The organism is Fibrobacter sp. UBA2449, assembly GCF_002342555.1.
Taxonomy (GTDB): Bacteria; Fibrobacterota; Fibrobacteria; order Fibrobacterales; family Fibrobacteraceae; genus Fibrobacter.
Genome location: NZ_DDQF01000019.1, coordinates 230,687 through 286,285, shown reverse-complemented (window position 1 = coordinate 286,285; position 55,599 = coordinate 230,687). Strand labels below are relative to the sequence as shown.

The following is a 55,599-nucleotide window of genomic DNA, read 5'->3' as shown; positions in this document are numbered from 1 at the left end:
TGGCTGAGGGAGGGTTGAACGCATTCACGGACAAGCGCGATGGCAACGTCTACCGCGTCCTTACGGTAGGGCCGCAGATTTGGATGGTGGACAACCTGCGGTACAACGATACGGCGGCGTCTCCGGCTCTCAAATCTTACAGCTGGTGCATCGGTTCTGGGGATGATTGCGGAAAAGACGGTTATCTGTACGACTTCGCCGCTGTGATGGATGTTCCGGAATGTGCCTATTCTCTCTGCGAAGTTTCCTACCCGCATAGGGGTATCTGCCCGGAAGGCTGGCATGTTCCTTCCAATGATGAATGGGATTTCCTTTTGAAGGAAGCTGTCGCGTTGGGCGTGCCTCTCGATAGCTATCTCGGATTCCCCTCTGCCCCGACCGGTGAACATGGAAGCAAAACCACGATGGACAACTGTGCCCGCTACTGGACGGCGTCACAGGCGAATGCCGAGGCTGCGTACGAATATTACCGCTGCGGCAGAGATTCCAATTTCTATAGCCAAAGCTACAGAAAGTCGTATGGGTATGCGCTCCGTTGCGTTGCCGATTCGGGCGAGGTTAAACTCGACAAGTATATCATACCTGAGGAATCTTCGAGCAGTTCGGAAAAGTCGTCTTCTTCTTCGCGTCCTCAGTATTCGTGTGACTACTCGTGCTTTTCATCGTCGTCGAACGAAACGCTTGCGGAATCTTCGAGTAGCGAGGGCTATGTGTTCCGCGATGACCTGGAAACCTTCACGGACGAGCGTGATGGTGAAGTTTATCGTGTGGTGGAAATTGGCACGCAGGTCTGGATGGCGGAAAACCTGAGGTACGTCGACAGCACGGAAACGCCCGTCCTCAAGGGTTCCACATTCTGCTGGCAGGATGACCCCGAAAATTGCAAAGTGCGTGGGGCGCTTTACCTGTGGCATGCAGCAATGGGGAAGACAGAAGAAGAATGCGGGTATGAAAAGGATTGCTCGCTCGATAGCCCTGTTCGCGGAATTTGCCCTGCGGGATTCCACGTGCCGACGGATGATGAGTGGCTGCTGCTGCAGTCCGTTGTTGGAATTTATCCCGGGTCAAGAATGTGGGCGGTACCTCGCGGGACGGACGCCTACGGTTTTGGAGCGGTTCCGTCGGGGGAGATGGATGGTCGTGAAGGAAGGGCTTATTCCAGCGGAGAAAACGCCCACTACTGGAGCGCGACATCTTCGAATTCAAGGTCGGCCGTTGACTGGTACCTTCATGTCAATGAATTCAAGGGGCAATCCTTCGATAAACGCATGGGTTATGCAGTCCGTTGCGTCAGGGATGCCGAAAATACACCAGATTAGTTGAAATTTCTCACAGATAATTTTGAGGCTCTTTCTCATTGCCTTGTAAAAAGGTAAATTTAGGGGTATGAGAAAAGCCGCCTTTGTCGTATTTCTTTTGGCCTTTTTCCCCGTGTTTGCCCAGGAAAAGGTTTCGGATTCTGCCCAGGCCGTAGTTCCCGTGCAGACCGAGGAACTAAAGCCTGCAAAGAAATCGGGCCTTCTGGGTGCCCTTTTCCCGGTTGAACCGGACGAGTCGATTGCAAAAGGGAATTTTTATGCGGGCGCAACACTTTCGCTGATTCAGGCGAATACGGAAGACGATGCCTTGAACATTCTTATCGGCGATGTGTATGACGCTTACGGATACACGTTCACGGTAGAGGGATTCGGGGGCTATTTTATCCGCGATGCGATGGCGCTTGGCTTGCGAGCGGGCTATTCTCGCACTTGGTTCGATGTCGATTTCTCGCTTCTGGAAGACCTGATGGACGTGAAGGAGCGCCGCAAGTACGTGAGCAACGGCTTCTTTGTGCAGCCGCTTTTGAAAAATTACCTGAAGGTGCTGGATTCGCGCATTTTCTACCTCTTCAACGAGACTTCCGTTTTGGTGGAGTATTCCTACGGAATCTCGCAGACGGATGACGGCGAAGACCTGAAGAAAACCCGCAATACGGGCTGGTCCATCGAAGCGGGTATAAATCCGGGCATCTGCATCATGGTGTTGAACCGCATTGCTTTTGAAACATCGGTGGGACTTCTGGGGCTTAGCTCAAGCATCATCGATGTGGAAGAAAATGACGAAACAAAGAGCCGTGTCGTATATAATGTCGTCAATTTTACAATCAACCTCCTGGCGCTCAAGTTCTCGCTGGTGACGTTCTTCTAGGAGGTTCCAATGCGGTTTGCTTTTCAATGGAAGAAATTGCTGGGTGCGGGCGTCCTGTGCGCTTTTGCCCTTTGGTTGAACGCCTGTACGGAGACCCCGGAAGTTCCAGTTGCTGCGCCGGACATGTCCGAGCTCTTTGAAGATGTAGACGATGCCAAAATCGACATCGAGTCGCACTTGATTGTGCTTCCCGATGGGCTAAATTCGTTTACGGTCGATAATATTGCGGCCCTTGGCGGCAGCAAGTGCTATCTCGCGCTCGACGACGATCCGGTAGATCCCGAAATTGACTGGGACAATCCCGTAAATACAGGTACAGAACTTGAACTTGATGACGAGGGGCTCCGGATAGTCGTCCTTGATGATGCGAACCGTGTCGTTGCGGTCTGGACGATAAGATTGCCTGAAAGAAAATCCTCGAGTAGTGTAAAGGCGAAGTCGAGTTCTTCAAGTGAAAAATCTTCGTCATCGGCAAAAAGTTCTTCTAGTGAGGAATCGAGCTCGTCGGAGGAAGAGTCGTCGTCCAGCGAGATGCCTGAATCCAGTTCTGCCGAGGAATCGTCGAGCAGTGAAATGCCGGAGTCTAGTTCCAGCGAGGCGGTGAAACTTTCTGAACTTTCTGTCGCTAAAGGAACTGTGACGGTGAAAGATTCGCTCGTGTATGTGGAACTGCCCTATGGAGTAGACCTTTCGAAGGTCACTCTCCTGCCTCTCGATACGGTGAACGACCTGCGCCGTAGGGTAACGATGGATTTTGCGGATGATTCAGGGAAGGTTGCAACCTACAGCGTGGTTGCCGGAGTGCAGCTGCCCGGTTCCGACTTTAGCGCCCGCAACGACTTCTGGGCTACAACGAGCGATGCAATGGCGACGAAGACAACGTCTGCCGCCATAAAGGTCTCTTCGAAGGCGAATCTTGAATTCGATGGCGGTATGGCGACTGTTACGACCCGCGAAGTGGAAGGCTCATTCTTGTTTATTGATGGAAGCTGGAAGATGGCGGGCGGTTTCTACTTTAGCGGGGAATACGCAGGCGAGACGGCGCTGGATATTTATGAGCAGGGCTCTGACGGAGGTACACCTTCGACAGGCGATTCTTACATTGCAAATGACATGAGTTTCGGTAAGCCCTTTACTGCGCGTCCGGTTGCCTTCGAATTGAGGTATTCTTACCATCATGAGACTGGAAAATCTTCGGATTACCCTCAAAAGAGCCTCGTTTACGTGATGCTCGTGGGGAAGAACGGCAAGGTCGTGGCTACGGGGGCGTTCTCGGACGATGCGAGCGTGGATATGAAAAACCGTACGGTGAATCTTTCTTACGGCAAGGATCCGTTCGGGCTGCTTTCGGGAGAATACCCCGTCGCGGAAGGCCTTTCGCTTGGCAAGGGTGACGAGGATGTGGTCGCGATTCATGTGATGTTCGCTTCTTCCGCATACGCTCATGTCGTGAGTGGCGGGACGCTGGGCAATGATGACAAGTATCGTGGTGGCGAAAATTCGGCGCTTGTGCTGGATGACTTTAAACTGATATACTAGGAGAAAGGGATGAAAACGTTTAAGAATAGGCTTTCTCTGAAATGGATTTTGACGGCTTTCCTGAGTGCCGTCTTGTTCGGTTGTACCGCCGATTACGACACGTTTGGAACTTCTGATTACCGGAAGATGAACGAGATTGCCTTTGAGGAACAGGATGGCAATGCGGCGGTCTATCCCGATGAACACAAGATTATGGTGACTCTCGCCGAGATTCCCGACAGTCTCGATACCTGGGATTCTGTGGCTATTGGCAATCTCGATATAAGCTCCATGGCGACGCTCCATCTCGTCACCAGCAAGTTCAAGGAGTTCCCGCAGGATTCCGCTGCATTGGATTCGCTTTCACAGGAGGTTTCGTATGCGAAGGAACGCTTGCGCGAAGGCGATAAGATTCGCATTCCTTCGAGCGGGATTGTCTATGTGGTGGTTGTTTCCGAAAGCGGTATTCCCGACTTGTGGCAGATCGCGTTTGAAATTCCCGAAAAGAAGGAATCGGACAAGTCGTCCTCTTCGGCAAAAGGCTCTAGCAAGTCATCGTCTTCGGCAAAAGATTCCGATAAGGATGATTCTTCGAGTAGCGCGAAGAAGGAGACGTCTAGCAGTTCTTCAAAGGGTGGCGATTCTGCAAGCAGTGGAAAGTCTTCGGCGAGTGGCGAGGAACCGGAATCCTCCTCGTCAGTGGAGGTGCCAGCGAATGCCCCGAAACTCCTCAGGTTTATTGCCGGCGCGGGAGAGGTCGAGGGCGAAATCGACCAGGATGCCGGTACGGTTTTCCTGAATATGGATTATGCAATTGATTTGGACTTGCGTGACCTCGAAATCAAGGGCTTGGATCTTTCGGATGGCGCTACGGCAAGTGTTAAGGTGGGCGAGTCCTACGACTTTTCGCGTGGATTGAAGGTGACTCTTTCTAATGACGATGCTGAGCGAACCTACACCGTGAAGGCGGGCTACCAGTATCCGGGCAGCGATTTCAACCACTGGGCGAAGGATGACTTTGGCAACAAGAACGATATCGACGGCTGGGACAATGGCAACAACTCCGCCATTTCGTCGACCAAGACTCTTACTGTGAACGAGGATGAAGAAGTTATCAAGATGGAATCGATAAATGCGACTGTTTTAGGCATAGGCCGCTTTGCGAGTGGCAACATGTTTATCGGCTATTTCAATCCCAAGGGCGTAGGCACGCTCAAGTTGACCAGCTACGACGACGGCAACGAACTCATAGATTTTGGCAGGCCGTTCTACGGTCGCCCGAAGTTTGTGGAATTCGACGTGAAGTACGAGGGCAAGAAGGATTCCTGTGACCTCTACGTGATTCTCGAACACCGCAGCCGCACGAGCAACGAGGGCAAGAACCAGTACCGCACGTCCAGCGACGTGAACACGATGGTGGCCTCTGCATGGTACCGCGCGACGACGGTCGAGAGCGAGGATGACCCGGATGTGGTCTCCATTACCGATGCCGGACGCGATGGCTACAAGACTATCCGCCTTGCGCTCAAGTATGGCCCCCCCCTAGAAGGGTCGCCGATTTTCAATTCTAGCGCTTTTAACAAGAACCTCAAGAATTCCGCCGGAATCGACAACCATATGGTGCAGACGGAAACCCCGGATGACTTTGACGTGACGCATATCCGCGTTGTCGTGGCATCCAGTGCGCTCGGAAATCTCTACAAGGGGACTGTCGGGGCTACTCTCTGGGTTGACGAGATGCGCTTGTTCTATTGATTTATTACTATATTTGATAACATATTTAACCATTCTTTACTAGAAGGAGATCAAAATGTTCAAACGAATCATTGCCGCTTCCCTCCTTGTCGCTGTTCTCGCGAATGCAGAGGACGATTACGAATGGGAAGGTTCTTCCGCCGAAAATAGCGCCCCTCAGTCTAGCCAGACCGCTCCGGCCGCTTCGGCTCCGTCGGACGACTACTCCATGTCCGTGTCCATTCACCCGATATCGATGGCTATTTTCTCTCTTATTGGAATGCCTTCGATTATTGCGACGGTCGAAAATAATCTTGGCGCCCACTTGTCCCTGGTGTCCCGTCCGGAATTGATGTGGCTGGACGTTTCGGATAAAGACGAATCGATCAGCATGTTCTTGGTTGGCCTCTATGAAGGTGTCAGGTACTATTTTAGAGAAGGACATCGTGGTTGGTACGTCTCCCCGCAGATTGGCTATGAACATGTTTCGATGGAGTACACTTACAAATATGATCATGACGATGACAAGGAGGCTGCCGTGAATGCGTTTGTCTTTGTTGTTTATGGCGGTTATAAGTATACGAGCGGGCGCTTCGTCATGGCCATGGATGTCGGTATGGGTTATACGGTAATGTCGGGTTCTGCCAGCGATGCTCAAGATGCCGAGGAAATTGCCGGAAACGGTTTTGGTTTCGATCTGAACTTCTCCATGGGCTTTGCTTTCTAGCCTAGAATTTTCTATTTTTATCCACAAAAACGGAGATTTTTATGCCGGCAATACATTTGACTGCTGAAAATTTTGACAAGGCCATTTCTTCTGGTCAGCTTGTTTTTGTGGATTTCTGGGCAACCTGGTGCCGTCCGTGCATGATGATGGGGCCCATTATCGATGAACTTGCCGACGAATACAACGGCAAGGCCATTATCGCGAAGATGGACGTGGACAGCGATGGTGCGAAGGACATTTGCGCCCGCTTCGGCATCACGAACATCCCGAACATGAAGCTGTTCAAGAACGGCGTAGAAGTAGGAAACGTGGTGGGTGCCGTGCCCAAGGCGACCGTCAAGGCCGTCATCGACAGGAACCTGTAGTTCCATGTTGACAAAACGTCTGATTGTTTGCCTCGATGTCCGCAACCGTAAGGTGACGAAGGGCGTCAAGTTCAAGGGCAATATCGATATCGGCGACCCCGTAGAAATGGGTGCGCAGTATAGTGCCGATGGCGTGGACGAGCTCGTTTTTTACGATATTACAGCGAGCGCCGAGAACCGCCCGTGCGACATGGAAATGATACGCCAGATTGCTAAGCGCGTGTTTATTCCGTTTGCCGTAGGTGGCGGAATCCGCAACCTCGACGACATGCACGAAGCCCTGCTCGCAGGTGCCGAGAAGGTGAGCGTGAACAGCCTTGCCGTGCTGCATCCCGAAATCATAGCCGACGGCGCGAAGGCGTTTGGTCGCCAGTGCGTGGTGCTCGGCATGGACGCCAAGTTCGTGGGTGTTTCGAACAAGTTCAAAAGCGGCTACGAGGTGTATATCCGTGGCGGTCGCCAGGCGATGGGCATCGATGCTGTCGAGTGGGCGAAAAAGGCCGAAGATTTGGGCGTGGGCGAGATTTGCCTGAACGCCATTGATACCGACGGCGTGCGCAACGGCTACGAACTCAACATCACCGACCAGGTGGCGCGAGCCGTGCAGGTGCCGGTGATTGCGAGCGGTGGCGCAGGTACTCCGACGCATATCGTGGACTTGTTCCGCAAGACTTCTGCCGATGCGGCGCTGGTTGCTTCGATGGTTCACTTCGGCGACTACACGGTTCCCGGAATCAAGAAGGAAATGCTTGCTGCGGGAATCCCCGTGCGCAAGAAGATGAACGGCGAGGTTTAAAGTGAATCCGTCAGTCGCTGTCAAGATTTTCGAGGCGGGCAAGGCTGCCGGCGCCGACTTTGTCGAAATTTTCGAAGAAGAAACCCGTAGCTCATCTCTTGGACTTAAGGATCGCCATATAGAGACTGCAACGGCAGGGACAGAATACGGTATCGGCATTCGCCTCTTGTACGGGACCGAGGTCCTTTACGGCTTTACGAGCGATGATAGCGAAGATGCTTTGGTCAAATTGGTGCAGACGCTTGCTTTTGGACGTATCGCCGGCATGTCGGCGAAACCTGTAGAATTTGCACCTCGGAAGCGCGTGGCGGATTTTAATGCGGATGCGTTCCGCGATCCTCGCGTGCTTGGGCAGGCGGTCAAGCAAGATTTTCTTTTCCGTGCCGACAATGCTGCTCGTAAAATTTCGGACAAGGTAGCCCAGGTGGGCGCTTCGGTAACGGATTCCTGTTCCATGATAACGCTCATGAACAGCGAGGGCTTGAATCTCGTTCTGGATCGTTCTCGTCTCCGTGTGAACGTAACGGTCACGGCGACGGATGGAACCGAGAGATTAACGACGCACGAAGCTCCGGGCGCACTTGGCGGCTACGAACTTCTCGATAATTACTCTCCGGAGGAATTGGCGACTGTCTGTGCCGAACGCGTCGTGCGTATGCTCGATGCAGGCTACATTGCAGGCGGTCAGATGCCCGTGGTGATGGGTAACGGCTTTGGTGGTGTAATTTTCCACGAGGCGTGCGGCCATCCGCTCGAAACGGAAGCGGTGCGTCGTGGTGCTAGTCCCTTCTGTGGTAAACTCGGTGAGGCTATTGGCCAACCGTGCCTTACAGCCATTGACGACGGCACGCTCGATGGCGTGTGGGGAAGTCTCAAGTTCGATGACGAAGGGATGCCCACGCAGCGCACGACTCTTATCGAGAATGGTATTTTGAAAACTTACATGAGCGACCGCGTGGGCGCTGCCGAAGTGGGGATTGCCCGCACGGGGTCTGCCCGTCGCGAAAGCTACAAGTATGCGCCCGTGAGCCGCATGCGAAACACGTTTATCGCACCTGGCAAGGATACGCTCGATTCCATGATTGCGAGCGTCGACAATGGTCTCTATGCAGCTCGCATGGCAGGCGGCTCCGTGAACCCTGCGACGGGCGAGTTCAATTTCGCGGTCGACGAAGGCTATGTCATCCGCAATGGCAAGATTTGCGAACCTGTGCGCGGGGCTGCTCTCATCGGCAAGGGGCACGAAATTATGCCGCGCATCAGCATGGTCGGGAGTGACTGGGAATTGGCTGCGGGAGTCTGCGGAGCCTCTTCGGGACATGTGCCCGTGACCGTGGGACAGCCGAGCATTAAGGTCGATCAGATCCTCGTCGGCGGCCGCTAGGCGATACTTTTGCTTTTTATAGCCCGTAGGCTTCTTTCTTCAGTTTCCTGAAATACTCGAACTGAGCCCTGGTGGAACTCTGCATCGTGTATTTGCGCGTGCGTTCGTATGCGGTCTCGCGCATTTTCCGGTATGCTTCCGGTTCTTCGAGATAGAGACGTCGGCTTTCTTCCAGCGCATCGAGCCAGGCGTTTTCTTCGATGGGGAGAATGTGCCCGGCATCGTTGTCCATCACGATGTCGTGGGGACCGCCATAGTCGCTTACGAGGGCGGGTGTCCCCGTCGCCATGGCTTCGACCACGACGTTTCCGAAAGTATCGGTTACGCTCGGGAATAGGAAAAAGTCTGAATCTGCGTAGAGGCTTGCGAGAGTGTCGCCGCCCTGTTCTCCGGCAAAGTGCACGCTGCTGTCGCCTTCGAAGAACTTCTTGATTTCTTCGAGATACCAGCCGTAACCAACATACATGAGTTCCACATCATTGTGCTTGGCCGCGAATTTTTTCCACACGCTGTTCAGGAATTCCAGGTTCTTTTCTTTCGAGATTCGACCGATGAACGAGAATCGCACCTTGCGCTCGGCTTGTGCCGATGCTGCGGTGCCGTTGAACTGTTCCCACACGCCTTTGCCGCGCAGGTCGGGCGAGAATTTTTCGAGCGGGAGTCCACGGGGTAGAATCTGGACCTGGTTCTTGGGAACTTTCAGTTGCGAGGTGAGAATGTCTGCGTAGTCCTTGCAGGGGCTTACGACGGGTTTGGTCATGCCATAGAAGGTTTTCATGAGCCAAAGCACGAAATAGTACATCCACTTTGCCTTTACAAGCGTGCGCGTGTAGGTGGGCACGTCGGTGCGGTAGTGGCTGAATACCTTGATGCCCGCAACCTTTGCACAGAAGCATACGAGCCAGGCACCGGGACTCGGCGTCTCAAGTTCGATGAGGTCGACAGGGTAGCGTTTGAGCAGTCGTAGAATGGGGCCTATGCGCGGAATGGCGAGTTCGCTGTTCGCGTACCCGAGCTGTTCCATGCTGAACAGGCGCGGAAGCAAAATACAGTAGCTGTTTTCGACGACACCGCAGGGGCGCGTGTTGAACGCGCTTCCCGCAAGGAAAGCCTTCATGTTGTGGGCGCGCATGTAGGGAATCACGTTTCTCAGGTTGTTTGCGATTCCGTTTGTCTCGTCCAGGTTGTCAGAGTAGAAAAGGATGCGCACGTCGTCGGCGGGACGCTTTTTGCGTTCCTGCTTTAAATAGAAGCGTAGCTTAAGGAGCTTGGGAACGTTTACGAGGAGCGCCAAGAATACTACGGGCGGAATCAAGCCGGTGCGGAGGTTTCCTGGGGGCTGGTGTCTGAAACTGAACATCTTCCTGAAGGTGCTCGTGACAGTGCGCCCGAAGATATGGGGGCGCGAATCCAGCGCGTCGGTCGCCTTAAGCTTTGTTGAACCTGACGCAGTCTTCATATTTTACTCCTTTGCCACCGAAAAGGTCAAGGGCCGATCCGATGGTGAGGTCAATCTTTCCGTTAGAAATTTTTTTGCAATGTTCAAGGTCGGCAAGTGACTTGGCTCCCCCCGCGTAGGTGCAGGGAATAGGGCTGTTTTCTGCTAGGAAAACGATAAGTTCATCGTCCATGCCTTGCTGCTTTCCTTCCACGTCGGCGGCATGAATTAGGAATTCGTCGCAATAGCGCGAAAGGTCGTTTAGCGTCTCTGCCGTAATCTCGATCTCGATGAGCGTTTGCCAACGGTTAATGGCGATCTTCCAACGGGGCCTTGCATTGCTATAAGTGTCGGCTGTGCGCTTGCAGCTCAGGTCAAGGACGAGATGCTTGCGGCCTACGGTTGCCGATAGCAGTTCGAGCCTTTCGCGGTCGAGCTTGCCTTCTGGAAAAATCCAGCTTGTCACAATAACATGCGATGCGCCCGCATCGATATATTCGCGAGCGTTTTCGGCGTTGATTCCGCCTCCGACCTGCAATCCTCCGGGGTATGCCGCGAGGGCTGCTTTTGCCGCTTTGTCGTTTCCCTTTCCGAGCATGATTACATGCCCGCCCTTGATTCCATCTTTTTTGTAGAGCTCGGCGAACCAGGCTGGGGAACGATCGGTCTCGAAATTCGTCTTGAGTCCTTCTCCGCTGTCAGAGAGGGAACTTCCGACAATCTGCTTTACGCGGCCGTCGTGCAGGTCTATGCAGGGGCGGAACTTGGTCATTAGTCCTTCACTCCTGTGACCGTCCAGTCAATTTTTTTGCCGTTGCTTCCATCGCTACGGCCGCGGTAGAACAGGACTTCGCCACCGGCTGCCATCTTCATCGCCTTTTTCGCGATCCAACCGTCTACCTTGTCCAAGAGGCTTGCTTTTTGGTAAGTCTTGTTCACGGGGAAACTGAGCATGGGGGAGGCATCTTTCCATTCAATGGCGAGCGGATTCTTGGGGAACTTCTTCCCGTTGTAGGTTTCTTCGCCTTCCTTGATGCTTGCCGGGATTACGACCTTGGAACCGTTTCCGTCGTTGTAGAGCGCATAGCCGAAGGACTTCCCGTCCTTGGTGAGCGAGATGCGTCCTGCGAACATCGGGTTCCTCGCATTCGTGCTGAAATTCAGCGAGCGAATGGTGAGATCCGTTGCCTGTACCGTTTGCCAGGTCTGGTCCATGTAGGCGTATCCCTTGACGGCGATGGTGTCTTCGTTGTAGCCGATGCGGCCCGAGACACGGCCATAGGGAATATGGATGTATTGGGCGAACTTGTCGTTGCCGACTTTCCAGATGCCGTCTCCGTTGACCTTGCCCTGTTCGGCGCTTTCAAATGTCAAATCCAGGAAAAATTTTCCCTCCTTGTCGGCGGTAAAATACACGCGGTGGCCCTTGCCGGGCTTGCCTTCCATCGCATATTCACCTTTGATATCGATGGATGTTTTTTCCTTGAGAACTTTCAGGCGCTCCGGAGGATACTGGCGTCCGACGGCGTGGGTCTTGCTCTTGAAATTCCAGAAGGTCAGGTCGCAGCCAACTTTTTTGCCGGACGCCGGAACATATAGCGTGGAGTAGTTTACAAAAGCACGGGTGCCGTTGTCAAATACAAACTGGTAGCTCCATGTTTCGTTGAATTCCTTTGCGCTATTTTGGTGTGGCAAGAAGTCATTTGCTGTAAGGTTACGCGTTGCTCCTGACGGTGCAGAAACATCGACTGCATAGACGGTTGCCACAGCAAAAGCCAGGAGTACAGAAAAAATAATGTTTGTCATTTTGTTCATCATATAAAAAAATAGAAAAAAGGGTTATGAAAAAGCATCCTGCTATCGCAAATCAGTGCAGAATTGTGTCCCATGAATAACTATATTGATTTTATGGTTATCAGACAATACAACGAAGCGGACCTTACGGCAATGATCCGCATCTGGAACGAGGTGGTCGAAGACGGCATCGCCTTCCCGCAAGAGGACTTGCTCACACCCGAAAGCGGCAAGCAGTTCTTTACCGCACAGACCTACTGCGCCGTTGCGGTTGAGGACGACAAGATTTTCGGGCTATACATTCTTCACCCGAATAACGTGGGCCGTTGCGGGCACATTTCAAATGCGAGCTACGCAGTCGCTTCGGAATCCAGGGGCAAGCATATCGGCGAAAAGCTGGTGAAGGACTGTCTTGAACAAGCTAAAAAGCATGGCTTCGGAGTCTTGCAGTTTAATGCCGTCGTCGAAAGCAACACGCACGCGCGACACCTGTACGAACGCCTCGGATTTGTCCAGCTCGGAACCATTCCGAAAGGTTTTCGAATGAAGGACGGGCATTACGAAAACATCTGCCCGTACTATCACGAGTTGTAATTTATTCCAGGTACACGACCTCGCCCATTTGCGGCATGAGCACGGGCTTGCCCGATTCCTGGGCGGCGCGTTTCGCATTTTCCAGCGGTTCCGTGTACGAATGCTTGCTCAGGCAGAACTTGGAATGGTGAACGGTCATGTAGCGGTTTGCATCCAGTTCCACCATTTCCTTGCCCAGGTATTCCGGCATGGTGTGGATGAGCGACCAATCCTTGTCGTACTGCCCATTTTCAAGAATCGCCAAATCGATGTCGGTAAATTTCTTTCCGATTTTTTCGAAGTGCGGACCGTAACCCGAATCACCGCCAATCCAAACGGTGCGCTTGGGAGACTTGAAGGCGAATGATGCCCACAGGGTCTTGTTCTGGTGAAGGTCGCGGCCCGAAAAATGCCTTGCCGGAGTCGCCGTCACGTTAAAGCCTTCGCCCAGGTCAACAGATTCCCACCAGTCGAGTTCCGTAAGTTTTTCAACGGGATACTTCCAGTATTCAAAATGCTCGCCCACGCCGAGGCCAGTTACCACACGCTTTACGCGAGGTTCCAGTTCCGTCACCACCCGGTAATCCAGGTGGTCCCAGTGGTCGTGCGAAATCACCAGGTAGTCAATATCCGGCATGTCGACGGGCTTGTAGATGTCCGTTCCTTTGAACATCTTGTTCACGAAACTCACCGGCGAGCCTTGGTAAAAAACCGGATCCACCAGCACTTTCTTTCCGGACAAATTAAGAAGGTACGAGGAATGTCCGAACCACACAATCCAATCGCGGTCCAGCGGCAGTGACTTCAAGTCCGTCTTGATGACGTTCAATGCGGTATCGGGAACGGTCTGACTCTTGTCACCGAACAGGAAATCCTTCCATACGGCAAACACGCCCCTGTCTCCCGTCATGGTGACAGTTTCGACCTCGTTCACGAACTGCTTTCCGTCGTAATTCGGCGACTGCTTGATACGTTCAAGGCGCTTGCCCTGCGGGATGCGCCCGAAACTTGCCTGCGATAAGAACAACACGCCCACATCTCCCAAAATAAAAAGTACAGATAAGATAATCGCCGTAATCATGAGTTTTTTATTCTTTCTAAAACGCAAGCGAATCTTCCCTCTATCGTATAAAGTTCGTGAAGATTTTCTTTTCGGCAACGGGCTGCACGACACCTGCCTTCTTGCCCGCTTCGATGCTCTTCAGGATCCACGCCATGTTGCGGCCCAGTTCCTTCATAATCTGCACGCCTTCCTCGTCCTTCAGCACATCTTCCGGGCTGGAACCATGAACCATGTTCCAATAGCGAGATGTCACCAGGGGCTGCTGCGCAAAGGTGGGGTACTTGTTCAGGGCGTCGAGCGTTGCGGTAGTGCCGGCACGGCGGGCAGAAGCAACCGTTGCGGCGGGCTTAAAGAGCAGTTCCGCTTCGGCAATGCCGTAAAGCCTGTCCAGGAACATCAGCATCTCGCCACTCGGGGATGCGTAGTACACCGGGGAGCCATAGACGACGGCGTCGGCTGTTTTAAGGATTTCCTTGGCTTCGTGAACTACGGCGTCGGTTTCGCCCTTCAGCACGCGACCACCCACAAAGAAGATTTCCGTCTCGATGCCAGCGGCCTCGAGTTCGCCAGCCACCAGGTTCAGCGCCGTGTAGGTGCAACCCTTTTCGCGACGACTACCGTTGAATAAAACGACCTTCATGATAAATTCCTTTGTTATGAAAAATGTTTCTTTATTAAAATTCTACTTGTCAAAATCGTCCGGGGATTCGAACAACTTTTTCTTCAGATGTTGAAACCGCCTTTCGTTGGTGGCGATGTCCAGGTTCCCCACCCGAACGGCTTCCCGATACAGCAGTTCCTTGTAGCGAATCTTGTTCATGACCACTGTAAGGCGGGCCATTTCCTTTTCAAGAATCTTGCGGCGGTTTTCAAAAAGGGAAAGCCTTTGGGCAAGCGTAGAATCGCCCTCGTTGAACCACTCGATGTATTGGCGGATTTCCTTGATTTGCAGTCCCGAATCCTTGAGGCATTCGATCATGGTAAGCCAGCGAAGGTCTTCGTCGCTGTAGGCCCGCACGCCCGAGGCGTTCTTCTTGACAAAGGGAAGGAGGCCCTCTTTTTCGTAGTAGCGCAGAGTGTAGGCCGAAAGCCCTGTTTTCTTGACAACATCGCCTATAGAGTAAGTCATGTTTACAAAATATAAATATTTTCGTCCAAATGATAGAGTTAGAGTTAACTCTAAATAAAATTTTTCAACTTTTTTCACAAAAACTCAACACCTAGAGTAAACTCTAGGTATTATATTTCTTATAGAACATTTTCAAAAGGAGATTTTATGTGCTGTTTTGTCGTGCCCATGGCCGAAGCGGTCGTCACCACCATCGCAACCCTCGTGTTGCAGCAGACCGGCAAGTCTAAAAGTGAATCCAGGAACCTGGAAGCCGCTGTTTCCGGCGGTCCGCAACCCTTCTATAAAAGCCTGCGCCTGCTTGCCCGTATGCTCTGGCTCGTAACAGGCGTCCTGATTATCGACCATGTCATGAACGGAGAACTCATGTGGAGTTATCCCTTCTTTACCGCAGCCACAAGCCCCGAAGGTGTTTCCGAGATGGTGCGGGAAATGTCAACGGTAGGCGTTGCCATGTCGGCATTTATCACGTCCGTATGGGCAGTGATGATTATCGCACGCAAGTACAAGGCCCAATCCCTCGCCAAGGCCGAGGTCCACACCAACCACTAACCACTAAATAAGCAGCGGCCTGGATTCTATCGAACCTTCGGTTCTCCAGAATGACAGGCTCAAGGTAAACTATGGACAGAAGAGACTTTTTAAAAACCGCAGGCGCGGCAGCACTCGCTTCCGCCGTATTCACACCCGCTTTCGCGAAAGGGAAATCCATGGAACAGAAGGAACCCGGAAAGGACGTTTCCAACGTCTATTTCACCAAGGACCTGAGTGCCGCAGGCCTCATCAAGTTGTACAAGAAAATCAACGAGGGCATTACCGGACGCGTGGCCCTCAAGCTCCACACCGGCGAAAAGAACGGCCCCAATATTTTGCCCCGGGAATGGGTAAAGGAATTCCAGGCGCAGGTGCCCAACTCCAAGATTGTGGAGACCAACACCTGGTACGAAGGCGACCGGTACACTACCGAACAGCACCGCGAAACCCTCAAGGTGAACGGCTGGACCTTCTGCGACGTGGATATCATGGACGAAGACGGCGAAGTGATGCTCCCCGTAAAGGATGGCCTCATTTTCAAGGAAATGTCCATGGGCGCACACATCAAGAATTACGATTCCATGATCGTGCTGACTCACTTCAAGGGCCACGCCATGGGCGGTTACGGCGGCTCCATGAAGAACATCGCTATCGGTTGCGCGGGCGGACGCCTGGGCAAGAAGATGATTCACGAATACGTGAAGGGCGGCCCCACCAAGATGGAAGCGGGCGGCACGGCGGGCTGGAAAACCAGCGGAGCCCTGTTCATGGAAACCATGGCCGATTCCGCAAAGGCCACCTGCGACTTTTTCAAGGGCCACATCTGCTTTATCAACGTGCTGCGCCGCATGTCCGTGGACTGCGACTGCGCGGGCCTTTCTGCAGCGGAACCCAAGTGCCGCGACATCGGCATTCTCGCCTCCACAGACATCGTGGCGGTGGACCAGGCCAGCGTTGACATGGTTTACAAGCTCCCGCCCAAGGAACTTCACGACCTCAAGGAACGCATCGAAACCCGCGAAGGCCTGCACCAGCTCCCCGCCATGGAAAAGCTGAAGATGGGTAACCGCAAATACAGGATTATCGAACTGTAGCCTAGTTCGCGACGGCACCGTAGATAAATTCTCGTCACCGTCGCGAATTATGTTATATTTCTAGGAAAAGGCAGGTAAAATATGTCCCTTGGAATTCCAGAAATAATCCTGATTGTGGTTGTGGTGCTCCTTTTGTTCGGGGCAAAGCGCATTCCTGAACTCGCACGTTCCCTGGGCAAGGCCCAGAACGAGTACAAGAAGGCGAAAGACGCCCTGAAGGAAGAAGCCGAAGACCTGCAGAAGACTGTGGAAAAAGCCGCCGATGCTTCGGCACGCTCAGCAACCGAAGAAGAAAAGAAAGGCTAATGTCCTCCAAACAGGATCAAGAAGCTACGCTGATTTCGCATCTGGAAGCGCTCCGACGGGCGCTTTTGCGTTCTATTGTCGCCCTTGCCATCGGCATCGTGCCCCTGTTCCTTGTTTCGCCCTACGTTCTGGACTGGTTCTGTAAGCAAATCGCCCTGCAAGGCGGCGTCACGCTCCATTACTTTTCCCCGATGGAAGTGTTCCTGCTGCAGCTCAAGATTTCTGCACTGCTGGACTGCGTGCTGTTTTCGCCCTACATCGCCTGGAACATGTGGCAGTTCGTGCTCCCCGCCCTATACGACAACGAAAAGCGATTCATCCGCTCCATCGTGGCCATGACCAGCGGGCTGTTTATCGCGGGCGTCGCCTTCTGCCTAGTCGTCTGCTTCCCGCTGATTGTGCAGTTCGGCATGAGCTTTGCAAGCACCACCCTGCAACCCGTATTCGGCGTCTCTAACCTGGTAACACTCGCGCTCTGGCTTTCGCTTGCGTTCGGATGCATGTTCCAGTTCCCGCTGGTGACCTACGCCCTTATCCGCGCGGGCATCGTGAATTACGAGACCGTGTGCGGCAAGCGCCCCTACGTGGTGGTGGCAATCCTTGTGCTGGCGGCCCTCCTCACGCCCCCCGATGTTGTTAGCCAGCTGTTGCTCGGAGTCCCGACGTACCTGCTCTTCGAAGCGGGTCTCCTTGCGGCCAGGCATTACAAGGGGCGTGCCTTGAAAGAAGTCCATCCTGAAAACGCCCCGAACATCGCGCCACGAGATTCGACCGCACCCGCGACGGAATCAGAGACTGCGCAGACCACAGCGACGAAAGCCGAAACTCCCGCAGCCGATGACATCGATTTCGCAGCCCCTTCTTCCAAGTTCCAGGTCGGCGCAGAAAAAGACGCCGACAAGTGGAAACCTTATTGATTTTTAGAAAATTTATTTGCCTTAGAGTTGACTCTAAGTGATATATTAGAAGTATGAAAAAGTTTGTTTCAAAAGATTCCTTTGAAGACATCGGTTTTGCCAAGCTGGACGTGAGCCGCGAATCGCGCACAGGCACTTGCGAGGCCGTTTATTGCGCAGGCAAGACGTCAGAACAGCTCCTGAAAATTCTTAGAAAGTTCCGAGACAAAGGCTGCCGCGTATTAGGGACCAAATGCAGCAAGGAACAGGCGGAATTCATCGCAAATGCAGGTGAGAAAACCCGCTACGACGAACTTTCCCGGACGATTTCGCTGGCAGATGAAATTCCGGCTAGTCGGAAGCGCGGTCGCTCTGGCGGCAGGGCGGCGCAAACGGTTGCAAAGTTCGGGCCGGTGGCCGTATGTTGCGCAGGAACGGCGGACCTGCCTATTGCCGAAGAAGCCGCCAAGACGCTGGAATTTAACGGCGTAAAAGTCTTGCGCCAATACGACGTAGGGATTGCGGGACTGCACCGCCTACTTTCGAAGGTGGAGGACATCCGCAAGGCTTCGGTGGTTATCGCGGTTGCCGGAATGGAAGGAGCGCTCCCCGGCGTGATTGCCGGACTCGTGAAAGCGCCCGTGATTGCCGTGCCCACATCGGTCGGGTACGGGGCATCCTTCGGCGGGATTAGCGCACTGCTCACCATGCTCAACACCTGCGCCGAGGGCGTGACGGTGGTAAATATCGATAACGGTTTCGGGGCGGCCATCGCCGCATTTAGAATGTTGAAGGTGAAATGATGAAATATCTCTATCTTGATGGATCTTGCGGTATCAGCGGCGATATGACGGTTGCCGCACTTCTTGGACTTGGGGCATCACGCGAAAAACTGGATGCAGCCATTGCGGGGCTCGGCCTAGAAGGCGTCCACGTCCATGTGGAAAATTCAAAGAGTTACAGCATTGCGGGGCTTTCTTTTGCGGTGCATGTCCATGACCACGACGCAGACCACGTGCATTCTCACGAAGAAGGGTATGTAGAGCATCATCATCACCATGAGCACGGGCACCATCATCACGAACATCGGCACTTGTCCGAGGTTTACGAGATTCTGGACCGCGCAGCAAATGCAGGGGCAGTCACTCCCCGCGCCCTTGAAACCGCAAAGAAGATTTTTCGCATCATCGCCGAATCCGAGGCAAAGGCTCACGGCGTGCCCGTAGAAGAAGTCCATTTCCACGAAGTGGGTGCCGTTGATTCCATAGTCGACATCTTGGCGGTCGCCGTCCTTGCAGATGACCTTGGCGTAGAGAACTGCATCGTTACAGGGCTCAACGAAGGCTCTGGCTTTGTGGAAACGCAACATGGAATGCTCCCGATTCCCGTTCCGGCGGTAGCGCACATTGCAGAAGCTGCGGGCATCGCGCTTCACATCACCGAAACGAAAGGCGAAATGGTCACCCCAACGGGAGCGGGCATCGTGGCGGCCCTCCGGACAAGCGAGCGCCTCCCCGCAAGTTACAAGATTTTAAAATCGGGCGTGGGGCTTGGCAAGCGCGATTTCGGGCGAGCAAACTTCTTGCGGGCGCAAATCATCGAGGACTGCGCAAGCGACAAATGCGGCGACGCAACATCCACTACCACAGGCTGCACCCCCGCTGATTGCAACGTTTTCCAGATTGAAGCGAACATCGACGATTCCACTCCCGAAGAACTGGGCTACGCCATGGACAAACTCTTCGAGGCGGGAGCCCGTGACGTCCATTTTATCCCCTGCTACATGAAAAAGAACCGCATGGGCACTCTCCTGTGCGCCCTCGCCGACAGCGAGCACCTGGCTGCCGTAGAGAAAGCGATTTTCTTACATACATCGACCGTCGGTGTGCGCCGTTTCCCCGTCGAACGCACCTGCATGGCCCGCAACACCTTCGAAGTCAAAACGGAATTCGGCAAGGTTCGCGTCAAGAAATCCGTTTTGGGCGACATCGAGAAAGTCAAACCCGAATTTGACGACTTGAAGGCACTTGCCGAAAAGGCGGGCGTTCCCATCCGCGAAATCCAGAAAGCGGTCGAGAAGAAACTGCACTAAAAGCGAGTTGTCAAGCCGCAATTTTGTATTTTACTTTACATGGAAAGCTTGAGCCAAAAGTTTGAAAAACTGAAAAACCTCTTGCGCGAAATGGACCGCGTCGCCATCGCATTTTCTGCCGGCGTAGATTCCACGTTCCTAGCAAAAGTCGCTCACGACGTGCTGGGTGACAACATGGTTGCTTACACCGTCCAGGCGGGAATGGTCCCCGAGCGCGAAATCGCATTTTCCCGAGAGTTCTGCAAGTTGCACGGAATCCCGCAGCAGCTGATAGAAGTTGACGAAATGCAGGTAGAAGGCTTTGCCGAAAACTCCAGGGAACGTTGCTACTTTTGCAAGCGCATCCTGTTTTCGAAAATTACAGAACGCGCAAAGGCCGCAGGATTTTCAACCGTCTGCGAAGGCAGCAATGCCGACGATATTCACGACTACCGCCCGGGAATGCGCGCCCTCCAGGAACTAGGCATCAGGAGCCCCCTCCTGGAATGCGGACTCACAAAAGCGGACATCCGCGAACTTTCGCACAAACTGGATTTACCCACGTGGGACAAGCCTTCCTTCGCCTGCCTCGCAAGCCGCATCCCTTACGGAGAACCCATTTCCCGGGAAAAGCTTTCCATGATATCAAATGCGGAGCAACTGCTTTTTGAACTGGGCTTCAAGCAGTTCCGCGTGCGCCTGCATGGCAACCTTGCCCGCATCGAGGTGTTGCCCGAAGATTTCGATACAGTACTAAAAAATCGCGACCAGATTCTCGCGACTTTCAAGAAAATCGGGTTTACCTACATCTCGCTTGACCTGCAGGGCTTCCGCAGCGGCAGCCTGAACGAGACTTTAGCCGCAAAGCAAGTCTAGCCCACTATTGGGCGTTCCCCGGCCAGGGGCCGGGTCGGGTGCTGCTCGCCTCTCGTCACCCCGGACCTGATCCGGGGTCGGCTCATCGAGCCGCTTGCGCGTCTCGCCACCGCGTGGCGGTGCGACGCCCCCTAACGCAGACGCGGGTGTGAAGTGTGTAGTGTGGAACAAGGGAATCAAGGTATTTCCCAAGGGCGGACATGCAAAATTCCGTTATTCGATGGCAGCCGGAACTCATCCAACGACACAACAAATTTTGGATAACTGTCCCTGATTTTTTCCAGCGGAGCGTATTCTCGGGCAATGGTTGATTCGCCGTCCATCTTATAGGCTGCTTGGATGTAAATGCGCGCGTCGTTCTTGATCGCGACGAAGTCAACCTCGCTCCCATCCAATTCCCCGACATACACATCGTAGCCACGCCTGCGAAGTTCCAGATAAATGGCATTTTCAAAAAGATAACCCATTCCATACCCAAAACCCGCATACAGGTAATTGTGGAACGAAAAATCGTTCATGTAGTATTTGGCAGGACCGGACAGCGAATCCTTGCCACGAATGTTGAAGCGCGGACAGGAATGTATCAAGAAGGCGTTTTCCAAATACCCCGCATAGGTCGAGACAGTCTCGTAATTTGTTTTCCGCCCTTGCCCCTTAAGGCTCTTGACCACATTCGTGAAAGAAATCAAGTTCGAGGCATTATTCGAAAGAAAGACAAAAAGATCGTTCAGCAGGGTAGCGTCCTTGATTCTGTAACGCTGCACGACATCGCGAAGCATCACGGAATCCTTCAGACTCTCGACATAGTTCCGTCGCATTTCCTCCGAATCAAGGTTGAACAGTTCGGGCAGGGCCCCATGCTGGACATAATCCGTAAAAGACGACGCATCCTGCGGCTTGCCGGTCAACTCGCAAAACTCGTCAAAACTGTAGGGAAAAACTTCAAACCGGACATACCGGCCCGAAAGCATAGTTGAAAGTTCCCCGGAGAGAATATCCGAATTGGACCCGCTTATAAATACTTCGCAAGGCTCGGCAAAATCCTGCGAACGGGCGTTCACAAATCTTTCCCATCCATCGATATACTGGATTTCGTCAATGAAAAGATATGTCTTGCCTTGGGGCGAAAACCGGCTCTTGTAAGCAGCGTAAAGAGACTGCAAGTCCTCTGCGGATTTTATGGCAGAAAATTCAAGGAATTCCTTGTTGATGTATAGGGTGTTCTCGGCGGGAACCCCGCCTGCAACGATTTGCGACAAGACCTGCCGCAAAACGAAACTCTTTCCGACACGACGCTGCCCGACAACAACCTTGACCAGGTTGTTTCCGACACTTTTCATGACTTTTTCCTGGTAAATATGCCGATTAAAGCCCAAAAACGGGCTGTTTCCACCCCACAGGTTATATTTGGATATAGAATCAATAATTTCAACCATACCTTAAAATATATATAATTTTAGCAAAAATTTCAAACATATTTGATTTTTTTACAAAACAACCCGCTGAGACGGCTCCCCTTGGACGTTCCCCGGCCCCAACTTGTCATCCCCGCTATACGATACTTGGCAACTTGTTGCCATAGTAGAGTTATCCTCTTTGGGGAGAAGGCGGGGATCTCCCAGCGTCGAAGGGGCCGGGGCGGGTGCTGCTCGCCGAGCACGCTCGGCTCATCGAGCCGCTTGCGCGTCTCGCCACCGCGTGGCGGTGCGACGCCCCCTAACGCAGACGCGGGTGTGAAGTGTGAAGTGTGGGATGATTGTTTATCGGCGGGCTAGTCAGAGTCCTTAACGCAACAGACAGAAAAATCAATTGGAGCATCAGCACTCATCATATAACGAGGTTCTAACGCTTCAATTTTAAATTCACTACCCTTTTCTTTTTTTACATTACGTTTAGACATTTGGCACCTCTTTTGACGTTTCTTTAACTAACTATGCATTATTTTCATTGAATTAAAATTCATCCATAACACACCTAACTGAAAAACCATGCGTTTTAAAAGTGTTTGAAATAGGGTTGCCGGTTGCTAGAGTGTATTGATACGATGCCTTAGATTTCTCTGCATAATTTTCTGGATTTTCTTCAGGGTAATGCCAATAAGTTTCGTCATTTATGCCCTTAAAGGAACCATTCCAATTGTAGCCAGCCCCAACAAGGCTATACCCTGTGGTATTGTAGCCACCAAAGCCATATGCAGAACGGGTTCCCTCAACACCATGGGTATTTCCATCGGCATGAACAACAATATAAAAGTCATTGTATGTAAGCAGTCGCCAACCGTCGGGACATATTCCTTGGTGATGGTATGTTACAGTATCATATTGATTTCGGCAATTTTCTTGGTTGCATTCGCTAGGCAGTTGCATCATCTCTGCCCATTGGTAAAGTCCACCATAGCGGTCACAATTTGTCGTATCATTATTATAGCAATACCGCTCTATCTTATCATCATCTTCCTGATTTTTCCTTCCACGGACCATTTCGCCAATATTCAAGTTTTCTGCCATAACTTTAATCGTAGCTTTTCGACCGGCAGTATCTTTTCCGCTTATCTGTATATAGTAATACTCTCGATTATTTCGTCCATCGACAAACTTCACATAATCACCATTACGCCAATGTGTTCCATCAAAAGGCTCTGTCCTATCAAACGGCACATATTCGCTACTACTCGAAGTAACTGACGACGAAGATTGTTTCACGGAAGAACTGCTGCTAGACTTGACACTTGACGAAGAATTGACCGACGAACTAGATACATCCTTCCTACTGCTTGAAGAATCACCAGTCTTTACGGAACTTGAACTATTGGAATCGGACGAGTTCTTTGTTTCTTTTGTGGAACTGCTAGACTTATTCTCACTACTCGACGACTTGTCTTTTTCCATATTTTCGTCACTAGACCCATTCGACTCCGCTGACGCTCCGCTCAGGGTGACACTCGAATCAGGCGACTCTACAGACGAACTGGAAACACCGGTTTCGTCGGAACTAGCCGACGAAGAGTCATCGCAGGCGGAAAGGGCGAAGAATGCCGCGAGCACCGCCACCCACAAGAAACCAAGACCCTTGACACACTTCATACCATTATCTCCTGTAAAAATTTTCACCACCCACAAACCAAGCAATGTGAAATATGGAATGTGGAATTTATACCGCAAAATCCATCATCATGCGGGGTTCTAAAGATTCGATCTTGTAGTTATATTCACCGATTCTCTTTTTATAGTTATTTTTAGACATATTTCAAGCCCTTTGACATGTTGAGATTAAAGAGTTCTCTTACTTTTTCATTTGTTTATTTTTGCACAACGAACAGAAAAACCATGTGTCTTATTTGCATCTTGAGATGTCATAGCAGTAGATGTGTTATTTTGCCGACCAGAGAACGATTTCACATTGATGTCACCACCTCTTATAGCCTCTTCTGGATAATGCCAATATGTAGCTTCGTTCAAGTTCTTAAACCCATAATTCCAAAGATACCCCGCACCAATCAGTCCATATCCACTATAATTAAAGCCACCAAAGCCCATGCTCCGAATATCAGCAACACCATTTCTATTTCCATTTGCATGCACAACGACATACATATCTTCATAAGTCAAAAGCCGCCAGCCATCCGGGCAAATTCCCTGATGGTTTGGCTTAATAGAGTCAGCACAACTCTTGGCGTTGCATTCGCTCGGCAACTTCATCATTTCCGCCCATTGATAGAGTCCGCCATACTCTTCGCATTTCATTGTATCATTGTCATAACAATACCGTTCAATCTTGGAATCATCATTTTGATCCTTATTGCCGTCGACCATTTCGCCGACATTTAGATTTTCCGCCATGACAGTTACAGAGGCAGCTTTACCATCCTGATTTTCACCATTGATTGTCAGATAATAGTAGGATCGTCCCTCATATGTAAACTTTTTGTACGCCCCAGCATGCATACTATCAGCCCCTAATGCTCGATTGCAGAAAGCATACCCAGGCGTGCATAATCTGGAAGAGTCAACTTCAAAAACGGAACTACTGGATTTAGGCAAGACAGAACTTGAACTAGACTGTTTCTCGGAGGAACTACTGCTTTGCTTTTCGCTTGAAGACAAACTCACCGACGAACTAGATACATCCTTCTTGCTGCTAGAAGAATCTCCCGACTTTATGGAACTGGAGCTCTTGGAGTCAGATGAATTCTTTGTTTCTTTTGCGGAACTGCTAGACTTATTCTCACTACTCGATGACTTGTCTTTGGTTTCGTTACTAGACCCATTCGACTCCGCTGACGCTCCGCTCAGGGTGACACTCGAATCAGAAGACTCTACAGACGAACTGGAAACACCTGTTTCGTCGGAACTAGCCGACGAAGAGTCATCGCAAGCGGAAAGGGCGAAGAATGCCGCGAGTAGGCAGATGGTTATGAGCCGGCCCTTCGGCAAGCTCAGGGACCTTGGAGCAATGAAATTTTTCATAAAACATCCCCGTCTATAGTTTATCTTTTTAAATATAGGTAATGCCCCTGCCAAAGTCCATACCCCCCCCATTGTAAAATTTAGGAAACAAATCGGAACGGGGTCTTAGGGGCGGAGCCCTTAAGTGAGGGGGTAATGGAAGACTTGGCCTGGACCCTACCCCCTATCGCTTCGCTCCAGGGTCCAGGGTGACAACAGGCCAAGGCTGCAATCAGGGGGAGGCTTCCCCCGCCCGCTCCTCGAATTTATAAATGTGTATATTTTTACTGAAATGCCCGAAAGTTCAGACAACATCGAAAAAATCATAGGCGAAATCACGGTCAAGGATTCCAAGACCCTCTGCCGCGAGGTGATGTCCATCGGCGACACCATGGACGTCCTGCGCAACAAGTGGACCGTCGAGATTCTCACGGCAATCCTTTGCGGGAGCACCCGCTTCAAGGACATCCTCGCCTCCATCCACGGGCTCAGCGAAAAGGTCCTGACCATGCGGCTGCGGCAAATGCAACAAGACAAGCTGCTCGAAAAGTTCGAATGCTACGGCTACCCGCCCCGCGTCGAATACCGCGTGACCGAGCACGGCAAAAAACTCTACATCATCGTTTACCGCATGACAGAATGGGGCGCGGAACACCGGCGAGTCATACTGGGCGGCCACTTACCAAACGGTAAGTAACGATACGGAATTTCAAGAAAGAGCATATCTTATAACCGACAAGAAAAAAGATATGCATTTTACCGAACCCGTTTACAGGAACCCCTACTGGCCCACGTGGCCCCTCATCCAGATTACACAGGGCTGCACCCACAACAGTTGCAAGTTCTGCACCATGTACAAGGACGTGTCCTTCCGCATGCAGCCCATGGACCTACTGGAAGAAGACCTGCGCGAACTCCGTGCCGACGACCCTCACGCAAAGACCATCCAGCTGCTGAGCGCAAATCCGCTGGCCCCCACCTACGACAGGCTCATGCCCCGGCTGGAACTTATCAAAAAATACCTGCCCGAACTGGAGCACATGTACACGGCTACGCGGGTCTCCGACCTGAAAAACAAGACCGTGGAGCAGTTGCGCAACCTGCGCGATATCGGCGTGAACGAGATTTCCCTTGGCGTAGAAAGCGGCGACGCCTGGACGCTAAAACGCATCAACAAGGGCTACGCCCCCGAAGATATTCTGGAGCAATGCCACAAGCTGGAAGAAGCCGGAATCCAGTACTGGGTCACCTTCTTGAACGGTGTGGCGGGCCGCGAGCACAGCGAAGACCACGCTATACACACCGCGGAAATTTTCAACCAGTTGAAGCCCATGCTGGTAGGCACCGGCGGACTCACGCTGTTCCCCGGGACGCCGCTCCTGGAAGAAGCCCGCCGCGGGGAATTCACGCCGCTTACGGAACGCGAACTGATGCAGGAACTGAAGCTTTTCCTGGAGCGCCTGACCTGCGACTGCGAACTCAATACGCACCACACGTCGTCCATGAATTTGAGCGGGCCCTTCCTCGCCCGCAAAAAAGAAATTCTAGATTCCCTGCAATACGGCATCGACCATTTCGACATGGACAAGCTGACCAAAATTCGCAACAAGAAGAGGACTCTGTAATATGATCAAGGCAATGTTTATCAACGGAAGCCCCCGAAAGAACGGCAACACGGCCAAACTTTTGAACCGCGCCATGGAAGGAGCGAAAGACGCTGGAGCCGAGGTGGAAATGGTAAACCTATACGACCGCGACCTGGTTTACAAAGGCTGCATGAGCTGCTTTGCCTGCAAGGTCAAGGGCGGCCGCAAGGGCGTGTGTTCCTTCAAGGACGGCTTGCAGCCCATTCTCGAAAGGGCCGTAGAAGCCGACATCTTGGTTTGCGGTTCGCCGGTCTATTGCGGATACCCTACCGCCGGACTGCGCGCCTTTACAGAAAGGCTAATTTTCCCGGCCGTAAACTATTCGAACTTTATGCAGCCTGTGGTGAACAAGCCCAAACGCTCGGCATCCATTTTCACCATGAACTGCCCCGATATGTCAATCTACAAGGAGAACGCCTACGACATCTTGATGGATGCAGGCGCAAAGAACCTTGGAATATTCGGCCCGACCGAAATCCTTTACTCCTTCGACACCTACCAGTTCCACGACTACGCCAAATACGACGCGGCGCAAATTGACGAAACCCACAAGGCGCAAATACGGGAAACGCAATTCCCCAAGGATCTGGAAAAAGCCTACGAACTCGGCAAGAGACTTTGTGGCGAAGGGTAGCCTACTAAGCAAAGAAAAAAACGAAAATCACTTGATTTTCTCCAGTTAATATATTATTTTTATAGTTATTGGAGGAAATCGTGATAAGAAACGTATCAGAAATTCTTTCAGACCTTGGTCAAAAATACAGGCAGCCCCAAATGAAGTTGCGTCAAATGACCCTGCGCGGCGAAATAACGCAAGTTATCCGCGGGCTGTACGAGACCGACAAGAACACCCCGGGCGAAGCCCTTGCAGGGGCGATTTACGGCCCATCGTATCTTTCCTTCGATTATGCCCTTTCGAGGCACGGGCTCATTCCCGAAGCCGTGCATCTCTTTTCTTCCGCATCGTTCAAGAAGAACAAGACCAAACTGTACAAGACGCCCTTCGGCGAGTTTTCGTATTCCGATGTCCCGCCCGACGTCTTTCCGCACGGAGTCAACATCGAAAACGCAGAGGACAGGCCCTACGCAATGGCCACCTGTGAAAAGGCCCTTTGCGACAAACTCTACAAGGAGCACCCGATTGCAGGCAAGCGTGCCATGGAAACGTTCCTGTTCGAAAACTTGCGCATCGAAGTCGGTGATTTTCGGAACCTGGATTTCGACTTCATCGAAAAGGTTGCCCCCCTGTACAGAAAGAAGAATCTACAAATACTGTCCAAGATGAGGTAGGCATGGCTCACGTACTTGATTCAATGCTTGCGAAATATAATTGCAAAAACGTTTCGGACTACAGGAACGCCCTCAAGGAAATCTCGCAGGAAGTCGCCCTGTGCGGACTTTCACGTGGAGGGTTCTTCGACAAGGCCGCCTTCTATGGCGGCACGGCGCTCCGCATATTCTATGGGCTGGACCGTTTTTCAGAGGACCTGGACTTTTCGTTGATTAAGCCAGACGAAGGTTTCGAGCTTTCACGTTATTTTGGCGTGCTTGAAGAAGAGCTCTACTCTGTCGGCCTGGAGATGTCGGTCGAAGCGAAAAGCAAACCGCACGGATCTCCGGTGCAGTCGGCCTTTCTCAAGGGCAACACGCTTAAGCACTTGCTTAAAATTGTTCCCGCAAAGCACTCTCCCTTGCCCGTTCCCGGGAACGAAATCCTGAAAATCAAATTCGAGGTGGACACGAATCCGCCAGAGTCAGCCACCTACGAAAGCAAGTATCGGCTGCTGCCATCGCCTTTCATGGTTCGCCTCTACGACAAGCCCTCGCTTTTTGCGGGCAAACTCCACGCGTTACTTTGTCGCGGATGGAAAAGCAGGGTCAAGGGTCGCGATTTCTACGACTTTGTATGGTATATCTCACAGAACACGGGCGTAAACCTGCCGCACCTGCAAAAGAGAATGGAACAGACCGGGCACTGGAAAAGTGCGGACACCTTGACTTTTGATGGACTCAAGGATCTACTAAAGGAACGTTTCCACTCCGTCGATTTCGAGGAGGCGAAAAGGGATGTCCGCCCGTTCATTGCCGACAGCGACAAACTGAATCTCTGGAGCGAGAACTTTTTCTGCGCCATCACCGAAGAATGGAAACAATAAGCCAGTTTCACCCACTTATCGACTTCTTTTTCAGCCTTTATAACTTACTACACCGCCAAAAGTAAAATCTGTGTAAAGCGGCGTAAAGCCTTTGTAAAGTCCTAATAAAACCTTTGGAAAACTTCATTCCATCGCCTTGCGTATTGTCGCAAGGCTTTTTAGTTTGTCGCCTAGGAGATTTTATGACTACGTTTTATATCATCCTTGTGGCAATGCTGCTTCTGCTCGCCTTGATGGACTTGTTTGTGGGTGTCAGTAACGATGCCGTGAATTTCTTGAGTTCTGCTGTCGGGAGCAAGGCCTTTAAATATAAAACCCTGATGATCTTTGCTGCGGTAGGAGTTTTTTGTGGCGCCACATTCAGTAGTGGCATGATGGATATCGCACGGCATGGCATTTATATGCCCCAGTATTACACCTTTGCAGAACTTATGTGCGTATATGCGGCGGTGATGTTTACCGATGTGATCCTCCTTGACATATTCAATTCCTACGGTATGCCGACATCAACTACGGTATCAATGGTCTTTGAACTTTTGGGCGCCTCTGTGGCTATCGCCAGTATCAAGATTCTTTCTGACGATACCCTGGAACTGGGAAACCTCATCAACACCTCTAAGGCACTAACGGTGATTTTGGGCATTTTCCTTTCGGTGGCCATCGCTTTTGTAGTTGGCCTTGCGGTGCAGTATGTGACGCGCCTGGTTTTCTCCTTTGGCTACAAGAAGTATATTCGATACTTTATTGGTGTTTTTGGAAGCGTTTCCCTGACGTCCATATTTTATTTTATCCTTATCAAGGGCCTCAAAAATATGAGTTTCGTGGGGCCGGGCTACAAGGCGTTTCTCGCAGAAAATGAGACCGTTCTTGTGGCAAGCATGTTCGTCGCGTTTTTCATCCTTTGTCACCTGCTCCATGCAGTAAAAGTAAACGTGCTCAAGGTAATCATTGCTTTTGGGACTTTTTCTCTGGCCCTAGCCTTTGCCGGAAACGACCTTGTAAATTTTGTGGGTGTGCCCCTCACCAGTCTTTCTTCGGTGCAGCACTTGATGGCTGCTGGGGGCAACCCTCAGGATTTCAATATGTCCTTCTTGCTGGAGTCGGAACCAGGACAGTGGTACTTGCTGATGGTTGCCGGGCTTACCATGGTATTTTCCCTTGTGTTTTCCAAGAAGGCCCGGAATGTGGTGAAGACCTCCGTATCCCTCGCGGCCCAAAATTCTTCTGAAGAAATCTTTGGTACAAATCCGGTCGCTCGCGCCTTAGTTCGCAGTTCTAATGGTGTCGTAAAATTTGTAACAGAATTTATTCCAAGGAAAATTTCGGATAAAATTAACACCCGCTTCAATACCAAGGAAATGATTCTGGAAGAGGAGGGCGCCGCCTTTGATTTATTGCGGGCTTGCGTAAACCTAATGCTTGCAAGTTCCCTCATTGCGTTGGGCACGTCCCTGAAACTCCCCCTTTCCACGACCTACGTGACATTTATGGTGGCTATGGGCACAAGTCTTGCTGACAAGGCATGGAACCGTGAAACGGCCGTATACCGCATTACAGGGGTACTCTCGGTAATTGGCGGATGGTTCCTTACGGCCTTCGCCGCATTTGCTAGTGCTTCTGTTGTGGCGACAGTGCTTTACTTTGGCGGTTTCCCTGCCATATTCGGTCTTTTTGCCGTAGTCATTTTCGTATTGATTCGTTCGAGCCTGAAATACCGAGAAAACAAGAAGGGTAAGGCGGAGGAATTGTTTGATAACATCCTGACGGCTCCCCCCGAGACAAAGGTATACCCCCTTATACAGGAATACAGTCGTGGTGAGTGGAGCGAAATACTCCGTTGGTGCGCAGACTGCTACGAAAAGATAATTGTGGGACTTTTGCGAGAAAACTTGGGAAAACTACGCTCCGTGAACAAACAAATTAAAATTCTGAAAAAACATATCCAGAGGAACCGTCGCCATGGAACCTTATGTACGGAAAGACTTGCCCAGGAGGATATGGTGGTAAAGAATTTCTTTTTGTACCAGGCAAATGATTTTATGGGAGATGCATTGTTTAGTCTGGAACAGATTTCTTCGCCATGCAAGAACCACGTGGATAACGCTTTCAGTCCCTTGGACTACGAAAAAAGAAAAGAGCTTTTGCGTACGGCTTCCCGTGTGAAGATACGGATTGAAAAGACCGCCTCGATGATAGAAACCATGGATTTCAGGAACTATAGCGAGGTCCGCGAACAATTGCGGGAAGAAGGGACGAGGATATTAGACGAGCGTAAAACGGAAATGATGAAGGGGGTTTCCGAAAACATCCGCGCGGAGATCCTTTATTTAACTATTCTTTATGAGTCCTGGGCATTGTTGGATGCGGTCAGTTCTGCAGCCAAAGCCAGCAGAAAATTCCTAACTGTAAAACAATAATTTGTGTGTGGTCCTATGATTTATATTGTGGAAGACGATATCGAAGTTCGGGAAATGGAAACCTATGCTTTAAAAAGCAGCGGTTTTGACGTGATGGCTTTCGAATGCGGTAAAGTTATGGACGAACAAGTTAAGACTAGGGTGCCAGACTTGTTTATTTTGGATATTATGCTCCCTGGCGAAGATGGTTTAAACATTCTCAAACGCCTGCGAGTGCAAGAAAATACAAAGGACATCCCCGTCATCATGCTTACGGCGAAAGGAACTGAACTTGACAAAGTGAAGGGACTTGACTTGGGAGCGGACGACTACATAGCAAAACCATTTGGCGTTCTAGAATTCATTTCACGTGTGCGAGCCGTGCTACGCCGTTCTGAACGAAGCTCATCCGAAAGTACGGAAGCGTTGAACTTGGCTCTAGGAGGAGTGACACTCGATGACCAGCGTCGTTCGGTAACTGTTGGCGGAATCGCTATAGAACTCACTTTTAAGGAATATGAACTTTTGAAACTCCTGATGTCCCGACCGGGAACTGTTTTCTCTAGGCAACAGATTCTAGAAAAGATTTGGGGTGTGGATTTTGACATGGATACACGCACCGTGGATATGCACATAAAAACGCTTCGGCAGAAGTTAGGGGTACAAGGCTCTATCATACAGACCGTGCGAAACGTGGGGTACAAAGTTCAATGAAAAACAGTCTCCGTTTCAGCTTGATTTATGTCGGAGTTCTCGCCGCCCTCTTTGCAGTGTATTTTACGGCTCGCGTTTTTGAAAATGAAATGTCCGAACAGCAGAAACGCGATTTGAGGGAAACAGCCTCCCTTATCAAAAATTTCTATGGACAGATTCCTTTTGAGAACTTCCGAAAAAATCTGGATTCCATTGCCAGCAAACGTTTGCGCGTAACTCTGGTGGATCGGGACGGAATGGTCCTCTACGAAAGTGACGCGAAAGCAGGCAAAATGGAAAATCATAGGAATCGTCCCGAAATCATGGACGCAAATTCCAAAGGAATAGGTGAAAACCTCCGCTATTCAGTGACTTTGAATGCCCAAGTGTTCTATTTTGCAGAACGACTGTCAGACGGTAAAATTCTGCGTTTAAGTCGTCGTCAAGCGAGTCTTCACGAATCCGTATCTAAGACCATGCCTTACCTATTAGCGCTGTTGACAGGTATTGTTGTCGTGGCTGTTCTGATTGCTTTTGGCTTGAGCCGCGCTTTTGTGCGACCGGTGCAGAAATTGGCTGAAAACTTGGGACAGCCAGAACTTATGGATGACGAAGGGATATACAAGGAAATTGCACCACTAGTCAAAACTATCCGTAAGCAGAATCGGGAACTTCAACTCACCATTGAACAACTTTCTGAAGAAAAAAAGAAAACGGCCAAGATGCGAGATGAGTTTACGGCTAACGCCTCCCATGAACTCAAAACGCCATTGACATCCATTTCTGGATATGCAGAACTCATCGAAAATGGTATGGCGAAACCCGAAGACGTAAAGCGCTTTGCTGGAAAAATTCACAAAGAAGCAGGCCGTCTGCTTTCTATCGCCAACGATATTATGACCCTTTCCAAACTTGAGTCCTCGGGAGAATCTGCGATAGGACTGGACGAATCCGTGAATTTGTGGACGTTGGCTTCAAACTGTATTGACGAACTTTCCTTTAACGCCGAAAAGAAGGGAGTTCGTGTGGCGTTGGAAGGTTGTAAAACCGCACAGGTTTACGGCAATCGTCGACTCCTATTCGAGATGCTTTACAACTTGGTCGACAATTCCATTCGCTATACAGAAACGGGCGGTTCCGTGAGTATTCTAGTGCAACAAAAATCCATTGCTGTGAAGGATACAGGGATTGGCATTCCCGAAGAAAACCAGCCACGTATTTTTGAACGGTTTTACCGTGTGGACAAGAGTCGCTCCAAGGCTACAGGCGGCACGGGATTGGGCCTTGCCATTGTCAAGCATATCGCCGAAGTGCACCATGCAGAGATTTCGTTACAATCAGCCATAGGCGTAGGCACGGAAATCACCGTGACCTTCTGCTAGAAATTTCTCTGATGACGTTCCGCCAGTAAGGTGCAAGCTTACTTCACCCACTTGTCGACTTCTTTTTGGGCCTTGTCGCGTTCGTTCTGGGCCACGTGTCCGTAGATGGCAAGGCCAGGGGGCACATTCGCGCCGGTCACCTTCTTGAGGCGGGCTACACCCGAAAGGCCGCTGCCTTCGTGAGTCACGAATGGGTGAATTGTCTTGCCCTTCAGGTTATACTTCTCGAAGAAAGTGAACATGGGCATGGGCATCTCGCCCCACCACACCGGGTAACCGACGTAAATTTCGTCGAATTCTTCGGGATTCACGTTCACCGGCTTGATGGCCGGGCGCGCGTCCTGCGCAAGTTCCTTCTTGGCCACATTGATGCAGTCGTCGTATTTCTTGGGGTATTCCTTCGCGGGTTCCACATGCAAGAGCGTGCCGCCTGTCTTTTTCGCAATCATCTCGGCAATGATTTCGGTATTGCCCTTGGAAATGTTCCCGACGGTGTAGTTTTCATCGGCACGGGAATAGTAAACGACGAGGATTTTCTTTTCTGCTGCCATAGAGACTCCTAGAAGAAGTGATAAAAGAATCAAGGTGATTTTTTTCATGGAATCCGCCTTTTTCGTAAAAAATTCCTTTGAACCGGTTGCTTATAATATAAATAAATTCAGGACGTTCGCATAATGCGTAATTTTTATGCCCACTATGCGTGTTGCGCATAGTGGAAAAAGCGTCCGGAATTATTGACGGCCCTTAGTCGCCGGGATTCCAGTCCTTGAAATGCTGGATTTCGGCAAGGGTCGAGATAAAGAAGCGCTTTTCCTTGTCGAGGCCGCTAATCTTTTTCATGTCGTCTTCGGAAAGCTTGAAGTTAGTTTGCAAACAAGGAGTAAAAAGCTGGGCGTTCCCCAGTCAAGGGCCAGGTCGGTACGACAGCTCTTAAATTACACTGAAATCAATGAACTTGTAAAAGCCCGCGTTTTTCGCTGCTTCAAATTCACCCTCGTCAAAGGACTTGTTTGCTAGACCTTCTCTAATGATTTTGATAAAGGTTTCCTTTAGCGGATCAAGATCGTTCTTTACAGTGTTGATGGATTCGCCTATGTTTGCAAGCAAAGTCAAACATGCGTTGAATACCATCTGGTCTTCTTTCTCAAGAAGTTCTTCGGTGGAATGAATATCCCGTGTATATTTTTGAATTTTCAACAGGGATTCGAGCATTCCCAATAAGTGGAAAAGGTCGTTCCTGGGGTCATTCAACACGGATGGACTCCTTGCTTGCTCGATACAGGATAATGGGGTTTGCGAACTTCTCTATGACGACATCCACGGACTTGCCAGTTTTTTCGGAAAGTTCCTTTCGCAAGGACAACAGGTCATTGTAGTCCTGGAAATCACGGACTAGCAGGTCTATGTCGTTGGGAGTTGCTGTTCGAACAGACGAACCGAAAACAAAGACATCCTTCAGGCGATACTTCGCAAGAAGTTTGTTTTCACGGAATATCCGTAATATGTTTTCGGCGAACACCATAGTTTTCCCTTATTATTACATTTCCAATATAGATTTTTCTGTCCGTTTGTGCAACAAGACTAGTGCGACTTAGGACTGATTTCAGTAATGTTTGCGAATCTACAGAGAAAAATTACCACCGTAACCAATGTCTTATGGGCTTTTTCCCGACCCAGGCCGGGGCGGGTGCTGCTCGCCGAGCACGCTCGGCTCATCGAGCCGCTTGCGCGTCTCGCCACAAAGGTGCGACGCCCCCTAACGCAGACGCGAGTGTGGAATGTGAAGTGTGGGATGATAATTCACTTTCGGAAACATCCGATGTTATCGAAAGCGCGGCATCGGCAGAAGAAGCAGAATTCTTCGCCAAGGCTTTCGACATCATCTTGCAGCAGAAGCAAAAGAATGTCGTTGCGGAAAAGAGGTTCTGATTGGCCAAACTTGTCTGACGAATAGGGTTTTTCCTACTTCTCGCTGTCAATTAATTTCGTCACGGCGTCTACAAGCCTGCGGTAGTTCAGTTCTGACATAGTAGAAACCTTTCTGTCAAAACAGAACTTGTTGACCGCACCGATAAGGTGAATAACCGCAACAGAATCCTTCGGGAGACCCGTTTCTTCCTTTCGGAACAGAATGTTCGGCTCGTGGCCAGCTCTTTCGAGATTCGAAGTAAAAGGAATCGCAACGACAGTGTTCAAATTCTTTATGCCGAGCAGATCATTTTGCATCACGACCGCAGGGCGAATCTTGGACGGAAGGCTGCCAACTGGGTCGCCAAAATCGATTAGCCAGACTTCACCATGTGTCATTCTTCAATTCCTCCCACATGGAATTCATGGAACTGCGCGCGATGTCTTTTTCCAGTTCGGCGAAACTTTCTTCGCGCCGTTTGGTCTTCAATGACTCCAACATCTTGCTCATCAGCGTAAGGGTCTGCTCATAGGAAAGAGACAGCACCTGCTCGGTAAAATCGGCAAAAGCGACATCAGACATACTGCACCTCCTTGTTCATCTAATTTAAATATATACAATTTCCGGTATTAAAGCAAGCGGACAGGCTTTTAAAAACACGACTTCCTTGGGCGTTCCCCGGCCCCAACTTGTCATCCCCGCGAAGGCGGGGATCTCCCATCGTCAGCCAGGGGCCGGGGCGGGTGCTGCTCGCCGAGCACGCTCGGCTCATCGAGCCGCTTACGCGTCTCGCCACAAAGGTGCGACGCCCCCTAACGCAGACGCAGGTGTGAAGTGTGTAGTGTGGGGTGTGGATTTTATACCGCAAGATCCATCATCAAGCGAGGACCGAGCCGTTCAATACGATAGATATTATTTGTTCGCTCTTTTTTCTTGCTCATATAGGTGTCCTGAAATGGGCTAATTTCTCCGTATTTTTTGAGAAAATTAACCTATAATGCCTTAAAAATTATATATTAACATTAAAGTCACTTGCATTCACACAGAATACATTTGTATATTTTGTAAATACGGAGGTATGCCATGCAGAGCACATTGCTACAAGTTAGGGTGGACGAAAAGACCCGTTCCGCAGCAGGGAGTATTTTCGAAAGACTCGGTATAGACCTACCGACAGCCGTCCGAATGTTCCTTGCCCGCACCATTCTCGAAAACGGCATCCCTTTCAGCATGAAACTCCGCCCGACCGCACCCGACGATGTCCTTGAAGCCATGAAGCAGGCTTCGCAGTCCGCCGCCGATGCAGGAGTCGCCGATATGTCCCTTGAAGAAATCAACGCCGAAATCGCACAGGCGCGGGCAGGCAAATGAAGTGCTACGCCGTCATTGACACCAACGTGCTAGTTTCTGCGCTTTTGCGGTGGGATTCCGTCCCTGGGCAGGTCGTTCAACAGACCTACGCCCACGAGATTATTCCCGTCTTCAACGATTCCATTTTACAGGAATACGAAGAAGTCCTGTCGCGCAAGAAGTTTCATTTTCCAACAGAAACCGTCAATTTCTTGATTTCTCGCCTGAAATCCATCGGCGTGAACCTTGCTGCCGTTGAAACTCTCGTTGGCGATTTTCCCGATCCGAAAGACGTGGTGTTTTTCGAGGTCGCCATGGAGAAGAACAAGACCGATGAAACCTTTCTGGTCACGGGCAACCAGAAGCATTTTCCGCAACACCCGAAAGTCGTCACCCCTGCGGAAATGCTGAGAATTCTGGACAACCTGTAGTCTGCCTAATGTAAAAACAGGGCGTTCCCCGGCAACCAGGCCGGGGCGGGTGCTGCTCGCCTCTCGTCACCCCGGACCTGATCCGGGGTCGGCTCATCGAGCCTTGCCGCTCTGTCACCCTGGAGCGGAGCGATAGGGTCCACGGCAAGTCTCGTCACCGCGTGGCGGTGCGACGTCCCCTAACGCAGAAGCAATGTGAAATGTGAAGTGTGGGGTGTGTAGTGTGAAATGTGGGGTGTGGAATATGGAATTTACACCGCAAAATCCATCATGTAACGGCGTTCAAGAGATTCCATCTTGTACGGATTGTTTTTTACGTTCTTGCTCATGCTATTTCTCGGTAAGTTCTAAGGTTTAAAAGTTATTTCAAGATTGTTTTATCATAATCAAGGACACAACGGATATAATTAAACCCATCCTTGTATGTGTTATGATTTATTGAAAAATATGAAGACGTAAATAACACATATGACGCAGCCAACGGATCATCTTGAACAATGGGTAACCAAAATGTCGCTCCCTCTCTATACGCCCCTTCATCTCCATAAGGCAACACAGACATTCCATACGAGTTATGCCCCTTTTTCTGGGGCCACACTGCGTGAGAAAGGAGCGTATAACTCATATCAACCCCATTGTAATAGGCGATGTGTTTCCACTCTGTCTCGTTCATCACATGCCATCCCTCGGGGCAAACACCTTGCACCCTGTTGCCAAAGTCAGCGTTACACTTGGGATTATCCGCAACACCAACGCTATCGCACTCCCTAGGGAGTCCCATCGCTTCGCTCCAGGTGTAAAGTGCACCAAAGTAGTTGTCGCAGTACCAGGGGTCATCCTTGTAGCAGCGTTTCTCTACCTTGCTATCATCAAAGACTATTGTGTTGCTGTCAATCGTTATATTCGCATAGTTCAAATTTTGAGCCATCACGGTAATGGTGGAGACTCCGTCATAGTCGTAATAAATGTTGGCGGTCTTATAAACCTTTGTGTCACGATCGTCCGTAAAAGTTCCATAAACATATTCAGAACCAAAAACACTATCCATGTCAGGGTAAACTTTGGGTTGTTCTATCACTTTTGTAGAATCGCAAACCCATTTTTCATTTCTACATGTATAATAAAAGACCTTTGTTGCGGTTGTTGTTGTTGAAGTATCCCCTTCTTCACAAAGTTTAAAGACAAATTCAGAGCTGCTACTTCCGGCTTTTTGAGACGAACTGCTGTTTTTCACGTTTTCTTTTTTTGATGACGAACTATTTGATTTGGCATCGCTTGAAGAATCTTTACTCTGATTATCAGAAGATTCAACTTTTTTAGAACTACTCGAACCATCCCTATTTTCACAATCCTTACAAACTGAGGATGACGATTCCTCCGCCGCATTTTCATCCGGTCCATTGCTAGAGGCTGACGACGAATCATCGCAGGCGGAAAGGGCGAAGAATGCCGCGAACACCGCCACCCGCAAGAAACCAAGACCCTTGACACACTTCATACCATTATCTCCTGTAAAAATTTTCACCACCCACAAACCAAGCAATGTGAAATATGGAATGTGGAATTTATACCGCAAAATCCATCATCATGCGGGGTTCGAGTTGTTCGATTTTGAAATTATTACAGGTGGATTTTGTTTTATTGTTTTTCTTGGACATTGAAAGCTCCTAAAAAAATTGTAAACGAGTCTAATCTTTTTGTTCAACCTTTACACAACGAACAGATTCTCCAGCTAATTTAGGAGTATGATAAGTCGAATTGAGAGATGTTGTTGTTTTAGAGCTCCAATTTGTAAAGCCATCTGTTGCCGATATTTCTTCAGGATAAAGCCAATACGTTGTTTTACCTAAGTCATTAAATATTCCGTTATTTAAATATCCAGCCCCCATCAAAGAATATCCACTAAAATTCATACCGCCAAAATTCGTACTTCTAATATCCGCGGCACCATTTTTGTTACCATCAGCATGCACAATCACATATATATCATCATAAGTTAAAAGTCTCCATCCATCTGGGCAAATTCCCTGATGATTTGGCTTAATAGAGTCAGCACAACTCTTGGTGTTGCATTCGCTCGACAACTTCATCGCTTCTGCCCACTGGTAGAGTCCGCCATATTTTTGGCAATTCGTCGTATCATTGTCATAACAATATCGTTCTATCTTGGAATCGTTATTTTGCTCCTTATCGCCATCAACCATTTCGCCAACATTCAGATTTTCCGCCATCACCGTGACAGACGCGGCTTCATCATTTTGATTTGTACCATTGATTGTTAGATAATAGTAGGACCTTCCTTCATAAGTAAACTGCTTATAAGCCCCTGTAAGTACGCTATCCGAATTAAAAGCCTTCATATGATTATAAGGCTTATACTCGCTGCTACTAGAAGCTACCGATGATGAAGACTGTTTCACAGAAGAACTGCTGCTAGACTTGACACTTGACGAAGAATTGACCGACGAACTGGATACATCCTTCTTGCTGCTAGAAGAATCTCCTGATTTTACAGAACTGGAACTCTTGGAATCAGAAGAGACTTTTGTTTCTTTTGCGGAACTGCTAGACTTATTCTCACTACTCGATGACTTGTCTTTGGTTTCGTTACCAGCCCCATTCGACTCCGCTGACGCTCCGCTCAGGGTGACACTCGAATCAGGCGACTCTACAGACGAACTGGAAACACTTGTTTCATCGCCACCCGCCGACGAAGAGTCATCGCAAGCGGTCAGGGCAAATATTGCCGCGAGTAGGCAGATGGTTATGAGCCGGCCCTTCGGCAAGCTCAGGGACCTTGGAGCAATGAAATTTTTCATAAAACATCCCCGTCTATAGTTTATCTTGTTAAATATAGGTAATGCCCCTGCCAAAGTCCATACCCCCCCCCTATTGTAAAATTTAGGTAACAAAAGTCCAGAATAACGCAGAAAAACAACTTTTTTCAAGTTTTCCCGTCAAAAATTTCCTATATGACTCAACTTAGGACATATAGAGTTATAACTTGCCAAATGTAGGCATTTTATGGTAGATTTGGCGAATTATACAAGACGTCCAAAGTGATTGATTTTGGAATCTGCCTGGCACAGGAATTAGGTTTTAGACCGAGCGATGTCACGAAGGTAAGCATCGGTGACTTGCGGGTCTTAGAGGATTCCTTGAACAGCTTGACTTTTTCAAGGAGTTCCGTCAAGTAATGCTGCGTGACTTCGTAGGGGCTGGTCGAAAACTTCATTTCACAGATGTTGATGACGTTGTCGATGCGGTCGATCAGAAGGTCGAATTGTGCGCCGTCTTTCCCCGTATATATCCAGCTACATGGGGCACTTTCTATTCCAGAGATTCCGAGTGCGTTCAGGATTTGCGGATAATGCTGAAGGCACAGCATTTCGAATGCGTAGCCGCACCAACTGTTGTATTCAGGCTTACCCTGGATTTGCAGCCATTGGTTGCGGCGACCCTTCGCCCGCTTCGCGAGGAACTTGAAATAGAAAAGCGTGTAGAAATCGACGAGTTGAATCAGTTCGTCTTTGGTCTTCTTGCCAAAGGGACTATAACGCCTAATGAATCCGCAATTTTCAAGATCGTCCAAGGCCTTGGACACGCCCCCGCTACTCTCGACCGAAAGTTCCTTGATTAACGTGTTCCTGGTTATCCCCTTTTTCTTTTGAGCAAGAACTTCTACGATGGCAATGTATTTTTCGGAATTGCGGAACAACGCGTGATACAAGTTGTGAAATTCGTTGCGGAGTTCGCCATCTTCGCTGAACAAAAGTCTGTCCACATTCTGTGCAAGGCTTTCGCCTTTGTCCAGGAGTTTCAAGTAATACGGAATCCCCCCAAAAACCATGTAGAACTGAGCGATTTCAAAACGGTCCATGGTGAAATTTTTCGCCTTTAAAAATTCTTCGCATTCGCCAAGGGTGAACGGAGAAAGTTTTATCTGGTGCGTTACGCGGTTATGCAGACCACCCTTGTTGTTGATGAGCTTGTTCATCATCCACGACGTGGCAGAACCACAGACAATCAACTTTATGGTCGGGTCATCGGAGGCCCACGAATTCCAGAAATGTTCCAGGGCGCTTACAAAGTCAGACCGTGCGGTATCGAACCACGGCAGTTCATCAATGAAAATGATTTTCTTGGTTTTACGCAATTTTGAGAGTTCGTCGCGCAAGAGATTGAACGCGTCAAACCAATTTTTGACGGTTGCCTTCTTTGAAAAATATTGCGAAAAGGCATCCGTAAAATTCTGCAATTGCTTTTTGAGATCGGAATTGGCCAACCCCGTCATGTAAAAAGAAAAGTTTTTTTGGAAAAGGCCCTTCACGAGATAAGTCTTGCCGACTCGCCTACGACCATAGACAGCGACAAATTCAGCTTCGTCGCTATCGATGAACCTGTTCAACAGGGATATTTCGCGTTTTCTGCCAACAATCAGCTTTTCGGACATAGGACCTCCCTATACTTTACCAAATATATATAAAAACACATGGATTTGGCAAATTATACGGCATAATTCACCAAAAGTATCTTTTTTATGATAGATTTGGCAAGATAACGTGCTTTTTAAGGCAGCATTGCCATTCGGATTTGATAATCCGTCGGCGGGTTAGTCCGAGTCCTTGACGCAACGGACTGAAAAGCCGTTTTTCTTCCACTCGCCCCACAAAAGGGCGGAATCGTCGTCGTGTTGCAATCTCAAACAGTAGGATTTGTCGGTACCGTACACACTAGAAGACCAGAAGAACGTACCAATGCCCTTTGACCTAAAAAATTCTCCGATGTACATAAAGCCTGCAGGGAGGGCTGAGAAACCAGAGGCATTCGTTCCCGACGTAGAAGTCGAATATTCCTTCCACCCGTCCGCAGTCCTCAACTCTACACTAGCACCAAGGTAACTCCAGTAAGTAGTTCGGTCTTCAACGCCGCTCGCTATTGGTTCTACCAGTTTCTTCCACTCTTCCTTTGTAGGCAAATGCCAGCCTTTGGGACAAACGCCCTGCGTACCTTCGTTGCCAATGTCGCAATTGTAGTGATAGCCACAATTGACCTTATTCATTGCAACTTCCCAGGTGTACAGGCGACCGTACCTGGAGCAGTTCGCAGCAAACTCTTCTTCCGTCAAAATTCTTTTACTGATTTCATCAAGGGCACCGTCACCATAGCAGCCGCTCCATGCATACCTACCCAAGCTGGACACATCGCCCGGATCGTAATTCAAGTTCTGGGCCATCCATATCTGATCTCCGATTTTAACCGTCTTATAGACTTGTCCATCGCGTTCATCGGTAAACTCTCCATAGTCGATGCCCGGATTCAAGTAATCCCAAGCGCTTTTCATTTCTTCGCTAGACGAAGACACCTCCTTGCCCGCAGAGCTGCTTGACTTTGCGTCATTTCCAGATGTATTCGAATTGCTGGATTTGGTCGACGTTCCTGCCGAAGAAGAGCTATCCTTGCTGTCGCTGGAGTCGTCGGTCACTTCGGCGGGATCGTTGGACTTGCCACTACTGGAGATTGCTTCGTCCTTATCGTTGGAACGAGAATCACTGGATTCTTCGCGGCTATCGCCGCTCAGAATGACGTTATTGTCATCGTCACCCGCCGACGAAGAGTCGTCACAAGCCGAAAGCGCAAATATTGCCGCCAACAAGAAGATGGTTAGAGATTGCTTCCCCTGAAACAAGTTCAGGGTCGCAATGACACGCTGGAAAGACTTTCTCATAAAAACATCCCCGTCTATAGTTTATCCTGTTAAATATAGGTAATGCCCCTGCCAAAGTCCATACCCCCCCCATTGTAAAATTTAGGAAACAAAAGTCCAGAATAACGCAGAAAACCACTTTTTTCAAGGTTTTCCGTCAAAAATTTCCTATATGACTCAACCTGGGACATATAGGAGTCATAACTTGCCAAATGTAGGCATTTTATGGTAGATTTGGGCAAAATAAATTATTCAGCAGAAAAATAATTTTCCTACTAAATAATTCTAAGGACATCTTCCGGCAAAAAGACAATTCCATCCGTCTTGTCGCGAGGTCTTTCTTTCAAAAAAAGAACCGGGACGATTTTTTTATACTTGTGGACGAACGGCAATTTCTGGACCTGCTCATTCAGATGGGCAAACAGGCGCCCCGCATTTTCGCCATTCGTCCATTTGCATTCCCCGACAAGTAGCGTTTTCTTGTCCATGCTTTCGGCAACGACATCGATTTCGATCCGCTCTGACTTGTCGACATTGCCCCACCACCTGGAAGCCACATTGAACATCTCGCCACCGACAACCTGCCCGCTAACAGCCTGCCGGCAAAGGCGTTCCCAGCAAAAACCTTCAAATTCAGGGAAATGCTGTTTTACGATTTCTTCCACGTAATCAACACGCCCCAGTTCCAACAGCGAACGATACGGGCTAATAAACCGGTAATAGAAATTAATGAACGGGTCGGACAAGTGGTAAATGCCGTGCTTGCTGTTTTTTGGATTTTCACCGAAAGGGATTTCCCGATCCACAAGCTGCATGGTCACGAGCCTTTTTAAAGGGGCGCTCAAAGTCGCCGCATTCTTTTCGGCACGCGCCGCAATCTCCGAAATTCGGTTCGCACCGTTCCCGATGATTCCAAGAAGCGTGGACGCCTGCACCAGGTCGCGCATGTCGTCGCGCAAAATGTGCACAGGCTCGTCATGAAGGACGCCCATGGGAGAAAGGGCCAATTCCCTCAAGGCCGACTTGAAATTCCGATACCGTTCACGCAATTCCCAATAGCGGGGCACTCCGCCCCAAACGGCATATTCAGAAACGGCCTCCTTTGCCGAAATTTTCAACGCAGAAGGCAAGTAAGAAACCGGAATAGGCTTCAACCGGAGAATTTCATGGGCACGCCCATACAATGGCGATTTTTCGTCGAGGGCGACATCGAACATCATCTGTTGCGACGAGCCGCAAATCACCAGGTTGAAGTTCAAGGACTTTTCGTCCAGCAACTTCTGCAGCGTAGAAGGCAACATCTCGCAGGATTTCACAAGATACGGGAACTCGTCCAGGCAGAGCGTAGAACCCTTCGCGCACCTGTAGTTGAAAGCCCTAAAAAGCGACTCCCAGTCGGGGTAAGCAACGGAATCGAAACCCTCATACCGGACTGCAATCGCCATGGCCAGGAAACGCCGCTGGGCGGATTCTTCCGAACGGTCCGCCATAAAATAGATATCGTTTTCCTTCAAGACGCGCTTTAACAAGGTGGACTTGCCCAACCTGCGACGGCCATAGACAACGACAAAAGACGCCCCCTTCCGGGAGAGTTCCGCCTTCAGCCTTTTCGATTCTTCTTCACGATCTAGGAATTCCATACCCCTAATATAACAAATTATTTAGCAGAAAAATAATTTTCCTACTAAATAATTTTCGAAATTTAGCCATTTATTGGGCGTTCCCCGGCCCAGTCCCTGAACCAACGAAGGAGTGCGAGGAGGATCCTTACCCCCCCCCCATCTATGCCTTCAAAGCATATCTTTTATGCGAAATAAGTATTTGGGTTTGTTGCGGGATTTGGTTATTTTTAGGACATGAGGTGGTTCAGTTTCTTGTTCGTTTTCCTGTTCATGGCGTGTTCGAGCGATGCTGCGTCGCAGGCTATGCCGAAAGTTTCGAACAAAGGAGATTCAATCGTGCAGAATAGCAAAGGGGCGGCCCCAACGGTCAAGTTGAATTCGGGTTTCGATATGCCGGTTTTCGGGCTAGGCACTTGGACTTTGCGTGGCAAGGTGGCTGAAGACGCGGTCTATGTCGCCATCAAGAACGGGTATCGACTGATTGACACGGCAAAATATTACGACAACGAAGAAGCCGTGGGTAGGGGAATCCGCCGGGCGATTGACGATGGGCTCGTGAAGCGCGGAGATTTGTTCGTGACATCGAAACTGGTGCCGTGGAGCAGTTCCCTGGACGAAGACATCGACGACTCACTCGAAAAGCTGGGACTCGAATATATTGACTTGATGCTGTTGCACCAGCACGGGAGCGATGCCGAAGACAAGGCGGTTTACAAGGCTATGGAACGTGCTGTGAAGGCGAAGAAGATCCGTTCCATCGGCATTTCGAACTACTACACCGAAAAGACGGCGAAGCGCTTTTTTGCCGATTTCGAAATCAAACCTGCCGTGGTGCAAAACGAGAACCACGTATTTTACCAGAACACGGAATTCAAGGAATACGCAAAACGCTATGGCGCTGTGGTGGAATCTTATTACCCGCTGGGCGGGCGCGGCCACACCGAAGACGTCTTGGGGAACAAGGTTGTCGCAAAGATAGCGAAGGCTCACGGGAAATCGGCCGCACAGGTGGTGTTGCGCTGGCATGTGCAATCGGGCTACATTGCCATTCCGGGCTCCAAGAACCCTGACCACATCGCAGAAAACATATCGATTTTCGACTTCGAGTTGACAGACGACGAAATGAAGCAAATCGCCGCCCTCGATACGGGCCACCGCTACGAAAACTGGTGAAAATGACTAAAAATTTAGCCAAACTGGATAAAAAAGTGCATTTTTTATCCAATACAATGCATTTATTGAATAAAAAAACGTTTTGGGGCTAAATTTTTGTATATTATCCCCTAAAAGGCACTGGCAGCGGATTTCCGCCTGCAAGCCACGTTCGACTAGAAAAGTCGGCTATTTGGTATATCCCCAATGGAAATTGGGCTTTTAATGTATCCAAAGGCCGGCTTTTTTTATGGAGTAAAAATGAGCAAAAAGGATAAAATTGAGATTCGCGACCAGGTCGGGAACGAAAACAGGGGCGAAATCGTGCTTTACCAGCCGGAAGGCGAAGTCCGGCTGGAGGTGCGTGTAGAAAACGAGACCGTGTGGCTCACGGCAAACCAAATGGCGCGTCTTTTCAATCGAGACGAGAAAACGTTACGAAAGCACATCAACAACGTGTTTTCGGAGGAAGTCGAAAAAGACAACAACACGCATTTTTTGCGTGTTGATGGCGTAAAGCAACCGGTTGCTTTTTATAGCCTTGATGTAATCATTTCGGTCGGATATCGCGTAAAGTCCGCAAGCGGCGTCAAGTTTCGCCGCTGGGCAAACCAAGTTCTCAAGGAATACATGCTCAAGGGTTACGCCATAAACCAGCGAAAAATATCGACCGATTTGCAGATTGTGGACCGTCTGCACGAACAGCGGCAACTCATCGAAGGCCAGGGCGCAGAAATTGCGGAATTAAGGAACACCACAGAAAAACGTCTCGGCGAACAGGCCTCCCGACTTTCAGCGGTCGAACAGCGCATAGATTTTTTCGTGAATGCGGCACAAACTCCAACGGGTGGGATTCTTGCGACCGGAACGCGGTTTGACGGTTTTGTGCTGATTGCAGACCTTGTGAAGACCGCCAAAAAATCCGTAGTATTCATCGACCCGTTTGCGACCGTCGAGGTGCTGAAATTTGCTGCTATGCGAGCAAAAGGCGTTTCGGCAAAAATCTACTCCTCACGAATTACACCTGAATTCAAGGCTGCGGCAGACTTGCACAAAAAACAATATCCTGAACTAGAATTGAAGACCATGCGCACGATTCACGACCGTTTTCTTCTGGTCGACGACACTGTATATCACTTTGGAGCTTCGTTTAAAGATATGGGTAACGAAATGACTGCTTTCAGCGTGCTAGATTTCGTGACACCCGCCGAAGTCATTGTGAAAGTGGAGCAAAATACAAAAGGAAAATAGTGCATTTTAATTCAAAATCGCCCCCACTATTCGCTTGACGCATAGCGGATTTATTATATTCTCCCCCAAAAGGGGCTTTTTATGTTTGTCGAGACTTACATCTTGCGATTGCTGGCCGGGTTCCTGGAGTACGGGACGCTTTCTGCCGTTGCGGACAAGCTTTACACTTCGCAGCCGGCGGTGAGCCGCGCGTTCAAGAAGCTGGAAGACGAAATTGGCGCTCCGCTTTTTGAGCGCAAAAAGAACCGCATCGAGCTGAACGAGAAGGGACGCACGGTCGCCGAATACGCGAAGCGCATCATGGACTTGCAAAGCGAGATGATGGAAAAGGTGAGTCCGCATGGAGCGGGTACGCGCACGTTCTCCATCGCGTCGGTGGCCATTCTCCCCGCTATGCGTATGGTGCAGGAACTGCAGGAGAAATACCCCGGCGCGCAAGTCACTTACGAAATTATCGACAATGAGGCGGGCGTGCTGAAGGCGCTGAGCGAGGGCTCGGCGGATATCGGCATCACGCTCAAGGCCCCCCGCGCAAAGAAATACCGCGCCGAAAAATACATGCAGGAGCGGCTCTCGATTGCACTCCCGAAAAAGCACCCGCTGGCCAAGCGCAAGTCCATCCGGCTCCGGGAACTCAAGGGCGAGACCATCATCCAGCGCAGCAACGTAGGGTTCTGGGAACAGGTCAAGCGCAAGAAGATTCCCGATGTCACCTTCATCAAGCACGACAGCGTGAAGGGCATTTCAAAGCTCATCGAGCAGTCTTCGCTGTTGACGTTCGTTTCGGACCACCAGTTCGATTACGAAATCCCCAAGGACCGCAAGATTGTGCCCCTCGCCGACCGCGAAATGAACGTGGAATTTTTTAAGGTGACACTGGCGTAGAATCTATTTCCCGCTGGTCGCCTTATCGCCAAACAGCGCGCGGGCGTTGCCTTCAAGAATCATGTCGTAATAGGGCGCAAGGTCAGCCTCTTTTTTCAGGTAGGCCTTGAGCCGCTCGATGCTTGCGGTAAGCACCTTGGGTGCCACGTAGGGGTAATCGGAGCCGTAAAGCAGGTGGTCGGGCGTGGTGATGGAGAGCATCATGCGGATGGTCTCTGCGGAGTGCGCTCCGGCAAGATCGTAATAGAGCGAGGCCAGGTTCTTTTCCCAGTCGATTTTCCCGATGAGCTTGTTCTGCTGCATCACGGGAATCAGCGACTTCATGCGGGGCAAGGCGAGCGGGAGGTATGCACCGCAATGGGGCACCACCACTTTCACGTTCGGATAGCGGGCCAGCACGTTCCTAGAAATCATGTTGGTGACGGCACGGGTCGTTTCGGAAAGGTATTCCTGCATGGCCAGCGGAGTCTGCTTCATTACGTCCTTGTTGACGGGCTCCGGCCTGTGCGGGTGCAGAATCACGACGGAGTGCTTTTTGTTCAGGTAGTCAAACAGGGGGCCCAGTTCAGGCGCGCCCAGGTACTGCCCCTTTACGTTGGTCGCAAGCTTGATGCAGTCGACCTTGAGCGTATCGAGGGCGTAAGCCGCTTCGGCGATGGATTTTTTCACGTCGGGCAGCGGAAGTGCCGCGCAGTACATGAATCGACCGGGGTGTTGCTTTTTCAGGGATGTGCCGACCTCGTTCACCTTGCGGATGGTGGCGGCACTTTCGTTCGCATCGCCGAAATAGGGCTGCGGGGCAGCGAGCGTCAAAACAGAGGTTTGCACCTGAGCTTCGTCCATCCATTTCAGGTGGGCGCTCACGTCCCATTTGGGGAGCGGAAAACCTTCGTCCAACTGCGCGTTATGCTTTTGCAAATTGGCCAAATAATCCGCAGGAATCACATGGGAATGGACGTCGATGGCACCGCCGGCAAAGGCAGCCGCGGCCAGGGATGCGGTCAAAACAATGCTTGCAGTTAAGTAATTCTTAAAATTCATGGCAATCCCGATGATGGTCGACTATGGGTTACGGGCGCAGAACGTCTTCCAGCCATTCTTCGATTTCCTCGCGGCTGGTGCCGATGGCGAAGCGCTTGCTTTCGAGCCATGTGGAATTGGGCGTAAGTTCCTGCAGCAGCTTGGCGCTTTGGCCCAGCGGGCTTGAAGCCGACGTGCAGAAAGTGAGCAAGGTCTTGCCGGAAAAGTCGTAGCCTTCGAGGAACGTGCTTATGATGCGGGGTGCAATCCCGTGCCATATCGGGTGCGCGATGATGACGGTATCGTATTCGTCCATGTTCTCGACAGCGGTTGCGATTTCGGGGCGGGCGGATTCGTCTTTCTGTTCGCGGTCGGCGCGGCAGTCCGTATAATAGGCGATGTCTTCGTCGGTGTAGGGGATTTTCGCGGTGATTTCGAATAATGTTGCGCTTAGGTATTCCGCAGCGTATTCGGCCAGTGGCTTGGTATTGCCCGTTCTGGAGAAGTAAGCCACGAGTGTTTTGCCGCGGGATTTATTCGCCGGAGTGACCTCACCTGTCGGCGAAGACGAACTGTCGTCGGAACACGCAGCAAAGAGGCTCAAAAACAGAGCCAGGAGTAAGGTCGAAAACAACGCGGGCGATTTCATAGGGCTACTTCCTGATGAACTTTTCGTCGGTCTTGGGCATGGTGTTGTCGGGCGTGTAGCGTTCGACAGTCATTTTCAAGTCGTACTTGTCGCGGAGTTTCGCAATCGTCTTCATCATGGGCGAAGCGTGGTGCACGTCGATGGCTGCCTGGCTTTCCCACGCGTCAATCAGCAAGATGGTCTCGGGATCGTCCAGCGACTGGAAATATTCGTAGCGGATGTTGCCCTTCTCGGCACGGATTTTCGCCACCGTCCCGCTAGAAACCATCTCTTCGGCGAACTTCTTTGCCGCCCCGTTCTTACCCGTATAGCGCAGGTTTACCGTAATGTTGCTCATGGCACTCTCCGCAAACACGCTCGCAGCGAGCGTAAGAATTGAAAACAGTGTTAAAAACTTGAGTTTCATTTTGCCACTCCGAAATGCTTTGCATATAATATAAATTTTTTCGGAGCATGCGCAAAATGCTTAATTTTCATGCTCAGTATGCGTGAGACGCATAGTGAACGAGCTTTTGGGGAGGGGTCGTCTTCGGTTACAGAGGCAGGTCCTTGCCCATGCCGAGCTTGAGTTCTGTGCGCCTGCGTACGACCATCTCGTTGAAGAGGTCGGTGAGGCTGTCCTCGATGCTTATCATGGGTTTCCAGCCGATTTCGTTCACCTTGGTGGGGTCTCCCACAAGAAGCGGAATGTCGTTCGTGCGTTCGTAGGCGGGGTCGAAACGGAAGTCCACGCTCACGTCAGCAATCTCGACGAGCATGTCGACAAGTTCGCGGAAGGTATAGGACTTTCCGCTGCAGATGTTGTAGACTTGGCCGGAGGGGGCCGTGTTGAGAATCTGTATCATCCCGCGGGCAACGTCGCGAACGTCCACCACGTCGCGGCTGATATCAAGACTGCCCGAATAGACAACGGGTTCGGCATGGTAATACTTTATCTTTACCAGCTGGTAGGTAATGGAGGGGATTGCGAAACGCCTGCTGTGGTGCGGACCCGTGAAATGGAAGGGGCGCACGGCGACGATGTGCATGTCGTTTGCGTTGCGGAACTGGTTGCCGAGAATTTCCATGCACGCCTTCGATGTCGCGTAGGGAGTGAGCGGGTTCGGCAGGTCGGTTTCCTTGTGGAGGTAGGTGAGGTGCTGTTCCGTGCGGCCGTAAATTTCGCTCGAACTGAGCAGCATGATTTTCGCCTTCGGAACCACCTGCCTTGCGGCTTCCAGGAGCGTCTGCGTGCCGAGCAGGTTTATGTTCAGGGTCTCGTAGGGCTTCTTGTAGCTGAGCCCCACGGAGGATTGGCTTGCGAGGTGGTAGATGTGCGTAGGCTCGACCTTCTGCATCATCTCCAGCACGTCCTTGAAGTTCAGCATGTCGCCAGTGAGGTACTCCACGCCGTCCACCTTCTGCCAGGGCTGCGGCTGTTCATCGCTGAAACTGTAAAGTCCGCGGCTCGTGCCACTTAGTGCCGAGAGGATATGGAATCCGAGTCCTCCCGTTCCGCCTGTAACTAATATGCTCATATGCTATTCCTCACCTAATTGCATCCCATGCTTTCGTTACAATTTCTTTTTCGATGTTCGTCACTTTTTCGACCGCACCGATTCTGGTGGGCAGAATGTAGACGCGCGTGCCCTTTTCGGCCTTCTTGTCGACCGCCATCGCATCCCAGGCCTTTTCCGTATCCACGCCAAAGGTTTTCGGGAATCCGAGCGCATCGAGGAGCGCGTTCTGGCGGGCCTCTGCCGCGGCATCCATCATACCGAGCATTACGGCGGCCCTTGCGGCAACGCGCATCCCGAGCGAAACCGCGATGCCGTGGCTGAACATGTTGTAGCCGGTAAGTTTTTCGATGGCATGCCCGAAGGTGTGCCCGTAGTTGAGAATGGCGCGCAGGCCCGATTCCTTCTCGTCGATGCCCACGACCTCTGCCTTGATCTGGCAGCTGCGGAAAATCATGTGCTTGAGCGCATCGAAGTCACGGTTCTTGATGGCATTTACGTTGCCTTCCAGGTAGCGGAAGAATTCCTCGTCGTAGATGACGCCGTATTTGACGATTTCGGCAAGGCCCGCGAGGTATTCGGTGTCGTTGAGGGTCGAAAGTACCGAGATGTCGCAAACCACCGCGCGGGGCTGGTAGAACGCGCCTATCATGTTCTTGCCTTCGGGGTGGTTCACCGCCACCTTGCCGCCCACGGAACTGTCGACCATGCTGAGGAGGGTCGTGGGGAACTGGATGAACGGGATGCCGCGCTGGTAGGTGGCGGCTCCGAAGCCGGCCATGTCGCCAACGACACCGCCGCTGAACTGCAGAAGGCAACTCTTGCGGGTGTAGCCGCGGTGCAGCATGAACGTGAAAAGCTGGTTCAGGTTGTGGAGCGTCTTGTTGCGTTCGCCCGCCTGGAACTTGAATACGGGACACCTGCCGGCTTGGCCGCGGAGCATGTTCAGCATGTTGCCCTGCGCCTTCGCGATGGTCGTGTCGGTGCATACCAGAAATTCGTGTGAGGGGGAGAGCTGCAGGCCTTCGAGCAGGCATGCCGTCTCGGGGACGATATCCTTCCCGATAAAGATGGGGTAGCGGCCCCCGCTGCTCGGGTAAACATCGAGCGCGTGGCTCTTCCAAAACTGCAACATGCGCAGGATTCGCTCGATGATGTGGGAATCGTTCACGTCGTTCGTGCTTTCCACGCTGAAATCCGCCTGCGCGTAGTTCTTTTCGCGCTCCTTGAGCATCACCTTGATTTTCGCGAGGCGTTCCTCGTCGCTGAGGTTTGCGAGCAGCGGGCGCGTGTTCTTGCGGCCGATGCGTTCACTCAGTATTTCGGGCTTGGCCCACAGGCGGATGAGCGTTCCCGATTCGCGGATGACCTTCACGTTTTCGGGATTGTTGATGGCGCCGCCGCCGAGCGATACCACCTGGGGTGTCTCGTTGGCCGCGATTTCTGCAATCACGTCGCGTTCCATCTCGCGGAACTTCGCTTCGCCATCCTGTTCAAAGATCTCGCTGATGCTCTTGTCTGCGCGCTCGACGATAACTGCGTCGGTATCGACGAGCGGGCGGCCCAGGCGTTCGGAAAGGGTGCGGCCCGTGCGGCTCTTGCCGCTGGCCATGAATCCGGTGAGGAAAATATGCTCTTTCATGTTAGCCCTGCATCCCTTTGCGCATAATCGCAGTCAGTTCTTCGTTGGTGCGGCCCTCCGTCTCCTTCGGGAACCACTTGCGGAAACTTTCCAACCCCTGGTGTACGAGCATGCCTTCGCCCGTGACGACCTTGCAGCCCTTCGCCTCTGCCATCTGCAATAGCCTGGTGCGCGGCGGCGCGTACACGATGTCGCACACGACCTGCCCCTTGTGGAGGCATTCCGCGGGGAGCGGGCTTTCGCCTTCGTTCGGGGTCATGCCCACGGATGTCGCGTTGATGATGATGTCGAAATCGGCGGAGATGCTTTCGAAGTCGGCGAAGGTCGAAACCTTTACCCCGACCTCGACAAATACCGCATTAAGGCTGTCGGCGAGCGCCTGGCCCTTTTCTGCCGTGCGGCACACGATGGTGAGCGCGTTGCCCTGTTCCACGAGCGTAAACGCGATTGCCTTTGCGGCGCCGCCGTTCCCGAGGAGCGCCACGCGCTTGTTGCTGACGTTCACGCCGTTCTCTTCGAGGTTGCGGATGCAGCCGTACGGGTCGGTTGTCGTTCCGCGGAGGGTGCCCCCGACAATTCCGTCCTTCCAGTATAGCGTGTTCACGCTGCCGGTAAACTTGCTGATGTTGCTAAGCTCGTCTACGAGCCTGGGGGTTCCGTCGCAACCTACGAATTCGGTCTTGTACGGGATGGTGACGTTTGCCCCCCGGAAATTCATTGCCCTGAACCCGCGGATGGCGTCCGCGAATTTTTCCGGTTCTGGTGCATGGGGGAGGTAGCGTGCGTTGATTCCTAGCGCCTCGAAAAGGGCGTTGTGCATCGCGGGCGACTTGCTGTGCGCCACCGGATGCCCGAAGATACAGAGCGTCTCTGTTTTTCCGTCGATACGGTTCAATTTTACCTCTTTTGTCCGCCCACCTGGGGCTGAACTATAAATAATCCTTACAAAAGATATATAATATTTAGGGCAAAAGAGGTTTCGCTATGAAAAATTTTGTTGCCTTGTGTGTTTGTGCCTTTGCGCTGCTTGCTTGTGAATCGGATGAGCCGCAGAAGGCCGATAAGCAGGCGGTCGAGGCTCAGGCTTCAGTCCGGGAAAATACGGCCCAGCCGCAGAATTCCGCAGTGGATACGACAACCGACATGCAAGTTTTTGCTTACATTCTGGGCTCGGTCTACGGGTTGCCGTCGTACATGAATACGCCCCAGCGGGTCGGCGCAATGCTTGAACTCGATGCTATGATTCAGGGAATCGCCGACAACGAGAGGGCTCTGAAGGATTCAAGTTGGAAACTCCAGCTTTCGGCGGAAGAACAAAATGCGGTCAACAAGCACTACGACAAGGTGGCAAAGGAACGCAGGGAGGCGGGTGAAAACGCGTCGCCGATTGCTATTGCAGGGCCGATCACGGGCAAGAAGGTTGTCCTTGCGGACACGGCGTCCATGATAGTCAAGTATTCCTACACGCAGGGCGTGACAATCGATATTCTCTTTGATGGGATGAGAAAAAATTTCGGTGAGGATTTCGAGGCGAGATTCTTTATCCAGGGCGTGCGTGAATCCATCTACGGGATGATGGATTCGTCTTTCAAGAAGGCTTTTACGGATGAGAGGCTCAACGCGGTAAACACGAAGTACAAGGCCCGCATGGAAAAAATTCGCGAAGAACAGCGCCGTCGGTAAGATTTTTGTATTATATTTTCGCAAAACTTTAAAGGAGTAATATGAAAAACATGAAAATTCTCGTCATGGCTCTGGCTGCGGCCTTGTGCACGTCCGCCTATGCCGATACCTATTATGTTAGCAAGGAAACCGGTTCCAATCGCAAGGACGGCCTTTCTGCCGACAAGCCGATGAAGAACCTCCAGAAGGCGCTCGATGCCGCTCCGGCTGGTTCTACCATCCTCGTTGCCGAGGGTAACTACTTCGGTACGCTCGACTGCGGCAATATCCTTGTCACCAAGCCGGTGACTATCGTTGGCGGTTATTCCACCGATTTCAAGACCCGCGACGTGCTCAAGTACAAGACCCTGATCGAACCCACTGCCGAGTCCAACGGAACGGCAAAGGGCAATGGCACCATGCAGATCAAGCTGGACGGAGGCAAGGTCGTCATTGACGGTCTCCTGTTCAACCGCGGCAACTCCATCGCCTATAACGGTGACAAGGATCCGAACCGTGCGGGCAAGCCTGAAGGCGTGGAAAGCGGTATGATGCAGCCGATCGGGGCTGCCGGTGTCGGTGGTCCGGACCTGACCGGCCGCGTCCTCACGACCGAGACTTCCGAAATCTACCTCGACAACCCGACCGTCGACTTGGTCATCAAGAACTGCGCCTTCGTGAACGCTCCCAACTACGCTATCCGCGGCATGTTCAAGGGGACGGCCGAAATTTCGAACAACATATTCGTTGCGCTCCGTATGGCAGGTCTTGAACTCCGTGGTTCCAGCGCCAAGGAAAATGCCGTTGTCAAGTTCCATCACAACACCCTGCTCTTTGCATGGTCTCGTCTCAAGGACCAGGGCGACATGGGCTACGGATACCGCTACATGCCGGGTCTCAACGCCTACATCGACCACAACATTATCGGTTGCACCATCATGGCCGCCCTTGATCGTGGCCATGTCGATAGCGACAAGAAGAAGGAAGCTGCCCGCGTGACGACCGCGACCAACAACATCTTCTTCCTGAACAAGCAGGCCGACCTCATGATTCCGGGCGGTGGACAGTTCATGCGTATCTGGGCCAAGGACTTCGAGGATGTGGAACAGCTCGCCGAGGTCGAAGGCAACAAGACTCTCAAGGATCCGTCCGTGTTCAAGGGCAAGCTTGACGAAGCCTACCTGAACGGCTTCCTCAACGCAAGCTACAAGGAAAAGACCGATTACGATCCGAATTCTCCGGCGAACACCTTCCGTGCTGCGATGGGCATGAACATGGTCGGCAAGATGGAATCTTCCGCCACGATGTTCATGAACCGCTATCCGTTTGCGAAGGCGCTCGAACTGTTCGGTGCCGTGGAAGGCACTGGCGCCCAGGTTCCCAAGAACTAGAACTGCGACGGCATCCCGTCCGGTTTGAATGTGTCCCCGATTCGTTCGGGGGCTTTTTTTTATATTTGTTCCGTTAAAAACCAAAGGTTCAACTATGGAAATCCCTGAATCCTCGAATTTTGTACAGGACATCATCGTCAACGACCTCAAGACGGGCAAGCGCACCAAGGTGCATACCCGTTTCCCGCCCGAACCCAACGGCTACATCCACATCGGGCACGCCAAGTCC

Annotated in this window: 62 protein-coding genes (2 of these 62 only partly in view); 36 read left to right on the top strand and 26 right to left on the bottom strand. The window is 51.0% G+C overall.

Annotated features, from left to right (window positions below):
• The 8 genes from B4B27_RS12765 to B4B27_RS12730 form a co-directional block, all read left to right on the top strand.
• On the top strand, window positions 1-1,319 hold the 3' portion of the coding sequence (locus tag B4B27_RS12765; RefSeq protein WP_290727026.1) for an FISUMP domain-containing protein. The gene continues 820 nt to the left of window position 1, outside the view; the window shows 1,319 of its 2,139 coding nt (coding positions 821-2,139); the start codon falls outside the window, past its left edge; it ends in the stop codon at window positions 1,317-1,319.
• A 67-nt stretch (window positions 1,320-1,386) separates the two neighbouring features.
• A complete protein-coding gene (locus B4B27_RS12760; protein WP_290727025.1) occupies window positions 1,387-2,187 on the top strand; it encodes a hypothetical protein in 801 nt (266 codons plus the stop codon).
• A 9-nt stretch (window positions 2,188-2,196) separates the two neighbouring features.
• Entirely contained in the window at window positions 2,197-3,726 is a 1,530-nt protein-coding gene (locus tag B4B27_RS12755) for a PCMD domain-containing protein (RefSeq protein WP_290727024.1), read from the top strand.
• Window positions 3,727-3,735: 9 nt separating this feature from the next.
• Window positions 3,736-5,460: a PCMD domain-containing protein gene (locus B4B27_RS12750; protein ID WP_290727023.1), complete on the top strand. Its 1,725-nt coding sequence runs from the start codon at window positions 3,736-3,738 to the stop codon at window positions 5,458-5,460.
• Between the two features lie 55 nt (window positions 5,461-5,515).
• Entirely contained in the window at window positions 5,516-6,166 is a 651-nt protein-coding gene (locus B4B27_RS12745) for a DUF3575 domain-containing protein (RefSeq protein ID WP_290727022.1), read from the top strand.
• 41 nt (window positions 6,167-6,207) lie between these two features.
• Window positions 6,208-6,531 carry a thioredoxin gene (gene trxA / locus B4B27_RS12740; protein WP_072808313.1) on the top strand — a complete coding sequence of 108 codons (324 nt, stop codon included), beginning with the start codon at window positions 6,208-6,210 and terminating at the stop codon, window positions 6,529-6,531.
• Between the two features lie 4 nt (window positions 6,532-6,535).
• Window positions 6,536-7,327, top strand: coding sequence for an imidazole glycerol phosphate synthase subunit HisF (hisF, locus tag B4B27_RS12735; protein WP_290727021.1), 792 nt, complete (start codon window positions 6,536-6,538; stop codon window positions 7,325-7,327).
• Between the two features lies 1 nt (window position 7,328).
• Entirely contained in the window at window positions 7,329-8,711 is a 1,383-nt protein-coding gene (locus tag B4B27_RS12730) for a TldD/PmbA family protein (RefSeq protein WP_290727020.1), read from the top strand.
• A gap of 16 nt (window positions 8,712-8,727) precedes the next feature.
• Here the strand turns inward: B4B27_RS12730 and B4B27_RS12725 are convergent, their stop codons facing one another.
• From B4B27_RS12725 to B4B27_RS12715, 3 genes are read right to left on the bottom strand one after another with little or no spacing between them, the layout of a single operon-like run.
• Window positions 8,728-10,170, bottom strand: coding sequence for a glycosyltransferase (locus B4B27_RS12725; RefSeq protein ID WP_290727019.1), 1,443 nt, complete (start codon window positions 10,168-10,170; stop codon window positions 8,728-8,730).
• Window positions 10,139-10,921, bottom strand: a complete 783-nt coding sequence (hisA, locus tag B4B27_RS12720) for a phosphoribosylformimino-5-aminoimidazole carboxamide ribotide isomerase (protein ID WP_290727018.1) — start codon at window positions 10,919-10,921, stop codon at window positions 10,139-10,141. The genes B4B27_RS12725 and hisA overlap by 32 nt, the downstream gene beginning before the upstream one ends.
• Window positions 10,921-11,955, bottom strand: coding sequence for a hypothetical protein (locus tag B4B27_RS12715; RefSeq protein WP_290727017.1), 1,035 nt, complete (start codon window positions 11,953-11,955; stop codon window positions 10,921-10,923). Before B4B27_RS12715 ends, hisA begins: the two co-directional genes overlap by 1 nt.
• Window positions 11,956-12,057: 102 nt before the next feature.
• Between B4B27_RS12715 and B4B27_RS12710 the strand changes: the two genes are divergently transcribed.
• The gene (locus B4B27_RS12710) at window positions 12,058-12,537 is read left to right on the top strand and encodes a GNAT family N-acetyltransferase (protein ID WP_290727016.1); all 480 of its coding nucleotides are present in this window, start codon (window positions 12,058-12,060) and stop codon (window positions 12,535-12,537) included.
• 1 nt (window position 12,538) lies between these two features.
• On the opposite strand, the gene B4B27_RS12705 is transcribed toward B4B27_RS12710, so the two are convergent.
• The 3 genes from B4B27_RS12705 to B4B27_RS12695 are packed head-to-tail and all read right to left on the bottom strand — an operon-like array spanning window position 12,539 to window position 14,708.
• Window positions 12,539-13,597 (bottom strand): MBL fold metallo-hydrolase, encoded by a 1,059-nt coding sequence (locus tag B4B27_RS12705; RefSeq protein WP_349678258.1) that lies wholly within the window; start codon window positions 13,595-13,597, stop codon window positions 12,539-12,541.
• Between the two features lie 40 nt (window positions 13,598-13,637).
• Complete coding sequence (locus B4B27_RS12700; protein WP_290727014.1) at window positions 13,638-14,219, bottom strand: flavodoxin family protein; 582 nt, start codon at window positions 14,217-14,219, stop codon at window positions 13,638-13,640.
• A 42-nt stretch (window positions 14,220-14,261) separates the two neighbouring features.
• Window positions 14,262-14,708 (bottom strand): MerR family transcriptional regulator, encoded by a 447-nt coding sequence (locus B4B27_RS12695; protein ID WP_290727013.1) that lies wholly within the window; start codon window positions 14,706-14,708, stop codon window positions 14,262-14,264.
• Between the two features lie 147 nt (window positions 14,709-14,855).
• Here B4B27_RS12695 and B4B27_RS12690 point away from each other — a divergent pair, with 147 nt between their 5' ends.
• The 7 genes from B4B27_RS12690 to larE all read left to right on the top strand — a co-directional run bounded on the left by B4B27_RS12690 (window position 14,856) and on the right by larE (window position 20,485).
• The gene (locus tag B4B27_RS12690) at window positions 14,856-15,260 is read left to right on the top strand and encodes a hypothetical protein (protein ID WP_290727012.1); all 405 of its coding nucleotides are present in this window, start codon (window positions 14,856-14,858) and stop codon (window positions 15,258-15,260) included.
• 71 nt (window positions 15,261-15,331) lie between these two features.
• Window positions 15,332-16,336, top strand: coding sequence for a DUF362 domain-containing protein (locus B4B27_RS12685; protein ID WP_290727011.1), 1,005 nt, complete (start codon window positions 15,332-15,334; stop codon window positions 16,334-16,336).
• Window positions 16,337-16,417: 81 nt separating this feature from the next.
• Window positions 16,418-16,642 (top strand): Sec-independent protein translocase subunit TatA/TatB, encoded by a 225-nt coding sequence (locus B4B27_RS12680; protein WP_290727009.1) that lies wholly within the window; start codon window positions 16,418-16,420, stop codon window positions 16,640-16,642.
• Window positions 16,642-17,559 (top strand): twin-arginine translocase subunit TatC, encoded by a 918-nt coding sequence (gene tatC, locus B4B27_RS12675; protein WP_290727008.1) that lies wholly within the window; start codon window positions 16,642-16,644, stop codon window positions 17,557-17,559. The genes B4B27_RS12680 and tatC overlap by 1 nt, the downstream gene beginning before the upstream one ends.
• 53 nt (window positions 17,560-17,612) lie before the next feature.
• Window positions 17,613-18,341, top strand: coding sequence for a nickel pincer cofactor biosynthesis protein LarB (gene larB / locus B4B27_RS12670; protein ID WP_290727007.1), 729 nt, complete (start codon window positions 17,613-17,615; stop codon window positions 18,339-18,341).
• The gene (larC, locus tag B4B27_RS12665) at window positions 18,338-19,630 is read left to right on the top strand and encodes a nickel pincer cofactor biosynthesis protein LarC (protein WP_290727006.1); all 1,293 of its coding nucleotides are present in this window, start codon (window positions 18,338-18,340) and stop codon (window positions 19,628-19,630) included. Before larB ends, larC begins: the two co-directional genes overlap by 4 nt.
• 39 nt (window positions 19,631-19,669) lie before the next feature.
• Window positions 19,670-20,485, top strand: a complete 816-nt coding sequence (larE, locus tag B4B27_RS12660) for an ATP-dependent sacrificial sulfur transferase LarE (protein ID WP_290727005.1) — start codon at window positions 19,670-19,672, stop codon at window positions 20,483-20,485.
• A 176-nt stretch (window positions 20,486-20,661) separates the two neighbouring features.
• Here larE and B4B27_RS12655 read toward each other — a convergent pair whose 3' ends face one another.
• From B4B27_RS12655 to B4B27_RS12645, 3 genes are all read right to left on the bottom strand, one after another.
• A complete protein-coding gene (locus B4B27_RS12655; protein ID WP_290727004.1) occupies window positions 20,662-21,825 on the bottom strand; it encodes an ATP-binding protein in 1,164 nt (387 codons plus the stop codon).
• Window positions 21,826-22,256: 431 nt separating this feature from the next.
• Window positions 22,257-22,385: an LEPR-XLL domain-containing protein gene (locus B4B27_RS12650; RefSeq protein WP_290727003.1), complete on the bottom strand. Its 129-nt coding sequence runs from the start codon at window positions 22,383-22,385 to the stop codon at window positions 22,257-22,259.
• A 52-nt stretch (window positions 22,386-22,437) separates the two neighbouring features.
• The gene (locus B4B27_RS12645) at window positions 22,438-23,085 is read right to left on the bottom strand and encodes an FISUMP domain-containing protein (RefSeq protein ID WP_290727002.1); all 648 of its coding nucleotides are present in this window, start codon (window positions 23,083-23,085) and stop codon (window positions 22,438-22,440) included.
• 121 nt (window positions 23,086-23,206) lie between these two features.
• Between B4B27_RS12645 and B4B27_RS12640 the strand changes: the two genes are divergently transcribed.
• Window positions 23,207-23,671: a hypothetical protein gene (locus B4B27_RS12640; RefSeq protein ID WP_290727000.1), complete on the top strand. Its 465-nt coding sequence runs from the start codon at window positions 23,207-23,209 to the stop codon at window positions 23,669-23,671.
• A 104-nt stretch (window positions 23,672-23,775) separates the two neighbouring features.
• On the opposite strand, the gene B4B27_RS12635 is transcribed toward B4B27_RS12640, so the two are convergent.
• Window positions 23,776-24,429, bottom strand: a complete 654-nt coding sequence (locus B4B27_RS12635) for an FISUMP domain-containing protein (RefSeq protein ID WP_290726999.1) — start codon at window positions 24,427-24,429, stop codon at window positions 23,776-23,778.
• Between the two features lie 22 nt (window positions 24,430-24,451).
• Here B4B27_RS12635 and B4B27_RS12630 point away from each other — a divergent pair, with 22 nt between their 5' ends.
• The 9 genes from B4B27_RS12630 (at window position 24,452) to B4B27_RS12590 (ending at window position 33,203) form a co-directional block, all read left to right on the top strand.
• Window positions 24,452-24,970 (top strand): hypothetical protein, encoded by a 519-nt coding sequence (locus tag B4B27_RS12630; RefSeq protein WP_290726998.1) that lies wholly within the window; start codon window positions 24,452-24,454, stop codon window positions 24,968-24,970.
• Between the two features lie 252 nt (window positions 24,971-25,222).
• A complete protein-coding gene (locus B4B27_RS12625; protein ID WP_290726997.1) occupies window positions 25,223-25,627 on the top strand; it encodes a winged helix-turn-helix transcriptional regulator in 405 nt (134 codons plus the stop codon).
• 52 nt (window positions 25,628-25,679) lie between these two features.
• Entirely contained in the window at window positions 25,680-26,555 is an 876-nt protein-coding gene (locus B4B27_RS12620) for a radical SAM protein (RefSeq protein ID WP_290726995.1), read from the top strand.
• A gap of 1 nt (window position 26,556) precedes the next feature.
• Window positions 26,557-27,210, top strand: coding sequence for a flavodoxin family protein (locus B4B27_RS12615; protein WP_290726994.1), 654 nt, complete (start codon window positions 26,557-26,559; stop codon window positions 27,208-27,210).
• A gap of 140 nt (window positions 27,211-27,350) precedes the next feature.
• A complete protein-coding gene (locus tag B4B27_RS12610) occupies window positions 27,351-27,866 on the top strand; it encodes a type IV toxin-antitoxin system AbiEi family antitoxin domain-containing protein (RefSeq protein ID WP_290726993.1) in 516 nt (171 codons plus the stop codon).
• A 2-nt stretch (window positions 27,867-27,868) separates the two neighbouring features.
• Complete coding sequence (locus B4B27_RS12605) at window positions 27,869-28,732, top strand: nucleotidyl transferase AbiEii/AbiGii toxin family protein (RefSeq protein ID WP_088657788.1); 864 nt, start codon at window positions 27,869-27,871, stop codon at window positions 28,730-28,732.
• A gap of 182 nt (window positions 28,733-28,914) precedes the next feature.
• Window positions 28,915-31,149: an inorganic phosphate transporter gene (locus B4B27_RS12600; protein ID WP_290726992.1), complete on the top strand. Its 2,235-nt coding sequence runs from the start codon at window positions 28,915-28,917 to the stop codon at window positions 31,147-31,149.
• Between the two features lie 15 nt (window positions 31,150-31,164).
• Window positions 31,165-31,842, top strand: coding sequence for a response regulator transcription factor (locus tag B4B27_RS12595; RefSeq protein ID WP_290726991.1), 678 nt, complete (start codon window positions 31,165-31,167; stop codon window positions 31,840-31,842).
• On the top strand, window positions 31,839-33,203 hold the full coding sequence (locus B4B27_RS12590) for a sensor histidine kinase (protein ID WP_290726989.1): 1,365 nt from the start codon (window positions 31,839-31,841) through the stop codon (window positions 33,201-33,203). Before B4B27_RS12595 ends, B4B27_RS12590 begins: the two co-directional genes overlap by 4 nt.
• A gap of 38 nt (window positions 33,204-33,241) precedes the next feature.
• Here B4B27_RS12590 and B4B27_RS12585 read toward each other — a convergent pair whose 3' ends face one another.
• The 3 genes from B4B27_RS12585 to B4B27_RS12575 all read right to left on the bottom strand — a co-directional run bounded on the left by B4B27_RS12585 (window position 33,242) and on the right by B4B27_RS12575 (window position 34,725).
• Entirely contained in the window at window positions 33,242-33,754 is a 513-nt protein-coding gene (locus B4B27_RS12585) for a flavodoxin (RefSeq protein ID WP_290726988.1), read from the bottom strand.
• A gap of 379 nt (window positions 33,755-34,133) precedes the next feature.
• On the bottom strand, window positions 34,134-34,457 hold the full coding sequence (locus tag B4B27_RS12580; RefSeq protein WP_290726987.1) for a hypothetical protein: 324 nt from the start codon (window positions 34,455-34,457) through the stop codon (window positions 34,134-34,136).
• Entirely contained in the window at window positions 34,447-34,725 is a 279-nt protein-coding gene (locus B4B27_RS12575; protein WP_072813035.1) for a nucleotidyltransferase family protein, read from the bottom strand. Before B4B27_RS12575 ends, B4B27_RS12580 begins: the two co-directional genes overlap by 11 nt.
• 251 nt (window positions 34,726-34,976) lie before the next feature.
• Between B4B27_RS12575 and B4B27_RS12570 the strand changes: the two genes are divergently transcribed.
• Window positions 34,977-35,132 carry a hypothetical protein gene (locus B4B27_RS12570; RefSeq protein ID WP_290726986.1) on the top strand — a complete coding sequence of 52 codons (156 nt, stop codon included), beginning with the start codon at window positions 34,977-34,979 and terminating at the stop codon, window positions 35,130-35,132.
• 33 nt (window positions 35,133-35,165) lie between these two features.
• On the opposite strand, the gene B4B27_RS12565 is transcribed toward B4B27_RS12570, so the two are convergent.
• Window positions 35,166-35,510 carry a type II toxin-antitoxin system PemK/MazF family toxin gene (locus tag B4B27_RS12565; protein ID WP_290726985.1) on the bottom strand — a complete coding sequence of 115 codons (345 nt, stop codon included), beginning with the start codon at window positions 35,508-35,510 and terminating at the stop codon, window positions 35,166-35,168.
• The gene (locus tag B4B27_RS12560; RefSeq protein WP_290726984.1) at window positions 35,497-35,694 is read right to left on the bottom strand and encodes a hypothetical protein; all 198 of its coding nucleotides are present in this window, start codon (window positions 35,692-35,694) and stop codon (window positions 35,497-35,499) included. Before B4B27_RS12560 ends, B4B27_RS12565 begins: the two co-directional genes overlap by 14 nt.
• A gap of 501 nt (window positions 35,695-36,195) precedes the next feature.
• Here B4B27_RS12560 and B4B27_RS12555 point away from each other — a divergent pair.
• Window positions 36,196-36,483, top strand: coding sequence for a type II toxin-antitoxin system RelB/DinJ family antitoxin (locus B4B27_RS12555; protein ID WP_073116314.1), 288 nt, complete (start codon window positions 36,196-36,198; stop codon window positions 36,481-36,483).
• Window positions 36,480-36,893: a putative toxin-antitoxin system toxin component, PIN family gene (locus tag B4B27_RS12550; protein ID WP_290726982.1), complete on the top strand. Its 414-nt coding sequence runs from the start codon at window positions 36,480-36,482 to the stop codon at window positions 36,891-36,893. Before B4B27_RS12555 ends, B4B27_RS12550 begins: the two co-directional genes overlap by 4 nt.
• A 361-nt stretch (window positions 36,894-37,254) precedes the next feature.
• Here the strand turns inward: B4B27_RS12550 and B4B27_RS12545 are convergent, their stop codons facing one another.
• Complete coding sequence (locus tag B4B27_RS12545) at window positions 37,255-38,391, bottom strand: FISUMP domain-containing protein (RefSeq protein WP_290726981.1); 1,137 nt, start codon at window positions 38,389-38,391, stop codon at window positions 37,255-37,257.
• A 190-nt stretch (window positions 38,392-38,581) separates the two neighbouring features.
• Entirely contained in the window at window positions 38,582-39,313 is a 732-nt protein-coding gene (locus tag B4B27_RS12540) for an FISUMP domain-containing protein (protein ID WP_290726980.1), read from the bottom strand.
• 19 nt (window positions 39,314-39,332) lie between these two features.
• Between B4B27_RS12540 and B4B27_RS12535 the strand changes: the two genes are divergently transcribed.
• Complete coding sequence (locus tag B4B27_RS12535) at window positions 39,333-39,731, top strand: hypothetical protein (protein WP_290726978.1); 399 nt, start codon at window positions 39,333-39,335, stop codon at window positions 39,729-39,731.
• Window positions 39,732-39,915: 184 nt separating this feature from the next.
• Here B4B27_RS12535 and B4B27_RS12530 read toward each other — a convergent pair whose 3' ends face one another.
• The 3 genes from B4B27_RS12530 to B4B27_RS12520 form a co-directional block, all read right to left on the bottom strand.
• Window positions 39,916-41,346, bottom strand: coding sequence for an AAA family ATPase (locus B4B27_RS12530; RefSeq protein WP_290726976.1), 1,431 nt, complete (start codon window positions 41,344-41,346; stop codon window positions 39,916-39,918).
• 159 nt (window positions 41,347-41,505) lie between these two features.
• Window positions 41,506-42,621, bottom strand: a complete 1,116-nt coding sequence (locus tag B4B27_RS12525) for a fibrobacter succinogenes major paralogous domain-containing protein (protein ID WP_290726975.1) — start codon at window positions 42,619-42,621, stop codon at window positions 41,506-41,508.
• A gap of 254 nt (window positions 42,622-42,875) precedes the next feature.
• Window positions 42,876-44,240: an ATP-binding protein gene (locus tag B4B27_RS12520; protein WP_290726974.1), complete on the bottom strand. Its 1,365-nt coding sequence runs from the start codon at window positions 44,238-44,240 to the stop codon at window positions 42,876-42,878.
• A 318-nt stretch (window positions 44,241-44,558) separates the two neighbouring features.
• Here B4B27_RS12520 and B4B27_RS12515 point away from each other — a divergent pair, with 318 nt between their 5' ends.
• From B4B27_RS12515 to B4B27_RS12505, 3 genes are all read left to right on the top strand, one after another.
• Window positions 44,559-45,395: an aldo/keto reductase gene (locus B4B27_RS12515; RefSeq protein WP_290726973.1), complete on the top strand. Its 837-nt coding sequence runs from the start codon at window positions 44,559-44,561 to the stop codon at window positions 45,393-45,395.
• Window positions 45,396-45,581: 186 nt separating this feature from the next.
• Window positions 45,582-46,625 (top strand): RhuM family protein, encoded by a 1,044-nt coding sequence (rhuM, locus tag B4B27_RS12510; RefSeq protein ID WP_290726972.1) that lies wholly within the window; start codon window positions 45,582-45,584, stop codon window positions 46,623-46,625.
• An 81-nt stretch (window positions 46,626-46,706) separates the two neighbouring features.
• Window positions 46,707-47,510 (top strand): LysR family transcriptional regulator, encoded by an 804-nt coding sequence (locus tag B4B27_RS12505; protein WP_290726971.1) that lies wholly within the window; start codon window positions 46,707-46,709, stop codon window positions 47,508-47,510.
• 3 nt (window positions 47,511-47,513) lie between these two features.
• Here the strand turns inward: B4B27_RS12505 and B4B27_RS12500 are convergent, their stop codons facing one another.
• From B4B27_RS12500 to aroE, 6 genes are all read right to left on the bottom strand, one after another.
• Window positions 47,514-48,551, bottom strand: coding sequence for an amidohydrolase family protein (locus B4B27_RS12500; RefSeq protein ID WP_290726970.1), 1,038 nt, complete (start codon window positions 48,549-48,551; stop codon window positions 47,514-47,516).
• A gap of 28 nt (window positions 48,552-48,579) precedes the next feature.
• A complete protein-coding gene (locus tag B4B27_RS12495) occupies window positions 48,580-49,179 on the bottom strand; it encodes a flavodoxin (RefSeq protein ID WP_290726969.1) in 600 nt (199 codons plus the stop codon).
• A gap of 4 nt (window positions 49,180-49,183) precedes the next feature.
• Entirely contained in the window at window positions 49,184-49,516 is a 333-nt protein-coding gene (locus B4B27_RS12490) for a putative quinol monooxygenase (RefSeq protein WP_072980505.1), read from the bottom strand.
• A 196-nt stretch (window positions 49,517-49,712) separates the two neighbouring features.
• A complete protein-coding gene (locus B4B27_RS12485; RefSeq protein ID WP_173366634.1) occupies window positions 49,713-50,696 on the bottom strand; it encodes a GDP-mannose 4,6-dehydratase in 984 nt (327 codons plus the stop codon).
• A 10-nt stretch (window positions 50,697-50,706) separates the two neighbouring features.
• Window positions 50,707-52,317 (bottom strand): 3-dehydroquinate synthase, encoded by a 1,611-nt coding sequence (gene aroB, locus B4B27_RS12480; protein ID WP_290726967.1) that lies wholly within the window; start codon window positions 52,315-52,317, stop codon window positions 50,707-50,709.
• A 1-nt stretch (window position 52,318) separates the two neighbouring features.
• Window positions 52,319-53,212, bottom strand: a complete 894-nt coding sequence (aroE, locus tag B4B27_RS12475; RefSeq protein WP_290726966.1) for a shikimate dehydrogenase — start codon at window positions 53,210-53,212, stop codon at window positions 52,319-52,321.
• Window positions 53,213-53,301: 89 nt separating this feature from the next.
• On the opposite strand from aroE, the gene B4B27_RS12470 reads away from it, so the two are divergent.
• From B4B27_RS12470 to B4B27_RS12460, 3 genes are all read left to right on the top strand, one after another.
• Window positions 53,302-54,000, top strand: coding sequence for a hypothetical protein (locus tag B4B27_RS12470; RefSeq protein WP_290726965.1), 699 nt, complete (start codon window positions 53,302-53,304; stop codon window positions 53,998-54,000).
• Window positions 54,001-54,041: 41 nt separating this feature from the next.
• The gene (locus B4B27_RS12465) at window positions 54,042-55,370 is read left to right on the top strand and encodes a hypothetical protein (RefSeq protein WP_173381839.1); all 1,329 of its coding nucleotides are present in this window, start codon (window positions 54,042-54,044) and stop codon (window positions 55,368-55,370) included.
• Between the two features lie 94 nt (window positions 55,371-55,464).
• Window positions 55,465-55,599, top strand: the beginning of a protein-coding gene (locus B4B27_RS12460) for a glutamine--tRNA ligase/YqeY domain fusion protein (RefSeq protein WP_290726964.1). Its footprint extends 1,548 nt past the window's final position; the window shows 135 of its 1,683 coding nt (coding positions 1-135); it begins with the start codon at window positions 55,465-55,467; its stop codon lies beyond the right edge, outside the window.

What these genes read in the sequence shown, in the direction of transcription:
- B4B27_RS12760 (WP_290727025.1), top strand. Translation starts at nt 1,387, where the DNA reads ATGAGAAAAGCCGCCTTTGTCGTATTTCTTTTGGCCTTTTTCCCCGTG.
- B4B27_RS12755 (WP_290727024.1), top strand. Translation starts at nt 2,197, where the DNA reads ATGCGGTTTGCTTTTCAATGGAAGAAATTGCTGGGTGCGGGCGTCCTG.
- B4B27_RS12750 (WP_290727023.1), top strand. Translation starts at nt 3,736, where the DNA reads ATGAAAACGTTTAAGAATAGGCTTTCTCTGAAATGGATTTTGACGGCT.
- B4B27_RS12745 (WP_290727022.1), top strand. Translation starts at nt 5,516, where the DNA reads ATGTTCAAACGAATCATTGCCGCTTCCCTCCTTGTCGCTGTTCTCGCG.
- trxA (WP_072808313.1), top strand. Translation starts at nt 6,208, where the DNA reads ATGCCGGCAATACATTTGACTGCTGAAAATTTTGACAAGGCCATTTCT.
- hisF (WP_290727021.1), top strand. Translation starts at nt 6,536, where the DNA reads ATGTTGACAAAACGTCTGATTGTTTGCCTCGATGTCCGCAACCGTAAG.
- B4B27_RS12725 (WP_290727019.1), bottom strand. Translation starts at nt 10,170, where the DNA reads ATGAAGACTGCGTCAGGTTCAACAAAGCTTAAGGCGACCGACGCGCTG.
- hisA (WP_290727018.1), bottom strand. Translation starts at nt 10,921, where the DNA reads ATGACCAAGTTCCGCCCCTGCATAGACCTGCACGACGGCCGCGTAAAG.
- B4B27_RS12715 (WP_290727017.1), bottom strand. Translation starts at nt 11,955, where the DNA reads ATGACAAACATTATTTTTTCTGTACTCCTGGCTTTTGCTGTGGCAACC.
- B4B27_RS12710 (WP_290727016.1), top strand. Translation starts at nt 12,058, where the DNA reads ATGGTTATCAGACAATACAACGAAGCGGACCTTACGGCAATGATCCGC.
- B4B27_RS12705 (WP_349678258.1), bottom strand. Translation starts at nt 13,597, where the DNA reads ATGATTACGGCGATTATCTTATCTGTACTTTTTATTTTGGGAGATGTG.
- B4B27_RS12700 (WP_290727014.1), bottom strand. Translation starts at nt 14,219, where the DNA reads ATGAAGGTCGTTTTATTCAACGGTAGTCGTCGCGAAAAGGGTTGCACC.
- B4B27_RS12695 (WP_290727013.1), bottom strand. Translation starts at nt 14,708, where the DNA reads ATGACTTACTCTATAGGCGATGTTGTCAAGAAAACAGGGCTTTCGGCC.
- B4B27_RS12690 (WP_290727012.1), top strand. Translation starts at nt 14,856, where the DNA reads ATGTGCTGTTTTGTCGTGCCCATGGCCGAAGCGGTCGTCACCACCATC.
- B4B27_RS12685 (WP_290727011.1), top strand. Translation starts at nt 15,332, where the DNA reads ATGGACAGAAGAGACTTTTTAAAAACCGCAGGCGCGGCAGCACTCGCT.
- B4B27_RS12680 (WP_290727009.1), top strand. Translation starts at nt 16,418, where the DNA reads ATGTCCCTTGGAATTCCAGAAATAATCCTGATTGTGGTTGTGGTGCTC.
- tatC (WP_290727008.1), top strand. Translation starts at nt 16,642, where the DNA reads ATGTCCTCCAAACAGGATCAAGAAGCTACGCTGATTTCGCATCTGGAA.
- larB (WP_290727007.1), top strand. Translation starts at nt 17,613, where the DNA reads ATGAAAAAGTTTGTTTCAAAAGATTCCTTTGAAGACATCGGTTTTGCC.
- larC (WP_290727006.1), top strand. Translation starts at nt 18,338, where the DNA reads ATGATGAAATATCTCTATCTTGATGGATCTTGCGGTATCAGCGGCGAT.
- larE (WP_290727005.1), top strand. Translation starts at nt 19,670, where the DNA reads ATGGAAAGCTTGAGCCAAAAGTTTGAAAAACTGAAAAACCTCTTGCGC.
- B4B27_RS12655 (WP_290727004.1), bottom strand. Translation starts at nt 21,825, where the DNA reads ATGAAAAGTGTCGGAAACAACCTGGTCAAGGTTGTTGTCGGGCAGCGT.
- B4B27_RS12650 (WP_290727003.1), bottom strand. Translation starts at nt 22,385, where the DNA reads ATGTCTAAACGTAATGTAAAAAAAGAAAAGGGTAGTGAATTTAAAATT.
- B4B27_RS12635 (WP_290726999.1), bottom strand. Translation starts at nt 24,429, where the DNA reads ATGCATGCTGGGGCGTACAAAAAGTTTACATATGAGGGACGATCCTAC.
- B4B27_RS12625 (WP_290726997.1), top strand. Translation starts at nt 25,223, where the DNA reads ATGCCCGAAAGTTCAGACAACATCGAAAAAATCATAGGCGAAATCACG.
- B4B27_RS12620 (WP_290726995.1), top strand. Translation starts at nt 25,680, where the DNA reads ATGCATTTTACCGAACCCGTTTACAGGAACCCCTACTGGCCCACGTGG.
- B4B27_RS12615 (WP_290726994.1), top strand. Translation starts at nt 26,557, where the DNA reads ATGATCAAGGCAATGTTTATCAACGGAAGCCCCCGAAAGAACGGCAAC.
- B4B27_RS12610 (WP_290726993.1), top strand. Translation starts at nt 27,351, where the DNA reads ATGAAGTTGCGTCAAATGACCCTGCGCGGCGAAATAACGCAAGTTATC.
- B4B27_RS12605 (WP_088657788.1), top strand. Translation starts at nt 27,869, where the DNA reads ATGGCTCACGTACTTGATTCAATGCTTGCGAAATATAATTGCAAAAAC.
- B4B27_RS12600 (WP_290726992.1), top strand. Translation starts at nt 28,915, where the DNA reads ATGACTACGTTTTATATCATCCTTGTGGCAATGCTGCTTCTGCTCGCC.
- B4B27_RS12595 (WP_290726991.1), top strand. Translation starts at nt 31,165, where the DNA reads ATGATTTATATTGTGGAAGACGATATCGAAGTTCGGGAAATGGAAACC.
- B4B27_RS12590 (WP_290726989.1), top strand. Translation starts at nt 31,839, where the DNA reads ATGAAAAACAGTCTCCGTTTCAGCTTGATTTATGTCGGAGTTCTCGCC.
- B4B27_RS12585 (WP_290726988.1), bottom strand. Translation starts at nt 33,754, where the DNA reads ATGGCAGCAGAAAAGAAAATCCTCGTCGTTTACTATTCCCGTGCCGAT.
- B4B27_RS12575 (WP_072813035.1), bottom strand. Translation starts at nt 34,725, where the DNA reads ATGGTGTTCGCCGAAAACATATTACGGATATTCCGTGAAAACAAACTT.
- B4B27_RS12565 (WP_290726985.1), bottom strand. Translation starts at nt 35,510, where the DNA reads ATGACACATGGTGAAGTCTGGCTAATCGATTTTGGCGACCCAGTTGGC.
- B4B27_RS12560 (WP_290726984.1), bottom strand. Translation starts at nt 35,694, where the DNA reads ATGTCTGATGTCGCTTTTGCCGATTTTACCGAGCAGGTGCTGTCTCTT.
- B4B27_RS12555 (WP_073116314.1), top strand. Translation starts at nt 36,196, where the DNA reads ATGCAGAGCACATTGCTACAAGTTAGGGTGGACGAAAAGACCCGTTCC.
- B4B27_RS12550 (WP_290726982.1), top strand. Translation starts at nt 36,480, where the DNA reads ATGAAGTGCTACGCCGTCATTGACACCAACGTGCTAGTTTCTGCGCTT.
- B4B27_RS12545 (WP_290726981.1), bottom strand. Translation starts at nt 38,391, where the DNA reads ATGAAGTGTGTCAAGGGTCTTGGTTTCTTGCGGGTGGCGGTGTTCGCG.
- B4B27_RS12530 (WP_290726976.1), bottom strand. Translation starts at nt 41,346, where the DNA reads ATGTCCGAAAAGCTGATTGTTGGCAGAAAACGCGAAATATCCCTGTTG.
- B4B27_RS12525 (WP_290726975.1), bottom strand. Translation starts at nt 42,621, where the DNA reads ATGAGAAAGTCTTTCCAGCGTGTCATTGCGACCCTGAACTTGTTTCAG.
- B4B27_RS12520 (WP_290726974.1), bottom strand. Translation starts at nt 44,240, where the DNA reads ATGGAATTCCTAGATCGTGAAGAAGAATCGAAAAGGCTGAAGGCGGAA.
- rhuM (WP_290726972.1), top strand. Translation starts at nt 45,582, where the DNA reads ATGGAAATTGGGCTTTTAATGTATCCAAAGGCCGGCTTTTTTTATGGA.
- B4B27_RS12505 (WP_290726971.1), top strand. Translation starts at nt 46,707, where the DNA reads ATGTTTGTCGAGACTTACATCTTGCGATTGCTGGCCGGGTTCCTGGAG.
- B4B27_RS12500 (WP_290726970.1), bottom strand. Translation starts at nt 48,551, where the DNA reads ATGAATTTTAAGAATTACTTAACTGCAAGCATTGTTTTGACCGCATCC.
- B4B27_RS12495 (WP_290726969.1), bottom strand. Translation starts at nt 49,179, where the DNA reads ATGAAATCGCCCGCGTTGTTTTCGACCTTACTCCTGGCTCTGTTTTTG.
- B4B27_RS12490 (WP_072980505.1), bottom strand. Translation starts at nt 49,516, where the DNA reads ATGAGCAACATTACGGTAAACCTGCGCTATACGGGTAAGAACGGGGCG.
- B4B27_RS12485 (WP_173366634.1), bottom strand. Translation starts at nt 50,696, where the DNA reads ATGAGCATATTAGTTACAGGCGGAACGGGAGGACTCGGATTCCATATC.
- aroB (WP_290726967.1), bottom strand. Translation starts at nt 52,317, where the DNA reads ATGAAAGAGCATATTTTCCTCACCGGATTCATGGCCAGCGGCAAGAGC.
- B4B27_RS12470 (WP_290726965.1), top strand. Translation starts at nt 53,302, where the DNA reads ATGAAAAATTTTGTTGCCTTGTGTGTTTGTGCCTTTGCGCTGCTTGCT.
- B4B27_RS12465 (WP_173381839.1), top strand. Translation starts at nt 54,042, where the DNA reads ATGAAAAACATGAAAATTCTCGTCATGGCTCTGGCTGCGGCCTTGTGC.